Here is a 57,671-nt window from a genome sequence, read left to right as displayed (position 1 = left end):
CCATGTGCTCCTTACCTTCCTTACCCAAATAGATGTTTTTAATAATAGTTGCCGAAATATCGGCTCGTTCTTTTAAAAGGGAATCATAAATATCGTAGAGCCTATTCTTTACGTTGTCCAAAAACCGATTGAAATTGGATATTTCGGAGCTGGTACCCCTTAGTTTCCCTCCTCGTGAATCCCATCTATGTTCATCTACACGGCGACCCAAGCTAAACTCGCCCCGCTTACCGTTCATGGTTACACGGGCATAAATCATAACAGTGCCATCGTTATTTTTTTCTGACTTTTTGGGATAAAAAAGGATGTTCATTTTGCCATACATAGGTGCGGGGTTTAAAATCCTCACTGAAAGTAGCAAAAACAAATGTTAAAATTTCTTTGTAAAGTTTTCTTTAACAGTTGATTACATCGATTTTGGTGCGGGTTTTTTGAAGAGAAAAATACACACCGAATTCCGCACTTTTTATATGGTTTTAGATGGTATTTTTTGGTATCAAATAAAATGAAAAAGCCCGTAAATCATTGATTTACAGGCTTTATACTGAAATTTAATAAATTTTCAGCGGTCTGGACGGGACTCGAACCCGCGACCCCCTGCGTGACAGGCAGGTATTCTAACCAACTGAACTACCAGACCAATGATTTTATCTTAACAGACTCTGACAACAGTCAGATTCAAATCTTGTTCAATTGCTTTTTGCAAAGCGAGTGCAAATATACATTGTCAATTCTTATTCGACAAGAGATTTTTTAAAAATAAATAACTAAACAAATTTCTGCCGTTCCACCATAAAAGTGTTCAGCACTTGGGAGAAGTCTGCACCTACATCAATACCCACATATTTGATTTTGTATTGAGCGCATTTCAACTTCAAGTTTTCTATATATTCCTCTACTTTTTGGTGATAGGCACTTTTAATGTTATCGGCATATAAATCTATATGGGAGCCGCTTTCAACATCTACAAAACGTTTGGGAGTGTTTTCAAAATCAAAACTAAGTTCATGCTTGTAATCCAACAAATGGAAAAGCACAACAGCATGTTTGTTATACTTTAAATGACGGAGCGCTTCAAAAAGTTGTGTTTCCTCGGTTTCAGTTTGAAACATATCCGAGAACAAAAAAATGAGACTACGTCTATGTATTTTTTCGGCTATTTGATGTAGATAAGTGTACGTCCTTGTAGTTTTTGAGTCTTCCTTTGTTTTGGCTACTTCGTTTAATTTAGAGTACAGCATTTGAAAATGACGTTCACTACTCTTTTCTGAAGTATAGAAGTTGTAGGTATCAGAGTAAATGCTAAGTCCAACAGCATCACGTTGTTTTTTCAGTACTTGCATCAAAGCTGCTATTGCCAATACCCCAAAGCCAATTTTATTGAGATTGTTCAATTCCAATTTGTCTACCTTGGGATAATACATGGAAGCCGAATTGTCCAGAATCATATGACACCTTAAGTTGGTTTCATCCTCATATCTTTTGGTGTAAAGTCTATCGGTTTTGGCAAAAAGTTTCCAATCAATATGCTTGGTGCTTTCCCCTGCATTGTAAATTTTGTGTTCTGCAAATTCTGCAGAAAAGCCATGGAAAGGGCTTTTATGGATTCCACTGATGAAGCCTTCGACAATTTGATTGGCCAAAAGTTCAAGGTTTTGGAATAATTGTGCCTTATGCAGTTCTGATCGGATATCCATTAACGGGATTTAGCGGTCAAGATAAAACAAAAAAGGCTTGGCAAATGCCAAACCTTTTTTAAAATATATGTTTCAGAAACTTATTTTATAATACCGCTTCTATTGCATCTGTATATGCTTTCTTTGGAGATACGCCTACCTGACGATTTACAATCTCCCCATCTTTAAAAACAAGAACTGTAGGGATGTTGCGTACACCATATTTAGCTGCAAATTGCTGATTTGCATCCACGTCAACTTTTCCAACTACAGCTTTCCCCTCATATTCGTTGCTCACTTCATCAATGATTGGTCCTACCATTCTACAAGGACCACACCAAGCTGCCCAAAAATCCACAACAACGGGTTTGTCGCTTTTAAGTACTATTTCATCAAAAGTTGCATCTGTTATTTCTAGTGCCATTTTATTTGTTTTAATATTCGCAAATTTAGTCAAATATGGTTCATTTTCCTTACCGCAAACGTATTCATTTTTGTTATTGTGCTATCAGTATTTGTTATAAGGAGTTCTAATTCAGTTTGTAATGTATTTCACTTTTCTCCAATTCGGAAAGGAGCTCGCTGCTGATTTTTACTTTCTGTTTTCTGCTGGATAGGTTAAGTTTGATTTCATCTTGCATTTCGTATACCACAAAATTCAAAGGGTGATCACCTTTATAGGACCTCAAGGTATCTTTTAACGTTTGAATGCGCTTTTCCTGTAAACGATCAATATCCAATTTAATGGTCAATTTTCTTGCAAAGGCATCCATAACATCCTGAAGCTGTTTAAAGTCATTGAACTGCAATCTGGGGTCTCCTTTTTTGCCAGTTTCCCTATTGACCCACCCTTCACGGACAAAAGTTTTAACATGGACAAAGGAGTTGATCATAAGAAAATGCCTGAACTTGAGGTATTCCTCACCAAAAATCCGGAACTCATGGGTGTCGGTATAATCCTCCAAGGTAAAAAGTCCCCATCCCTTGCCGTTTTTAGAAACTCGGTGTTGTACGTCTGTAATTACTCCAGCTACCGTCAATTCCCTGTTCACATAGCGTTCCAAATCGGTGAAAGCGGCAATGTTACTGTTGCAAAACGCGTTGATTTCTTTTTTGAAATCATCCAAAGGATGCCCTGAAATATAAATGCCCACAACTTCCTTTTCCCGGCGGAGCTTTTCCATGGTCCCCCAATCTTCACATGGCGGTACTACCGGTTCAGCAATTTGAGCTTCACTCATTCCACCGAACATATCCATTTGTGAGGAGTTTTTGTTTTCCTGATATTTTGCCGCGGATTTTATTACTTTTTCCAAGAAGGTGATTCCATCTCCTTCATCATGAAAGTATTGCGCCCTATGCGTATCGCCAAAAGAGTCAAAACCACCTGCTAATGCTAGATTCTCAAATGATTTTTTATTGGCCGCTCTAAGCTCGACCCGTTTAGCCAAATCGAACACAGATTTATATGGTCCGTCCTCTTTTCTATTCTCAACAATGGTTTCTACGGCTGAACGCCCAACACCTTTGATGGCTCCCATTCCAAAGCGGACAGCATTGTCCTTGTTTACTGCAAACTTGTAATAGGATTCGTTTACATCAGGTCCAAGCACTTCCAATCCCATCCGTTTGCATTCTTCCATAAAGAAGGTGACCTGTTTGATGTCATTCATATTGTTGGAAAGTACCGCTGCCATGTATTCGGCAGGGTAGTGGGCTTTCAAGTATGCCGTTTGGTAGGCAATAAAAGCATAACAGGTAGAGTGGCTTTTGTTGAAAGCGTAAGAAGCAAAGGCTTCCCAGTCTTTCCAAATCTTTTCTAGAACATCCCTGGGGTGTCCATTTTTCTCCCCGCCGTCCAAAAATTGAGGTTTCAGTTTTTGAAGCAAGGCAAAAATCTTTTTCCCCATGGCTTTTCTAAGTACATCGGCATCACCTTTGGAGAATCCGGCGAGTTTTTGGGAAAGCAACATCACCTGCTCTTGGTAAACGGTTATCCCGTAGGTTTCCTTAAGGTATTCCTCCATGTCCGGGAGGTCATAAGTGATTTCCTCCTCCCCGTGTTTTCGAGCGATAAAGCTAGGAATGTATTCCATGGGCCCGGGTCGATAAAGGGCATTCATGGCAATAAGGTCATCAAAAACCGTAGGTTTCAGGTTTTTCATGTGTTTTTGCATCCCGGGAGATTCGTACTGGAATATCCCTACCGTATCTCCACGTTGGAAAAGCTCATAGGTCTTTTTGTCATCCAAAGGAAAGTCATCTGGAATCAATTCCACACCTGTCCGAGCTTTGACAATTTTCACCGTATCCTTGATCAAAGTCAAGGTTTTCAATCCCAAGAAATCCATCTTCAGCAACCCAGCACTTTCAACAACGGAGTTGTCAAATTGTGTCACGTACAAATCGGAATCCTTGGCGGTTGCAACAGGTACAAAATTGGTAATGTCGTCCGGAGTGATAATTACCCCACAAGCATGAATACCTGTGTTTCTAACGGAACCTTCCAATACCCGGGCCATGTTCACGGTCTGGCCTTCGAGATCATCTCCTTCGGAGATGTTCAATAACTCGTGTACCTTTTCCAATTCGTCCGACCGAAACTTTTTCTTGAGTTGGGATTCTTCAACTCCAAAAATCTTACCTAGCTTGGACATATTAGGGATAAGCTTGGCAATACGGTCCGCATCGTTCAATGGTAAATCCAAAACACGAGCAGTATCACGGATTGAGGACTTGGCGGCCATTGTTCCATATGTGATGATCTGAGCTACTTGATTTGCGCCATATTTATCAATCACATAGTCCATAACCTTGCCACGACCTTCATCATCAAAATCAATATCGATATCGGGCATGGATACCCTATCCGGATTTAGGAAACGCTCAAAAAGGAGATCGTATTTTAAAGGGTCAATATTGGTGATGCCCAAACAATAGGCAACTACAGAGCCTGCAGCAGAACCCCGTCCAGGCCCAACGGAAACACCCATATTGCGCGCTTCGCGGATGAAATCTTCCACAATCAAAAAGTAACCGGGATATCCTGAATTTTCAATGGTGCCTAATTCAAAATCGATACGCTCCGTAATTTCTTCGGTGATTTCTCCGTATCGTTTTTCCGCTCCCTGGTAGGTGATATGTTTTAGATAAGCATTTTCACCACGCTTACCTCCATCGGACAAATCTTCTTCAACTTTAAACTCCTCAGGAATGTCAAATTTGGGAAGCAGTACGTCACGAGCCAAATCGAAAGGTTCTACCTTGTCCACAACCTCCTGTATGTTGAGAATGGCTTCGGGAACATCTTTAAAAAGCGTTTTCATTTCATCAGAAGACTTGAAGTAATACTCCTGATTGGGCAATCCGTATCGATACCCCCGGCCTCTACCAATGGGAGTGGCCTGTTTTTCACCATCCTTTACACAAAGAAGAATGTCATGTGCTTCTGCATCTTTTTTGTCGCAATAATAGGTGTTGTTGGTGGCAATAATTTTAACCTCGTGTTTTTTGGCCAAGGGGACCAAAACCTGATTTACCCGATCTTCATCTTCCTGGCCATGACGCATCATTTCAACATATAAATCGTCTCCAAATTGTTCTTTCCACCATACCAAAGCATCTTCTGCTTGCTTTTCGCCAGTATTTAGAATCTTATTGGGGACTTCGCCATAAAGGTTTCCGGTAAGGGCAATGACATCTTCTTTGTACTTTTCCACAATCTTTTTGTCGATTCTTGGCACATAATAAAAGCCATCGGTATAGGCAATGGAAGACATTTTGGCCAAGTTGTGGTAGCCGTTTTTGTTTTTGGCCAGCAGCACAATTTGATAACCGTAATCTTTTACATTTTTGTTGGTATGGTCCTCACAAACGTAAAATTCACAACCAATGATGGGAGTGATTTCCTTCTCTGAAGGAGATTCGCCTTTTTCGGCCAATTCTGCATTCTTTTCTTTGGCTGATTTGTTATGGGCCTTTACTTCTTTGACAAAATGAAAGGCACCCATCATGTTGGCATGGTCCGTTAAGGCAACGGCAGGCATGGAATTTTCGGCAGCGGCCTTGACCAGGCTTTTAATGTTTATGGTAGATTGAAGGACGGAAAACTGTGAATGGTTGTGCAAATGTGCAAAAGGGGCATCGGCAAGACTTTCAACGTTTTTGTTGATTTCGTCCTCAGAAATATCACCTGTATCTTCGGCCCAAAGCGCATCTGCAATTTCTTTGGAAGCTTTTTTAAGATTGATGTGCTTTAATCCAATAAGTTGAATCACCTGAGGATTGGCTTCCGAGAAATGCTCAAAATAATCAGGCTGAACATCCAATTGCTCAATGGAAAAATGTCTTTTGCGAACGAGTTCCAAAAAGCATCGGGTTGTGGCTTCAACATCCGCGGTTGCATTGTGTGCCTCGGCAAAGGGCTCGCCAAACAGAAATTCATGGAGTTCTGTCAATGTGGGTAGCTTAAACTTACCTCCGCGTCCTCCGGGAATTTTGCACAGTTCGGCAGTGGCTTCGGTACAAGTGTCCAAAACCGGAAGTTGGGTCAATGAATTTTCAACTCCCATCCTATGGAATTCACATCCCATGATGTTGATGTCGAAATCCACATTTTGCCCCACTACAAATTTGGTTTGGGCCAAAGCCTGGTTAAAAAGTTCCAATGCTTCACTCAAAGGGACTCCGTCCTGTTCGGCAAGTGCCGTGGAAATACCATGGATTTGCTCTGCCTCATAGGGAATGTTGAACCCATCCGGTTTTACCAACATGTCCTGGTGCTCCACCAAATTTCCAAGCTCATCATGCAGCTGCCATGCAATCTGGATACAGCGCGGCCAGTTATCTGTATCAGTTATCGGAGCATTCCAACGTTTGGGCAATCCAGTGGTCTCGGTATCGAAAATTAAATACATAGGATATTTTACAGGTCAAAAAAGCAATAGATAAAATTACATAAGAAGACATGTTTAATAAAAAAGAGTTGTCAAGATTTATCAACGAATAAAAAAGAGAGAAACCTATTGGGTATTAATGGATTTGGGCTATATTTGCACCCGCTTAAACAGAAAGCGATTAAAATAGAATTAATAATCAGGGTCGGGCACCCTACAAATTAATGTGATATGCCAGTAAAGATTAGACTTCAAAGACACGGTAAAAAAGGTAAACCATTCTATTGGGTGGTTGCTGCAGATTCCAGATCAAAAAGAGACGGTAAATTTTTGGAAAAATTGGGAACATACAATCCAAATACCAATCCTGCCACAATTGACTTGGATGTAGATGGATCTGTTAAATGGTTGAACAATGGAGCGCAACCTACCGATACTGCAAGAGCAATACTATCCTATAAAGGAGCTTTATTAAAACACCACTTGTTGGGTGGGGTTAGAAAAGGCGCCTTGACCGAAGAGCAGGTTGAGGAAAAATTCAATGCTTGGGTTGAAGAAAAAGAAAAAGCGGTACAGGCTAAAAAAGATGGTTTGAGCAAAGCTGAGGCGGATGCAAAAGCAAAAGCTTTGGAAGCTGAGAAGGAATTTAGCGATAAAAGAGCTGCTGCTGCATTGCCAGAAGAAGAAGCTGTAGAGGAAACTGCAGAAGAAGTGGCTGAAACTACTGAAGCTGTGGCAGAAGAAACTGCCGCTGTTGAAGAGCCAGCTAAAGAGGAAGCTGCTGAACCAGAAGCTAAAACCGAAGAGGCTGCTCCTGCTGAAGAAGCTAGCAAGGAAGAAGAGTAAAAACTCAGACTATGCGCAAGGAAGATTGCTTCTACCTGGGCAAAGTCGTTTCAAAATATAGTTTTAAGGGCGAGGTATTGGTGAAACTCGATACCGACGAACCTGAAATCTACGAAAACATGGAATCAGTTTTTGTTTCATTGGGAAACAATCTGGTTCCATTTTTTATTGACCGGTGTAGACTACACAAATCAGCATTGTTGCGCATTGATTTTGAAGAGGTGAAAGACGAATCCTCGGCAGATAAGATCATAGGCTCTGAATTATACCTTCCTTTGGAAATGCTCCCTCCGCTTACCGGGAACAAGTTTTATTTCCACGAAGTGATTGGCTTTACGTTGCTGGATGAGGTGCATGGAGATATCGGGACTATTAAAGCTGTAAACGATAGTGCTTCCCAAGAACTTTTTGAAGCTGAAAAAGAAGGAAAGGAATTGTTGATTCCAATAAGCGATGATATCATCACCAAGGTCGATAGAGAATCAAAGACCATTTATGTAAAGACTCCGGAGGGGTTGGTGGATCTTTATCTGGGGGATTAATTGGGAAAAAAGTACAACTTAAAAAGGGGAGCCAATTTGGCTCCCCTTTTTAATACATGTTAGGTAATATTTTAGTTTTTCCATTTACCACCTCCTACGTAAAAACCTAATGAGATTCCGATGTATGAGTTTTTTATTTCGGAGCCATTCACATCAGACTTGCCAATTAGGTTATAAGTTGCGGCCAATCGCAGTTTCCCTAATTCAAATCCGGTGCGGACAAGTCCTCCAAATTTACCATCTACTTCAGCTTCATCAGAAAGTTCACCAATACTTAATTTAACATTGGCCAACGAGCTGTAACCAACTCCTGCACCTAAAAATGGAGCAAAGGATGAACTTCCAGAAGCAAAATAGTAGTCAAAAGTACCCGTGAATGAAGAGCTTGCTGCTATATTGCTTTCTACCGAAATTCCGTCGGAGCTAACATTTTTGGCCATGGCGGCAGATTCAATCCGTAGTCCTACATTCATATTGTCCGCAATATTGTATTTGGGCTCAAGGGCAATGATAATTCCACCCCCTCCATCAGGAATGGCATATCCTAAATCCAGTCCTGCTCGAAATTTATTTTCTTCCTGTGCATGGGACCATTGGGTCATTGCTATTGTAACTACAATAACATAAAAGATTTTTTTCATAATTATTATTTTGATTATTTAGAAATAAGCCACGAATGTAAAATGACTACAAGGAAGATTGACCTCTGATCTAACAGATGGGCCGTTTGAGTTTATGGATCGACAAATTGAACTGATATAACTATTAAAGCTATATTTATGTCCATTTTTATTCCAAACCATGAAACGCTATTATTTTATTGCCCTAGTTTTTTGTTTTCTTTCCTGTAAAGAGAAGGCTGTTCAAGAAGAGAAGCCCAAATCACCCCCCAATGTTGTATTGATTTTTACCGATGACCAAGGCTATCAAGATGTAGGGGTTTTTGGCTCTCCAAATATTAAAACCCCATATTTAGATCAAATGGCTTCGGAGGGCGTGAAACTGACCAGTTATTATTCGGCACAGGCGGTTTGTTCCGCTTCCAGGGCAGGAATTTTGACCGGATGCTACCCCAATCGTATTGGTATTCACAATGCTTTGGGTCCTGATAATACCCATGGAATAAATTCCTCTGAAACCACACTGGCCGAAATGCTCAAAGAAAAGGGTTATGCCACGGCCATTTATGGCAAATGGCATTTGGGGCACCACCCAATGTTCTTACCTACAAGACACGGATTTGACGAGTGGTTTGGCATTCCATATTCCAATGATATGTGGCCGTTTCACCCGCAGCAAGGTCCTATTTTCAATTTTCCCGATCTGCCTTTATATGAAAATGAAACTGTAATCGATACGTTAACAGAGCAGTCACAACTTACAACCCAGATAACGGAAAGAAGTGTGGATTTCATCAAAAGAAATAAGGATAATCCCTTCTTTTTGTATGTGCCACATCCACAACCCCATGTACCTCTATTTGTTTCGGATAAGTTCAAGGGAAAATCTGAAAGAGGATTGTATGGTGATGTGATCATGGAAATTGATTGGTCCGTAGGTCAAATCATGAATGCTTTAAAAGAAAATGGCCTCGAAGAAAATACAATTGTAATCTTTACTTCAGATAATGGGCCTTGGCTATCCTATGGAAACCATGCAGGGAGTGCTTTGCCACTTCGTGAAGGCAAGGGTACCGCATGGGAAGGTGGTCAGCGAGAACCTTTCATCATGAAATATCCAGCTAAACTAAAAGCAGGACAGGAAATTAGTGTTCCCGTGATGGCCATTGATATTTTGCCTACCATTGCCGAGCTTACTGATTCAAAATTGCCAGAAAAGACTATTGATGGTAAAAGTGCTTGGAAGGTGTTAACAGGTGAGAGTAAAGAACCTATTCAAGAAGCTTATTTCTTTTACTATCGCGTAAACGAAATGTTTGGAGTGCGTTACGGGAAATGGAAATTGTACTTTCCCCATCGTTACCGTACTATGGATGGGCAAGAGCCAGGGAAAGACGGTCTTCCGGGAGAATATCGTATGATTGATATGGAGGAAATTGAATTGTATGATATGGAAAATGATATTAGTGAGACCAAAAATGTTGCCACCGAACATCCCGAAGTTGTGGAGAAAATCAAATTGTTGGCAAACGCTATGCGAACAAGGCTTGGAGATTCATTACTTGAACTGGAAGGAACGGAAACTAGAGAGCCGGGAAGGTTGAACCAAAATTCCAAATAACAAATTCCAAATATCAAATAAAGGCGAAGCTGACTTTTGGAATTTGATGTTTAGTGCAGAGCAATGAAACCATTTCATTTTAAACATTTCACCATTAACCAAGATCGCTGTGCCATGAAAGTAGGTACGGATGGGGTTTTATTGGGCGCCTGGACTTCTTTGGAGAGAAAACCAAATTCCATTTTGGATATAGGTTCTGGCTCCGGGTTAATCGCCCTGCAAATGGCGCAACGTTGTGGTGCAGAGCTTGTCGATGCCATTGAATTGGATGAGGAGGCCTATGAGCAATGTGTTGAAAATTTTGAGGCTTCACTGTGGGCGGACAGACTATTTTGTTACCATGCAGGTTTGGATGAATTTGCGGAGGAAATAGAAGACACATACGATTTGATTGTTTCAAACCCGCCTTTTTATGCTGAAGAAGTTTCAAGTGGGGATGAGGCACGGGATAAGGCACGTCAAAACAATTCCCTTCCTTTTGATGAACTTTTAGAGGGAGTTTCCAAATTGTTGTCGCCAAATGGTGTTTTCTCAGTGATCATTCCATATAAAGAAGAAAAAAACTTTGTTGGATTGGCAGAAAACTTTCAACTTTTTCCCAGAAGATTAACCAGGGTCAAAGGAAATCCAAATGCGGATGTGAAGCGAAGTCTATTGGAATTTGGTTTTTCCAAAGAAACAACCCAGATGGATGAATTGACCATTGAATTGGACCGTCACCAATACACCAAAGAGTATGTGGACCTGACTAAAGATTTCTACTTAAAAATGTAACAAAAACAGCTTGTTCTGTGGTTATTCATTAGTACCTTTAGCCAAATTTTTTTGCATGAAACCAGATTTATTTGAAGCTCCGGATTATTACAATCTTGATGATTTACTTTCAGAAGAACATAAATTGGTGCGTGATGCTGCCCGCCAGTGGGTAAAGCGAGATGTTTCACCCATCATAGAAGAATATGCCCAAAAAGCAGAATTTCCAAAGGAAATAGTTGGGGGGTTGGCAGAAATTGGGGCCTTTGGGCCTTATATCCCAGAAGAATATGGTGGTGCTGGATTAGATCAAATCAGTTATGGTTTGATTATGCAAGAAATTGAAAGAGGGGATAGTGGGGTTCGCTCCACGGCTTCCGTGCAATCTTCTTTGGTGATGTACCCCATTTTTGCATACGGAACTGAAGAGCAACGTAAAAAATACTTGCCAAAATTGGCCACAGGTGAATGGATGGGCTGTTTTGGACTTACGGAACCCAACCATGGGTCCAATCCTAGTGGAATGGAAACCAAATACAAGGATATGGGCGACCACTTTTTGTTGAATGGCGCCAAGCTTTGGATTTCCAATTCGCCATTTGCAGATGTAGCAGTGGTATGGGCTAAAAATGAAGAAGGACGAATCCACGGATTGATCGTGGAACGTGGAATGGAGGGCTTTTCGACCCCGGAGACACATAATAAATGGTCTTTGCGCGCATCAGCCACTGGGGAATTGATTTTTGATAATGTAAAAGTTCCAAAAGAGAACCTATTACCGGGCAAAACTGGTTTGGGTGCTCCGCTGGGCTGTTTGGATTCTGCTCGTTACGGAATTGCCTGGGGAGCAATCGGAGCGGCGATGGACTGTTACGATACAGCACTTCGATATGCTAAAGAGCGTATCCAGTTTGGGAGACCTATTGCTGCTACGCAGTTACAGCAAAAGAAATTGGCCGAGATGATCACTGAGATTACCAAAGCCCAATTATTGGCGTTCAGATTAGGTCAGCTTAAAAATGAAGGTCGGGCAACTACAGCTCAAATTTCTATGGCCAAGCGAAACAATGTGGAAATGGCTATCAAAATAGCCCGCGAAGCGAGACAGGTATTGGGCGGAATGGGAATCACGGGCGAATATAGTATTATGCGTCACATGATGAACCTGGAAAGTGTAATTACCTATGAAGGTACTCACGATATCCACCTATTGATTACCGGTGCGGATATCACAGGCATTCCAGCCTTTAAATAGAAGTGAACATTTTTGTCATAGCGATTCGCATTTAATTAATTTTAGTAGTTTCGAAGGAAAAGATTATCTGTTCAACCGATAAGTCTTTGCGCTTCAAACATGAAGAACCTTAAAGAAATACTGAAGCAAAATGTCCCATATCTCGATACTTCGCGCAATCGACTTATTCTAATCGGTTTTGTGAGCCTGTTTTCCCTAATGTTTTTGTGGGTATATGCTCCTTTCAATATTAACCAGTGGGGGAAAAGTCAAATTCATGAATACATCCTGTTTGGTTCTGGCATTCTCCTGATCACTCAATTCGGTATCCGAAAACTGGCGAAATTGAACCATTTTAAACTTTACGGTTTGGTTCTTTTTGGATTGTTTGAGATTTTGCTGATTTCATACATTTTTCATCTATTGTATCAACCCGAGTTGGAAACCTTTCGTCAAAAATGGGATGATTTTTTGACCACACTTTGGCAAGTGGGACTGGTTACCGTTGTCCCCTATGTTTTGATTCTTGCTTTTTTTTGGGTTAAGGAAAAGGTTAATAAAGTTACCGAACTTGAACACCAATTTGATGTTTCCAAACAAGAGGCAAACGATATGCTGGTCATAAAAGGAGAAAATGACAAGATTGTTTTGGCGATTAAATATGAACAACTGATTTACGTTAAATCTGCCGGAAATTATTTGGAACTCTATTATTTAAAAGGAGAAAAAGTGGCCAGGGAATTGGTTAGGGGAAGTCTTAAGGATTTACAGGACAAAATGAACTATCCTACAATTATTAGAATACACCGCTCATATATGGTGAATATGTCTTATGTGGCCTCTGCCAAAAAGACAAAAAAAGGCTACGCCATTACAGTTAAACATATTCCTGATGAAGTTCTTGCCGTTTCTACGGGGTATCGCGAAAGCTTTAAAGCTAAACTTCCTGCGTGATAATGGCCCTATTCATACCAGAATAGACCCTCTTTATCACAAAACCATTTGATTTTTCATTATTAAAAATTACCATCCTATTTTAGGCATGATAAATACATTATTAGGCTAGGCCTGGTATTTTTTATCGAATAGAATCCGTTACAAAAGCTCAATTCCTTCGTGATTCCAGACAGAAAAAGAAACACACGTGTAATTAAAGTGGGAATGCCCATATTTTTGGTTGTCCTGTTGGGATGGTTGTTTCATGGGGCGAATATGAGACCAGAAAATAATGTCTATGTTACCGTGCAGGATTTAAGTTCCGATTGTCCTCCGGGTTTTAAGAAGAATAAGAACAACGAGTGTATCTCGCAAAATCTTTACAAACAATATAGCCTTAAAAATCAACTAGGCGTTGGAGGTTTGAAAACGGCATTGCCCAAACTTCGTGAAGGTTTTTCCCCGGAGCAAATTGATTTGGGACGTTATCTTTTTTTCGACCCAGCACTTTCAGGAGATGGTAGCATTTCATGTGCAACCTGCCATGATCCCCAAAAAGGGTTTGCTGATGGGCGGGCGACTAGCGTTGGAATTCACAACAGAAAAGGTAAAAGAAGCGCTCCATCACTTTGGAATGTAGGTTATTTAAAGCTGTTGTTTTGGGACGGCAGGGCAAAATCTTTGGAAGAACAGATGCAAGGGCCATTGTACTCCGAAGAAGAGATGGGGAATACTCCGGAAAACTTGCTTAAAACTTTGAACGATAATCTCAATTACAAAAACTTGTTTGCTCAGGCTTTCCCTGATAAGGTGGATAGAGATTCCATACAACTCAATGAAATCTATACGGCCTTGGCCGCTTTTGAAGCTTCCCTGGTTTCATTGAACAGTAAATATGATCAATATGCGCACGGGTACCATCAGGCACTGAATCAAAAAGAAATTGAAGGGCTTAACGTGTTCCGGTCCTTTGTGGCTCGATGTGCCGAATGCCATACCCCGCCCTTGTTCACCAATCAGCAAATTGCAGTAATTGGAAGCCCTGAACCTGATGGATTGCCTTTGGATCCTGGAGCGGAAACTCCCTCGAGGGATAAGACACTTCGTGGCGGTTTTAAGGTGCCAAGCCTTCGTAACATTGCCAAGTCGGCGCCCTATATGCATTCAGGTCGATTTGAAACTTTAAGGGAAACGGTGGCTTTTTACACCGGAGGAAGAGGACATGCTGTGCCAAAAGACGAGGATTTGATTTTGCATTGGCATATTTGGGAGCCTCAACTTACCGATTATGAGCTGGACCGCTTAGTGGATTTTCTGAATACGCTGACCGATGAATCCTTTATGCCCAAACCACCTGACGTATTACCCGGAATAACCAATAAATCACCCATTTAATTCAATATAAAAATGAAAAAAATTGTATCAAGACTTCTTGTAACCATTCTATTACTGGCCATTGGAATATTCCTTGGGAAAACTTTTTTTGGTATGGATGCCTCCGAATCCATTGTTCCATTGCCTTCTGGGTTACGATATAGCGGTGCCCAAATAAGTAATGACAGCACTGAGACGGTCAATCTTTCTACATATAAAGGCAATATTATTGAAGTGAATGATGGTGAATCCATTCAAGATGCAGTTGCGGAAGCGAGTGATGGCGATTTGATTCGTGTATATCCGGGCACCTATAATGAGACTGTTTATATCGATAAGGACAACATTGCACTCCAAGGAATCATTGAAGAAGGGGAGTGGCCCACTTTGGATGGAAAAAAAGAGTTGAATGATGCCTTTTTATATTCTGGTAACAACATCCTGATTGAAAATTTCAAGATTATCGAATATAAAGGTAATGGCATCATGGGGCAGGCCGGAAACAATTTTGTGCTTCGCAACAACTGGATTATTGATACTGGAGTTTATGGCATCTTTCCCCAATATGGTAAAAATGGGTTAGTTGAGGGCAATATTTTGAGTGAAATAGAAGACGCCGCCATTTATGTGGGCATGTGCGATAATGTGGATGTGAAGCACAATGAGGTATTCGACAATGTAGCTGGAATAGAAATAGAAAATTCAAGGCATTGTTTGGTGGAAAACAATTACGCCCACAACAATACGGGAGGTATTTTGGCTTTTGTTACCCCAGGGCTTCCAATTAAAACAACCTTTGATGTAATTATCCGAAACAATTTTGTGGTGAACAACAACCACGAAAATTTTGGAGCACCTGGGTCTATTGTCGCTGGCATTCCTGCAGGAACAGGGATTCTTATCATGGCCGCGGATGATGTAATCGTGGAAAACAATATTATCACTGGAAACGACAACGCAGGGATTACCATTGTGGATTTGGCCCAGGGAGCCAATCTTTCCAACGACCCAAACTCGGAGCCCAATCCGGATAGAGTGGTGATCTTGGACAACTTTATGCAAGACAATGGCAATAATCCGGTAGGCGAGATAAAAGCCTTGATGCTGACTCAACTTTCCCAAAAAGGACCGGATATTCTTGCTGTTGGTGGGGGAGTCGGCAGCACAATTCGAAATAGAGAAAGATACAGAGCCTTCGGGATTGATGGATATGGTGTGGCCACTATATCGGATACAAAAAATGTACACACCTATATGCTTCCGGAGCCTGTGGCTCCAAGGTCGGTTTCCAAAGAAGAATTGGGAGAACTTACCTATTATGGGGTTTGTGCGGGATGCCATGCATGGAACACCCGATTGATAGGAGTGCCTACCAAGATTATGCAGGCCATTCATAATGGAAACCCTCAAGGCATAGTAGACTATATCAACAATCCAAAAAATTTAAGGGAAGACTACCCAGAAATGCCGCCGCAAGATTATTTGTCCGATGATGCGAAGATGGCTGTGGCCGAATATATTTTGGCCATGGATGAAGATTGATGAATTCAAAAAGAATATCTATTTTGGTAAGGATATTGAACCAAATCGAGCATGGAATTTTACGAAAAACAGCAAGTATTTTTCTCATCCCAAAAAACAAAGGACCTCTCCTTTAGGAGAAATGCCCTAAAGCGATTGCGCAATGAAATTGTTAGGCAAGAAGATGCCATTGCCGAAGCTATCTATGCCGATTTCAAAAAGCCAAGGTTTGAAACCTTTATTGCGGAGACCCAATTTGTGTTGGCCGAAATCAATACCATGCTTAAAAATTTGGAGTTGTGGGCCCGGCCAGAAAGGGTTTCAGGTAATTTGGCCAATTTTCCATCAAGAAATTATATATACCGGGAACCATTGGGGCAGGTGCTGGTCATTGCTCCATGGAACTATCCCTTTCAATTGACTTTGGCTCCCATGGTGGGGGCAATTACTGCGGGCAATACTGTGGTTGTGAAGCCCTCCGAACTGACACCAAATACAGCGACAATCATTGAAAAAATCATTAAAAATGTATTTGATCCTGAATATGTAGCTGTTGTACAAGGTGGGGTCCAAGTGTCCCAAGAACTATTATCCAAAAAATGGGACCATATCTTTTTTACTGGAAGTCCGCAGGTTGGGAAAATCATATACGAAAGTGCAGCTAAACACCTGACTCCAGTTACGTTGGAATTGGGAGGGAAAAACCCTTGTATTGTAGATGAAACAGCCAGTATATCCCTTGCGGCCAAGCGGATTATTTGGGGCAAATCCCTGAACTTGGGCCAAACCTGTCTTGCACCCGACTATCTTTTGGTACACCATGCAGTTAAAGAAAAATTGGTTCAAAAACTCAAGGATAAGATTGTTGAAGCATATGGAGAAAATCAAGCAGAATCTCAAGATTTAGCTCGAGTTGTCAATGATCGGCATTATGGTCGTTTGAGATCACTTTTGGAAGGTCAGCGAATACTTTATGGAGGTCAGACCATGGACGAGGATAATTTTATCGGCCTTACTCTGGTTGATGAACCAGATTTAGATAGTCCTTTGATGCAAGGAGAGATATTTGGACCTATACTACCTATTTTATCCTATGAAGAAGAATCTGATATTGATGAGATCGTCAAGCGGTATGAGAAACCATTGGCGGCCTATATTTTTTCAAACAGAAGAGCTTCTCAAAAAAAGTTTATTGCCCAGTATGGTTTTGGAGGAGGGGTGATCAACGATACGGTAATCCATATTGCCAACAAAAACCTGCCTTTTGGAGGAGTGGGGCACAGCGGTGTAGGTGCCTATCATGGTAAAACTTCTTTTGATGTGTTTTCGCATAAAAAAGCGATTGTAAAAAGAGGCCGTTGGATAGACCCTCCTTTACGCTATGCTCCATACAAATTGCCCGAGCGAATTGCTAAGTGGGTAAAACATCTGTTTTAGACTCGTTTAGGGTATTGGAAATTTTACTGTCGAATACTTTTTTGCTCGTTTTCATATCAGCATAACGAGGGTCGGGAATATAATCCTGCTTTTGCATTTTTATGACCTCAATGCTCAAAAAGCCAAATTCCTCTACCACCTTTCCATAAAAACGGTAAATACCCTTGCCCCCAAAATAATATTTGGCGGCCACTGGCGGAAAAAGTACAGTATCAAACACTTCGCCATGCTGATCCACAAGAGTAGCAAAATGCATACGCTTACCGGTATGGGTATTGGTGTTTTTTACCGTGACCAGATAGCCATATATATCAATATACTTGTTCAAATAGCGATGCAGGTCCCGTTGCCCATTGGAATTTTTGGGCGGCTCGGCCAAGAGTTTAAATGGGGTACAAAGACAAAAGCCTAAAAGTTCTAATTGCTCAAAAGCAGTTTCCAAATTAGTGGTGTGCAATTTTGGAATCTGGAATTTTTGATGTCTGGGCGGAAAAAGCTTGGGATGCTCCAAACGGTCATTTTTGGACAACATTAAATGTGCTTTCCACAACAGTTCATGTTTGTTGATTCCTGTAAATCGAAAAGCATCAATCCGAATAAGAATAGCCAGTTGTTCCACGGAAATAATGACTCGGTCCAAAAAATCTTCCAAAGAAGCAAAACTTCCATTGAGGGTTCGTTCCTTGATGATGCGTTCCATGACCCTGTTTTCCAAATCACGGAGATACATCAGTCCCAAATAAATATGTGTGTCACAAATACGATTATATATGTTACTGTTGTTGATGCAAGGAGGATGAATGGTGGCACCTATCATACGGGCATCGTGAATGTAAAATTCGGAGCGATAAAACCCTCCCCCGTTGTTAAGGACGGCCACCATATATTCCAGCGGAAAGTAGGCCCGTAAAAAGAGGCTTTGATAGCTTTCCACGGCATACGAAGCTGAGTGCCCTTTGGCAAAGGCATAGCCTGCAAAACTGGCCACCTGATGCCACACTTCAAAAATAATAGTGTCAGGATATCCCTTTTTTCTACAATTTGAAATGAATTTGTCCTTTACTTTTTGAAACTCTTCCCGCGAACGGAATTTTCCACTCATACCCCGACGGAGGACATCGGCCTCCCCCAGATCCAAATCGGCAAAGTAATGGGCCACCTTAATAACATCTTCCTGATATACCATTACCCCATAAGTATCTGGCATAATATCAAGCATAACCGGATGCGCCTTTTCTTTGGCCCTGCTTTTATCACGGTGCCGCAAGATATACTCTCGCATCATCCCACTTTTGGCCACCCCTGGCCGAATAATGGAGCTGGCGGCTACCAATCCCAAGTAATTATCCACCTCTAATTTTTTGAGCAGCATCCGCATGGCTGGCGATTCCACATAAAAACACCCCATACATTGAGCCGTTTTGATGAGGTTGTTTATAGTGGTATCCGTTTTAAAGCCCTTAATATTATGAATGTCGATTTCTTGATGTTTTTCAGGTTGATTATAGGCAATGATTTCCAACGCTTCCCTGATCTTGCCCAATCCCCGTTGGCCCAAGATGTCGAATTTGTACAGACCAACATCCTCGGCAATGACCATATCATATTGGGTGGTGGGAAACCCTTTGGGAGGAAGATGGGTGGCCGAAAACCAGTGCAAAGGTTTTTCACTGATCAGTATCCCTCCTGCATGTATGCTCAGGTAGTTGGGCTTATCTTTTAAAAGCTTTCCATATTTAAGGACAAGTTTGGACATGCTGTCCAGTTGCGAAGGACTGTATCTCCCTGTGGTCAAAAAATCAATTTCTTGTGCTGGAAGCCCAAAAACTTTACCCAATTCCCGGATTACCCCCCGTTCTTTAAAGGTGACATAGGTGCCCAAAAGAGCCACGTTTTCAAAACGCTCAAAGATATATTGGGTCATGGCAGGCCTGTCCCGTGAAGAAAAATCGATGTCAAAATCTGGTGGATTGGTACGGTAAAGGTTGATAAAACGCTCAAAATAGAGGTCCAATTCCATAGGATCCACATCGGTGATGCGGAGCAAATAGGCCACAATACTGTTGGCACCACTACCACGTCCCACATAATAGAATCCTCTCCGTTGTGCTTCGGATACAATGTCCCAATTGATAAGAAAATAGGAAACAAACCCCATTTTTTTGATGAGATGTAACTCCTTGTCCAATCGATTCTGGATGGAATCATCAATCTCTTTGTATCGATAGGGAAGACCCTCATAACATAACTTTTCAATAAGTCTTTCGTCTTCTTCCACACTTTCGGTATAACTACTGAGGTTTTGGGGTTTCCGGCCTTTTGAAAAATCGAAATGAATGTTACAGCGATTGAGCAACTTTTCAGTATTCTCCAGAATGAAACTGAATTCTGAAAAGGCAGCTGCCAGATTTTGGACAGGGAACATTTTTTCATTTTCGTTGGCCTCTTCTTCCTTTGGAAGCTTACTTAGTAAGGCATTATTGTCAATGGCCCGTAGCAAACGATGCGCATTGAAATCGTTCTTGTTGCGAAAAGTGACCGGTTGTTGGACAACCAACTTGTCTTTGAGCTTAACCAACCTTGAAAAAGGTAATCGCCTTAAATCCTGGATGGAAATTCCAATAAATTCATGGTCTGAGAAATCCTGTAAATCGTTGAGCAAAGCCTGTTCAAAAGGATAGATGACAAATACATTTTTAAACACCGGAGCTCGTTTGGGAATTTCCAAACCGTCATGAAGATGATGGGAGAGAAAATTGTTGAGCTCCAAATAACCTTCGTTGTTTTGGGCAATTCCTAGAAAACAGGGGTCAACACCGTTTCTAAAATCTATGCCCAAAATAGACCTAACCCCATACTCTGGAGCTTTCCGGACAAAGTTGAGGCAGGCAGAGGTGTTGTTGATGTCGGTGAGCACTAATTGGGTCACTTGGTTTTGTTGGGCAAGCTCCAATAGTTCCAGTTCGGAAAATGTTCCATAGCGCAGGCTGTAATATGTATGACAGTTTAGGTACAATTATCAGTTGTCAATTAATTTTGCTCATTGCTCATTGCTCATTGCTCATTGCTCATTGCTCATTGCTCACTGTTTCCGATGTGCCAAAACCACAGGAGGTTCTCCATTAAAAGGGTTGTGCATACTACCAATGGTCTTGGCATCCATGGCAGAAGCTCTTATGACACTCCGGCTACCAAACCGATTTCTCACATAATCCATGGCTTGATAGAGATTTAAGGCTTCTTCGGTATCCTCAAAAAGATTGATTTGGTAATTCCCTGAGACCAAATGACTAAATCGGATTCCTATCAACCGTACCAGCATCCGCTTGTTGTACAGGATTTTGAACAGCTCTAATATTTTTGGAATGAGTATATGGTCAGCACTGGTATAGGGGATGCGCAATTGCTTGGAATAGGTGTTGAAATCCGAATATCGGATTTTTACTGCGATGCAAGCCGTCAATTTATCTCCTCGACGTAATTGATAGGCCAAATTTTCGGTCATGGCAATCAAAATGCCCTTTAGCTTGACCACATTTATGGTGTCCTTGTCGAAAGTACGTTCGGTTGAAATTGATTTTCGGTCACAAAAGGGAACCACCGGAGTGTTGTCCATTCCATTGGCCCTTTTCCAAATTACCCTCCCATTGGCGCCTAATACCCGTTGCATAATGTCCATTGGCATTTCTTGTACTGTTTGTACTTTTCGAATACCCAAATTTCGAAGGGTTTGATAGGTTTTATCACCTACCATGGGAATCTTTTTAATGGATAGAGGAGCCAAAAAGGGTTTTTCATGCCCAAAATCTATTTTCAATTGATTGTTGGGCTTTGCCTCATTGGTGGCCACTTTAGAAACAACTTTGTTCACTGATAATCCAAAAGAAATGGGAAGCCCTGTTTCCTTTATGATTTTTTGGCGCATCTCCGAGGCATACTTATAAGAACCAAAAAAACGATCCATTCCCGAAAGATCTGCGTAAAACTCATCAATACTCGATTTTTCAAAAAGCGGCACATGCTCTTTGATCATCTCTGTGACCACATCCGAATATTTGCTGTAGGTGCCCGCATTGCCTCGAATGACTACTGCTTCAGGGCAAAGTTCCTTGGCCATTTTCATGGGCATGCCCGAGTGCACTCCAAAACCTCGGGTTTCATAGCTACATGCAGCAACTACACCTCGATCACTGGTGCCGCCCACCAATAATGGCTTGTTTTTAAGCTCAGTATTGATGATGCGTTCCACGGACACATAAAAAGTGTCCAAATCTAGATGTAGAATGGTCTTTTCCATTGTTCAGTTGAGAGGAACAGCTAATTTATGGAATAATTCCTAATAAATGGAATATATCCAATTAATAATTCGACAATCAAAATCTACCAAAATTTTGAGTTCTCCTTGAAATACACCTTTTGTCACAAGAATTTTTGGGAGGCAATATTAAATTTCACAAAAAAATAGGGTAAAGGAAAAATAGCTTGTTGTTAGGATATTAATAAAAAGTATTAATCCTTAAAATCTTAATTATGAAAAGAGTAGTGAAGCTTATGTCGTTTATCTTAATCATATCAGCGGTTTTTATGGCCTGCAGTAAAGATGATGATGATATCCCTGGGAATACCTCTAAATTGAGTTCCATTAAATATGGCACTAGCAAGTTGGAAGCCAAGCCAAAAGTGGCCATTATCAGTAAGAGCGCAACGATTAGTCCAAAAGGTGCGGCAGTTTCCTTTAAAATTTCCAAAGTAACAAAAGATAAAAAAGACTTCACAAATCCCAAGATTGGTGGTTTCAAGATAGATTCTAAAGGGGTGGTAACGGCAACAAAAGATCATAAACTGGAAGCAGGAACTTATGAGCTAACAATTACGGCAGTAGCCAAGAAGAATAAAAAGAACACAAAAACAGCCATGTTAACAATAGTTGTTTCCAAATCTGAAACATCTAAATCCAGGTTAAATTCTTTAACCTATTCCCCTAACAAGTTAGATGGTAAACAAAAAGTTGAATTTACAAGTAAGGATGCAGTATTGAGTCCAAAATCTGCTTCGGTCACTTTTAAATTTATTGGCATTTATAAAGAAAAGAAAAAATTCAAAAACCCAAAAAATGGTGGTTTCAAGATAGATTCCAAAGGAAGAATATTTGCTTCCAAAAACCACAATTTGAGCGCGGGAACTTATAGGATTAAGGTTTCAGCAACCGATAAAAATGATAAAAAGAATAAAAAAGAGGCTAAATATACCGTTGTTATTAAGTAAGGACGGCAAAGTATTGGTCCAATGGGTTTATTCCTATTGGACCATTTTTTTATTCTCAATGCACCCAAAAAGGAATATCCTATAATTTTTACAGCGATAAGAAGATGAGACATAATGTTGCTTGCAGGCTAGGTTGTAAGATGTTGGGAAAGATTTTAAATGTACTCAATACAAATAATAGGCATATTTTGAAATGAAAATTGATATCAAACTATATTGAAATAAAACTTTGTTATCTTTGTCCCGTTGTGTTGGATTTCAATCTATATGATTGGAATCAGGTTGAAACATCAAAAATGATGTTCGCCAATGAAAGGCTTTCCATATGGAAGGCTTTTTTTGTTTGGATCAAGCTTTGTGCAAGGTGTGCATTACAAAGTGCATCATGGAAGCAGCCAATTTAGCCGTTTGTCCATCAATGTCATATTTTGGGTTCATTTCGGCGAGATCCATACTAATTAATTTCTCCGAACTGATGATGGTCTTAAGGCACTCCAAAACAATGTGGGGAGTGAAACCCATAGGTGAGGGAGCACTGACTCCTGGCGCATAGGCTGAAGAAAATCCATCCAAATCTATGGTCACATAGACTTTATCCACCGTTTTGATGAAAGCATTAATCCAGGTATTGATTTCATCCAAAAACTGGATTTGGAAAGTATCTGATAGGATAAAATTGACATCCAAATCTTTTGCAGTTTGAAAAAGAGAGCGGTCATTGGCATCTCTACGGATACCCAAGCAGAGGTAGTTAAAATTGCTGTTCTCTTCTTGGCACTCCATCGCGATTTGATAGAACGGTGTACCCGAATTGTTATTGGGAGCATTCTTTCGAAGGTCGAAATGCGCATCAAAATTGATGATTCCGATGGTTTGACCTTCTTTTTTTGAATCGAGGTGATTTTTGATGCCGTGATAATGTCCATACGCAATATCATGCCCTCCACCTAAAACAATGGGAAATTGTTTGTTATCCAAAAGTATGGTTACGGCTTCGGAAAGTGCATTTTGGGCCGCTTCCATATCCTCATTTTTGCAGGTGATAGAGCCTGCATCATACAACTGTACATGGCTGGGAAGATGGTTGGGCAATTTCCCAAAACTAGTTTTAATGACATCAGGGCCTTTTACAGCTCCAATTCTTCCTTGGTTTCGTTTTACACCTTCGTCACAAGCATACCCCAATAAGGTGATTGACTTTTTTGGCGGTTCTGGAATTTCTTCCAAGGGAACGCACTTCACTTTTTCATGAAGATAAAGGCTCTTATTGCTAGTTCGTCCTTGCCAAGTATCCTTTTTAGGTTTGCTGTAATGTTTCATTATGCATCAAAAAGATGGTCTAAAATATCGGTTTCTACCAGATTTGGTAAAGTTACTTTAAGATTTGGAGTTCGCTCCATTTCTCTTTTGATAGCAAACAAAGCTTCTTCGTTTCGTGCCCAACTTCTTCGGGAAATGCCGTTATTGACATCATAAAATAACATATTTTTTAATCGATTTGAAGCTTCCTCCGAACCATCGAGCACCATTCCAAACCCACCATTCATCACTTCGCCCCAGCCAACACCGCCTCCGTTGTGGATAGAAACCCAGGTAGCTCCCCGGAAACTATCCCCAATTACATTGTGGATGGCCATATCTGCCGTGTATTTACTCCCATCATAAATATTGCTGGTCTCCCTAAAGGGAGAATCTGTACCGCTGACATCGTGGTGGTCTCTACCTAAAACTACCGGAGCGGATATTTCACTTGTAGCAATAGCAGTATTAAAGGCATCTGCAATTTTAGCTCGGCCTTCGGCATCGGCATATAAAATCCGAGCTTGCGAGCCAACCACCAATTTGTTCTGTTCTGCTTCCTCAATCCATTTAATGTTGTCCTGCATTTGCTGTTGGATTTCCTCAGGAGCTTCTGCTTTGATTTGCTTCATGATTTCCAAAGCAATGGCATCGGTTTTTTGTAAGTCCTTGGGATTCCCTGAAGTGCAGACCCACCTGAACGGACCAAAACCATAATCAAAACACATGGGCCCCAAGATATCCTGCACGTAGGACGGGTATTTAAAGTCGATACCATTTTTTGCCATGACCTCACCGCCAGCCCGTGATACTTCAAGCAAGAAAGCATTGCCATAATCAAAGAAATACGTGCCCTTTGCTGTGTGTTTGTTGACTGCATTAATCTGTCTTCGCAGTGATTCCTGAACTTTTTTCTTGAATTCGTCTGGATTTTCGGCCATCATCAGATTGGATTCCTCAAAAGATAGTCCAACGGGATAATACCCCCCAGCCCATGGATTGTGCAACGAAGTTTGGTCGGAACCTAAATGGATAAAAACATCTTCTTCATAAAATCGTTCCCAAACCTCCACCACATTTCCGATATAGGCTAAGGAAACTGCTTCATTTTGGGCAATGGCTTTTTTTGTTCTTTGCACAAGCTCGGAGATGTCCGTCAACAACTCATCTACCCATCCCTGTTCATGTCTTTTTTTAGCCGCTTCTGGGTTCACTTCGGCACAAACGGTAATACATTCGGCAATATTTCCCGCTTTGGGTTGGGCACCGCTCATTCCACCCAAACCGGCGGTTAAAAACACTTTCCCCTTAGGGGAATCTCCTTTGTCCAATACTTTTCTAAAAGCATTCATTACGGTAATTGCCGTTCCATGAACAATACCCTGTGGGCCAATATACATATAGGAACCAGCGGTCATCTGACCATATTGGGTAACGCCAAGCGCGTTGAATTTTTCCCAATCATCGGGTTGGGAGTAGTTGGGAATCATCATACCGTTGGTCACAACCACTCTTGGCGCTTCCTTCGAAGAAGGGAATAAGCCCATCGGATGTCCCGAGTACATGTGCAAAGTCTGTTCCTCCGTCATCTCGGCCAAATATTTCATGGTCAACAGGTACTGCGCCCAATTTTGAAATACAGCCCCGTTGCCTCCGTAAGTAATGAGTTCCTCCGGATGTTGCGCTACGGCAGGGTCCAGATTGTTCTGAATCATTAACATGATGGCGGCAGCTTGCTTGGTTTTTGCAGGATACTCAGAAATTGGACGGGCATACATCCTATATTTTGGCTTAAATCGATGCATATAAATTCTGCCATAGGTTTTAAGCTCCTCAGCAAATTCTGTGGCCAGCTCCTGGTGCCAAGCTTTTGGAAAGTAACGCAGCGCATTTTGAACGGCTAACTTTTTTTCTTTCTTGGATAGAATGTCCTTACGTTTTGGGGCTGGATTTCCACCTTCCGGGTATGCTTTTTTAGAGGGCAGCTCCGAAGGAATTCCTTGTATTATATTTTCTTGAAATGCTGTCAATGTTGTTGTCATATCAATCATTTTTAAAGACTTGCTTTCCATTTTTCCAAACTGCATTTGGCTTTAGCTGTCCTTGGTGATAGGTGATTTCTTGATAGTTATTGGTGGGGAAAGTCGCAAAATCAGCCTGGGCTCCGGTTTGCAATACTCCTCTGTCCGTCAATCTTAAAGCAGCACTTGCCCTGAAGGTAATTCCGGATAAAACTTCGGCATTTGATAGTTTTTCAAACGTTCCCAAAATGCTTGCTTGTGTGAGCAAATCACCCATGGGAGCTGATCCTGGATTATGGTCACTGGCAATAGCCACAGCCCCACCGGCATCTAAAATTTTACGAACTGGGGTATAAGCACATCCCAATCCGATAGAAGCCCCAGGCAAAGCCATGGAAATGACATTGCTCTTTGCCAAAAGTTGGATTTCTTTTTTGGTGCTGGCTTCCAGATGGTCAGCGCTAACGGCACCAAACTGTACCGCAACTTCGCTGCCTCCAGTAGTAAATTGATCGGCATGAACGGTAATGTCAAAGCCCATTTCCTTTGCTTTCTGAAAGTACGGGGCAATTTCTTCCGGAAAAAATGCACTTTCTTCAACAAAGGCATCCACCCGATTTGCCAAATTTTCCGATTTGATTATGGGAAAAAGAGTGGAGGTCATTTCTTCCAAATAGGTTTTGTCACCGTTCCAATCTTTAGGTTTGATATGGGCAGCCAAACAAGTAGCGATTAAATCTGCCTCGGTTTTTTCATTGGCCTGTTTAATGGCCCTTAGCATTTTTAGTTCCTGTTCCAGAGAAAGACCATAACCACTTTTCACCTCGATAGTGGTGATTCCATTCTGTAAATGTTTTTGACTTCGTTGTAGAATTCCCTCAACCAGCTCTTCTTGTGTAGCTTTTCGAGTTTGGGTCACAGTATCCCAGATTCCGCCACCAGCTTTTGCAATTTCCAAATAAGAAATCCCGGCATTTCGCATGGCATAATCCCTTGCCCGGGTACCATCAAAACAGATATGAGTATGGGCATCCACAAACCCAGGTAGGCAAACCTGCTCTCCTTTAATATGGTGAATGTCTACATCATCGGATTTTAAATCTTCAAAAAGCCCAACTTTCTGGATTTTTCCTTCGGAAACCAAGATTCCACCATTTTCGATGACGGTCAATTGCTCATCGGACAAAGCACCTTTTAAAGGCAAGCCCACCATGGGCAATACTTGGGTAAATGGACCTATTAATATGGGTTTGCTCATGGATTAATATGTTTCAAATTCTGTTAGATGCGGCGCATTCCATTGAAGGTTTTTGTCCTTCATGGTTTTTTCAACCAAACCAATGATTTCTCCTTGTTGGATCATATGGATTCCTTTTTCAATATCATCAGCAAAAACCCGGTCACTCTCGGCAAAAGGAACTTTGGTTCGAATGAATTTATGGATTTCATCCAATACCACACCAGATTTTAAAGGTTTTCTATATTCAAATGCTTGGGAAGCCGTGAGCAGTTCAATGGCCAATATTTTTTCGACATTTTCAATAATTTGAAGTGCTTTTCGGCCACTTATAGATCCCATACTTACATGGTCCTCCTGTCCCAATGAGGTGGGAATACTGTCTGCACTTGCAGGGAAACAGAGGCTTTTGTTCTCACTGGCCAATGCTGCTGAGGTATATTGTAAAATCATATAACCCGAATTGATTCCGGTATCTTCCATCAACAATTTAGGGACTCCGGGACTATTGCCCTCAAGGGCTAAATAGATTCTTCGGTCGGAGATATTTCCCAATTCGGATGCGGCCAGAGCGGCATAATCCAAGGCCATGGCCAAAGGTTGTCCGTGGAAGTTGCCACCGCTAATGGTGAGGTCATCATTGATGATGACTGGATTGTCCGTTACTGAATTCAGTTCTACTTCCAATAATTCTTTTAGATGTAGCCATGCGTTTCTAGAGGCACCATGCACTTGTGGAATGCAGCGAAGCGAATATGGGTCCTGCACTCGTTCGCAATCAATATGGTCTTCTAAAATTTCTGAACCCTGCACCAAAGTCCGGATTCTTCCGGCCACATGTTGATTCCCTTTGAAAGGGCGGAGGGCATGTAATTCTTCAAAAAATGGTTTGATAGAACCTTGGAGTCCTTCCAACATCATCGCTCCAACGATATCTGCTTGTCGTAAACAGTGTTGCAGTTTTTGAACTACCAAAACTCCGTGTGCCGCAATAAATTGAGTGCCATTAATCAGTGCCAATCCTTCTTTGGGGCCAAGTTCCAAAGATTTGAGCCCTGTTTTTTGGAACAATTCTTCCGTGGTGATTGTCTTTCCTTCGTAATTAACCTTTCCCAAACCAATAAGCGGCAAAAACAAATGAGAGAGGGGAGCCAAGTCTCCAGAAGCACCTACCGAACCCTGAGAGGGAACCACGGGAATGGCGTCATGATCAACATGCCATAGCATTCTTTGGATAGTGGATACAGCTATACCTGAATATCCCTTAGCCAGAGCATGGATTTTTAAGATGAGCATTAGTTTGGATAACGTTTCCGCTATTGGCTTGCCCACTCCAACACTATGACTCTGTAAAATATTGGATTGTAGAATTTTTGTGTCTTCTTTGGAAATTTTAGTATTGCATAAAGGACCAAATCCTGTGTTGATTCCGTAGACGGTTTCTCCTTTTTCAACGATATTTTGAACCCGGTCTTGACTTGCCTTTATTTTCTCTAGGCATGAATTGGATAAAACACCTTTTATCTCTCCTTTTGAAATACCAATGGCAATGCCTGCGGTTAAATGGTCTTCGCCAAAATGAAATGTTTTGGGTAGCTGCATGGTCTTTATTTTGAAATATAAAGGTACTTTGTCTTTTTAATAATTACCAATACTTATTTTTGTAATATTTAATAAGTATGAATTATCAAATAGAATTACGACACTTTGTCTATTTTTTGGCTGTGGCCGAAGAGTTACACTATAGAAAAGCAGCCGAAAAACTGTTTATCTCACAGCCTGGGTTGAGTACGCAGATCAAGCAGATGGAAGGGATTTTGCAGACACAACTTTTTGTGCGTGATAAAAAGAAGGTGAGTTTAACTCCTGCCGGAGAATTTTTAAAGGGGGAGGTGGAATTTATCTTAAACCATTTGGAGCAAACCCAAAAACAGCTAAAACTCATTGGTGATGGACATTCGGGTGAAATCCGGATTGGGTTTTTAGGTTCAGCTATGCAAAATGTAGTGCCCAAACTGTTGTTGAACATGAAAAAGAAGTATCCATTGGTTCATACCAGTTTGGATGAACTTTCAAATAAGGCTCAAATCAGTGCTATTTTAAGGGATAAATTGGATCTAGGCTTTGTTCGGTTGTCGCGTGTTCCCAAAGGATTAAAAATCAAGCCAGTTTTTGTGGATACTTTTTCTTTGGTATTGCCTCAAGACTATCCCTTGGATGAAAAAGGGTTTAAAGGGATTCATCAAGTCTCCGAAGATGATTTTATTTTGTTTTCCCAGGATTACAGTCCGCTCTATTTTGATACGGTAATGAGCATTTGTGAAGATGGAGGTTTTACACCCAATGTTTCCCATAAGTCGGTGCACGCACAGACTATTTTCAAGCTTGTGGAAAATAAACTTGGGATTGCCATTGTTCCAACTGCACTGCAATATGGTTTTCAGATGAACGTGAAGTTCATCGAACTAAAAAAAATAAAACAACGCGCTATTTTGTCCATGGTGTGGAAGGAGGATAATCGAAACCCAGCATTGCAAAACTGTATTGATTTACTTTTGAAGGGATAAGTTCAAAAAGTTTACAAAGTGTATTTTTGAGTATACTTAAAGGAATGCATTAAATGCTAAAGCAGTTTATTTTATTAGTTTCAATACTTCTGATGACTTCAACTGTCGAAGGAAAAAACAAATACGAAGAAATTGACAAGGTATCAAGAAGAATTCCTGATTCATTAACGACGATAGATGAAATATCACATTTTCTTACAGATAAACTTGAACATACGGATGAGAAAGTAAGAGCACTTCATATCTGGATAACCCATAACATTAAATATGATTTGAATCAGATTAATAATGTTGTCGGATATGGTTCTTATGATGAGATGGTTCAAGAGACAATAAATTCTAGAAAAGGAATTTGCGGACATTATGCACAGCTTTTTTATCATTTATGTAAATCAATAGGGGTTAAGTCTTATGTTATTTCTGGATATACTAGAGAGGAAGGTAGTAGTCAAATATCTGATTTAAACCATGCCTGGAATGCCGTTCAAATTAGGAATGATTATTTTTTTATTGATAATACTGCTGCGGCTGGATATTTAAATGATAAAGGAGAATATGTCCATGACTTTTCGGACGAATACTTTTTGATTTCTCCTAGAGAATTTATTTATACTCATGTGCCATTTGATCCACTTTGGCAATTTTTGAATAACCCAATCACCCACTTTGAGTTTGCTGCTAAAGATTTTTCAAAGTTGAATATAGAAGGTGATTTTTCATATAAAGACTCTATCAAACAAATTAATGAATTGGGCAAAGTCAGGCAAATTGAAAAAAGTATACAAAGAATTAAAAGGTTTGGAATTGCCAACAAACATATACGGGAAGAAATAAGAGAAAATAATGAATTGATTGAAAATCAAAAATACAGTGTATTTGTTTCAAAATATAATTCCATAAACTCCAAAGTGAATGCATTCAAAGATGATATAAATGATGCAATAACTTATAGTAATATGTTTATTAATTATATGAACAGAGGGTTTAAAAAGCCGAAAGTGGATGATGAGACAATCAAGAGCATAATTGAAAATACCAATACTTTTTTTTATCGAGGAAAGGAAGGGTTGAAAGATTGCAAAGATAAAATTTGGAGCCTTAGTTATAATGGAAATAGTCATATAAAAAGAAAACAGTCAGAGGACCATAAAAAAGAGCTTTTGAGTTTTATTACTGAATTGGAGTTTAAAATATTGGAAGTGGAGCCAGTTATACAACGAAACACAAAATATTCAGAAAAATATTTAAAAACTTGGAAACCTTTTAGATTTACAGTTCTTTACTGAAAAAGGATTTTTAAGAGCAGGCTAGTAAGAATTATTGAAGTTGAACATTGATATGATATTTGATTTAATAAAGAATAGAAGAAGCATTTTTCCCGCTCAATACAATGACAAGCCTATTGAAAAAGAAACCATTCAGCAATTATTGGAGGCAGCCAATTGGGCCCCAACCCATAAAAAAACCGAGCCATGGCGTTTTAAGGTACTGATGGGAGAATCTAAAGCTAAGTTGGGTATGTTTCTTTCCTATAAGTATATGGAAACCGAGCCTAAACCCAAACAGATTAAAGTAAAGAGGTTATTGGAAAACCCAAAACGGGCAGGGGCCATGATTGCAATCTGTATGCAACGAGACCCGAATGAGAGTTTACCGGAATGGGAAGAAGTTGCGGCTACCGCGATGGCGGTTCAGAATATGTGGTTGTGTTGTGCCGAAATGGGGATTGGGTGTTATTGGAGCTCTCCCGGCCTAACCAAATATATGGATGAGTTCATCGATATGGAGGAAGGTGAAAAATGCCTTGGTTTTTTCTATATGGGATATTATGATGAGGAGCCACCTTTGGTGGAACGCAAACCCATTGAAGAAAAAGTAGAGTGGTTAGAGTGATATTCATCTTGTCATTCCCGTGAAGGCGGGAATCTTTATTATAGTGGTTACATGATACTTTTTCCATTGATGAAAAAGTATCCAAAAAATCTAGACTGATTTTTTATTTCTTGAAATCCTTAAAAAGTTTTCAATTCCGCATCGTCCAGACGTTTTTGCAAAGCAAAAGCCTTTTTGGACGACTTTCTGATTTCTAACTCAAACTTTTTGGATTTACTACGAATTAAAAAATAGGTCGATTATGACTATGCGCAAGCTTAAAATGGGTTCAGCTCCGCAGCATATTTGATAGCAACGATGATAAAAAATATTAAATAGAAAAACGTTAGCACAAACTTCATAAAAGTACCGGTCAAGAAACCAATAAAGGAACCAAGAGCTGCCTTCATAGCGGTTTTTTGATCAGCCTTGTTCATCAATTCTCCTACCAACGCACCCACAAAAGGCCAAATGATGATGCCGAAAGGACCAAATATTGGAAAAAAGATGGCTACTAGAAGACCAACAATGGTTCCCCACATACCAGCTTTGCTGCCACCAAATTTTTTAGTTCCCGCAGCGGGAATCACATAATCCAAAACAGTCACACCTAGGGCAAGAATCAAGGTTCCACCCAAAATCCACCAATTATCAGGCACAGCTTTGGTCATGTAGAGCAGTAGTAGACCAACCCAACTAATAGGAGGCCCAGGCAATACGGGAAGAAAACTACCCAGGATACCGACCAACATCAAAAGAAACCCAATAATAAGGAGTACTATGTCCATGATTCAATTTCCTATTAGACAAATGTAACAGGGATTTGTTACAGAAGAAACAAGGGGGAATTAATTTTAAACTAAAAAATTAGTTTAAACTAGATTTTTAGTTATATTTGCATTGAAGTTGAACTAAAAACTTAGTTTGAAATGAAACAGTTGACAAAAGCGGAAGAGGAAGTAATGCAATTGCTATGGCAGTTGGAAAAAGCCAACGTAGCTGCACTACTTCAAGAATTGCCTGAACCCAAGCCGGCATATAACACGGTATCTACCATTATTCGAATTTTAGAGGACAAGGGGTTTGTGGATCATGAAAAGGTAGGCAAGGGGCACGTATATTTTCCATTGGTGAAAAAGGAGGAGTACAGCAATCAGTCCATATCAAAATTGGTGGATGGCTACTTTCAGGGTTCTTTTAAAAGTATGGTGTCGTTTTTTATGAAGAAGAACGATATCAGCTTAAATGAATTGGAAGAGATTATGCAGAAAATTAAAAACGAGGAAAAATGATCACCTATATTTTAGAATGCGTGACCATTCAATTGGTCTTTTTATTGGTATATGATCTGTTCTTGAAAAAGGAAACCTTTTTTCAGTGGAACCGAATTTATCTTTTGGGCACTTTTGTACTTTCCATGTTCCTCCCTTGGATAAAACTTGAGGCTTTTAAAACTGCCATTCCCGAAAATCTAGTTCAATATCAGCAGTTTTTCTGGCAATTGGATGAGGTTGTTTTGTCCACTAATAAATCGCAGAATGGATTTTGGGAAGATATCAATTGGGGTTATATATTTCTTGGGGCTGGAGCCATGATAATGACCATCTGGTTGGCAGCAAAATTGAATCATATTTACAAACTCAAAGAAAAAGGAGTGGTTTCTTGGGAGAAAGACTTCACCAAGGTTATTGTTCCCAAGAGTAAACAAGCTTTTTCTTTTTTTAGAAATGTATTTATGGGTGCCGATATACCACTTGCAAAACAAGAGAGTATTCTTGAACATGAAATGGTGCATGTTAAGCAAAGACATTCTTTGGATTTGATGTTTTTTGAGCTTATGCGTATTGTTTTTTGGTTTAATCCTATGGTGTATTTGTATCAACTGCGTATTTCGGAGCTCCATGAATTTATTGCGGATGCACAAGCATCCAAAGCAGGTAAGAAAAGTCAATATGAACTGCTGCTCTCAGAAGTATTTCAAAACCAAAATTTCAGTTTGGTGAATCAATTTTATAAAAAATCATTAATCAAAAAACGAATCGTCATGTTGACAAAAGAAAAGTCAAAGGCCATATATCAATTTAAGTATGCTTTGTTGTTGCCCATGGTAGTGGGGATGTTATTTTACACCTCTTGCGGCACCACAAAAAATGTTGCAAAAAATAATACTTCTTTGGTGAAGAAACCATCCGACATCAATAAGGAAATTGCTGTTCCATTTGCTGTAATTGAAGAAGTTCCCATCTTTCCTGGTTGTGAAGATGCCATTGATAAGAAAAGATGCTTTCAGGAAAAAATGCAGGAGCATATCCGTAAAAATTTTAGATATCCCAAAGAAGCACATGAGCAAGGTATTCAAGGAAGGGTCAATGTGATATTTGTTATCTCGAAGGATGGATCCATTACGAATTTTAGAAAACGGGGCCCACATAAATTATTGGAAGACGAAGCAAAGCGAATAATCGACAAGTTGCCCAAAATGCAACCGGGAAAGCAAAAAGGGCAAGCGGTGGAAGTTCCATTTAGTATTCCAATTACCTTTAAGCTACAAGGTGATTCAGGTCAAGCTGTTGCCAAGATAGGAAATCCTAATAGTTTGATTGTAACCGGAAAGGTCGATGAAAATGGTATTCTTAATGGTAAGGTTATGGGAGGCTCAAGAGCTTTACCAGGTGTGAATATAACTATTGAAGGGACTAATTCAAGTGCAGTGACCAACTTTGATGGGGAATATGGAATGAAAGTGGATATAGGAGATGTGGTTACATTTCAATTTAAAGGAATGTCCAAAGTAAGCTTTACCATTTCTGATAAAGGTAATTTGGTAAAGAGATAATTTTAAAGAAGTGGATGTTGAAGCAACTTGCTTTTCTTCTTTTTAGTATAATTATTGGTGTTAAAGCCGGAGCACAGTCTTCGGCTTTTGCGGTTGCCGATAGTCTGTACCTATTGGGCAACTATGTTGAGGCCATTAATACGTATGCAGGCATTGGAGATGAAAAATCCAGCCTTCAGATTGCTCGAGCCTATACCGCTATAGGCAATAATGAAAAGGCCATTGCCCAATACTTGGACGTTATTGGCAAAAATCAAGATCAGGTTCTTGCAAAATTTGAATTGGGGAAGCTTTATACTAAAACCAAGCAATGGGAAGCATCACAAAAAATATTTGAAGGATTAACTAAAAATGGCTCCGACAATCCTGAGTTCTATTTTTATCTGGGGAGTGCATTGCAAAAGCAAGGAGCGAGTGAAAATGGGAACAAGGCTTTGAAGAAAGCTGTGGAATTGGACAGTACCCACCTTCGCAGTATTTATCTTTTGGGGAAATATTATGTGGGAGCAGAGTTGCCTACCGAAGCACATAAAATTTTGGATTTGGGGTTAAAGTCAGCTCCAAATGATCCCGCCCTTATCAACTTAAAAGCGTTGGCTCATTTTAACAATGGATACTTTGCAGAAGCAATACCGCTATTTGAACGCTTGTTGGAACTTGGAGAAACAAAACCTTTTGTGTATAAAAAACTGGGCTATGCTTGTTTTAAAGACTGGGATTTTGAAAAAGCTAAGAAGTATTATCATCATCTTGGACAAATACCAAACTTTGAAGCTGATGCATACTTTGGCTTGGGGGAGGTTTTTTTCAAAGAACAACAATTGGATAGCGCCAAAGTCTATTTTAAGAAATCCATAAAGGAGCGCAGATATATTTTTGATAAGGAATATGCTAGTCTTGGTCGTATAGCGCGATTGCAAAACCAATTAAAAGAGTCTTTGGACAATTATACCAAGGCTTGGGAGGAGAATAAAACAAATTACTTTAGTTATTATCAAGTTTGTGTTTTGGCCGATGAATATTATAAAGACCCCCAAACCAAACTTCGCTACTATGAAAAATTGCTTAACGACTTTAAAAATGTAATGCCATTCATTAAAGAAAGAGCCGAAAAACGCGTGTCCGAATTAAAAGAGGAAATACACTTTGCCCAGAAATAATTCGTTCAAAAAATCGTAATTTCAGCCAAATATTTGGGGCTGTATGCGGAAGCTTATATTGTTGTCATTTTTGGGTTTGTTTACATCATGTGAGCTTTTCACGTCCAAAGAAGAACAGACCAAAAAGAAAGTTGATGAAGAACTTTTGGCCATAGACTGGAATGATGTAGATCAATACCCGCTTTTTGACGGTTGCGACGAAACTGTTTCCAAACAGATTCAAAGAGAATGTTTTCAGAACAAAATGTTACAAATAGCTGCTGATACATTAGACAGCCTATCTTTTGAAGTGGAGAACGATTTGGAAGACACCCTTTATATTGATTTTAAAGTGGACGAACATGGTTTTATCTCCATTCTGGAAATTGAAGAAAAGCAAACGATATTAAATGAAATAGCTGATTTTAATGAACAAATTTCAGAGAGATTGGTAGATTTAACTGTTGCTCCAGCACTAAAAAGAGGAATGCCAGTGAGTCTTAGGTTTCGTCTCCCACTGGTACTAAATACACGATGATAATTTGGCAGAGAAAATCATTTTAGGAATCGACCCTGGAACAACGATCATGGGTTTTGGAATCATCAAAGTGGTCAACAAACAAATGCACTTTGTGCAGATGAATGAACTGATGCTCAGAAAATACGAAGATCCTTATACGAAGCTTAAACTTATTTTTGAACGGACCGTAGAACTCATCGACACGTACCATCCCGATGAGATTGCCATTGAAGCTCCATTTTATGGAAAAAATGTGCAGTCCATGCTCAAATTGGGACGTGCTCAGGGCGTTGCTATGGCAGCTGGACTTTCCAGACAAGTTCCCATTACGGAATATATGCCCAAAAAGATAAAAATGGCCATTACCGGAAACGGAAACGCAAGTAAGGAACAGGTGGCTAAAATGCTTCAGAGTGTTTTGAAGCTAAAATCACTTCCCAAAAATTTGGATAGCACCGATGGACTTGCTGCGGCGGTTTGCCATTTTTATAATGAAGGTAGGGTTGAGGTAGGTAAACATTATACCGGATGGGAGGCTTTTGTGAAACAAAATCCTAAAAAAGTGAAATAAATGGCAGGAATATATATTCATGTGCCGTTTTGCAAACAAGCTTGTCATTATTGCGATTTTCATTTTTCCACACAACTGGGAAAGAAAGAAGCCATGTTATTGGCACTTCAAAAAGAACTTGAACTACGTAAAGATAAGTTTCAGTCTGAAGTCGTTGAAACCATATATTTCGGAGGAGGAACGCCTTCTGTCTTGGAAACTTCGGAAATAGAAGGTCTAATCAATACAGTATATGACAATTACGAAGTAACGGGTAATCCTGAAATTACCCTTGAGGCCAATCCAGATGATTTATCCAAGAATCGAATAACCCAACTGTCCCAAAGTCCAATTAATCGACTAAGTATTGGCATCCAATCTTTTTATGATGAGGATTTAAAGTTGATGAATCGTGTCCATAATGCCTATGAGGCCGAAGATTGTATCAGAGAGGCCAAAAAGTATTTTGACAATATCACCATCGATTTGATTTATGGCATTCCTGGAATGGACAACAATCGATGGAAAAGTAACATTGAAACAGCATTGTCCTTTGACCTACCGCACATCTCAAGCTATGCCTTGACGGTTGAACCCAAAACAGCTCTCAAAAAATTTATTGAAAATGGGAAGGTTCCAGACGTAGATGATGAACAGGCTCAGGAACAGTTCAATATCCTGGTTACGGTTTTGGAGAAAAATGGATTTGTAAACTATGAGATTTCCAATTTTGGAAAATCTGGCTACTTTTCCAAGAACAATACTTCGTATTGGCAGGGAAAGAAATATATGGGTATAGGTCCTTCGGCACACTCTTTCGACGGAAAAAATAGAAGTTGGAACATTAGAAACAACATAAAATATATTAAAGCATTGGAAAGCGGAACCCTGCCCATGGAGGTTGAGACTCTGTCTTTGACGGATAGGTACAACGAATATGTAATGACGGGTTTGAGAACTATTTGGGGTGTTTCGCTACAAAAGGTTGAAAGTGATTTTGGAAAACCTCATTCCAACTATTTACTTGAGCACTCAAAAAAATATTTAGACCAAAACTTGTTGTACTTGGAGGAGGGGAAATTGTTGGCCACCCAAAAAGGAAAGTTTTTGGTGGATGGAATTGCATCAGACCTTTTTATGGTTAACTTGGAATCATGATTGCCACCATAAAATATAACTCCAGAAACCATAAAATAGATTTATCCAAGCCTTTGGATCTTTCTATTCCACTTCAGGGAGGAAAAAATAATGTCAATGCTTGGTATTTAAACCCGCCCACCATCCAAGCACATCAGGAGGGGGATTTTATTGGAAAGGTATCCGAAGGAGCACCGGTAAACTTCAATGATATTTGGTTCAACCCCCATTCGCATGTGACACATACCGAATGTTTGGGTCATATTACTGAGGATTTCCATTCCATAAATCAGAACCTGAAACAGTTCTTTTTCTTGGCGGAAGTGATTACCGTTGCACCAGAAAAAAGAGGGGAAGATTTCGTGATATCGGATAAACAATTGAAATATGCTTTGGGCAACAAAAAAAGGGATGCATTGGTCATACGGACCATTCCAAACCTTAAGGACAAACTTTCCCGGCAATATTCAAATTCGAACCCGCCCTATCTTTTGGAGGAGGCCGCTAAATATCTTGTTGAAAAAGGAATTGACCATTTGTTGGTGGATCTACCGTCTGTGGATAAGGAAAAAGATGAAGGAGTACTGTTGTCTCATAATGCCTTTTGGAACACCACCGGGAAACCAAGAACCAAAGCAACTATTACTGAGTTTATCTATGTGCCGAATACGATTGAGGATGGTTGTTACTTTTTGAATCTTCAGGTAGCACCTTTTGAAAATGATGCCAGCCCCAGTAGACCGGTTTTGTTTGAAATTATTAAATGATTCAATCAAATAGTTCAAGATATGTCCGAGATATTCACTGAAGAGGTAATGCAAGAATTCTTTTTGCGAATTGAGGAGCTGACCATAGAACAGGAACCTTCCTTCGGAAAAATGAACGCTCATCAAATGATATGTCATTGTACGGATTTTTTTAGGATGGCAATGGGAGCAAAAAAAGCTTTGGAATATGGAAATGTGGATCCCAATGAGATCAAAGCCGCTGCAAGACAGGGAAAAACAGTTCAAACCCCAAAAGGCTTTGGGCAGGTTGAAGGAAATGGAACAAAACCCACCGATTTTGAAGAAGACAAGGAAACATTGAAAAAGTTCATTCTTGAATTTATGCAATTGCCAATAAATCACGAATTTGCACCACATCCATATTTTGGAAATTTAACCAAGGAGAAATGGGAACGATTGGCAATCTATCATTTGAACCATCATCTAGAACAATTTAATGTATAAATTAGTGGACGGATATGGATAGTATATTGGAAGCTTTCTTAGGACTTGTTCTTGGAGCGATACTCATGTATTGGGTGTTCTCCTTTTTTCGAAAGAAAAAGAACAAAGAGCAGACCAAGCAACAATCCACAGTGTTGTTGGACAAAATTAAAAGCGTTTGTAAGCTCATTTCAGTTGAAGGGGATTTTGCGGAGATCTATCATTATGAGAATACCAAGGGTGGATTAATGAACCTCTTGAGCAGTAAGAAGAAAGCATTGGTCATTGTAAAGGCCAAGGCCCATATAGGATATGACCTTCAAAAACTTGGTTTAAAAGCGGACAACACAAACAAAAGGATTGTTCTAACCAATTTTCCGGAACCAGAAGTGCTCTCCATTGAACCCGAGCTACAATATTATGATGTAAAGAATGGGTTGTTCAATAGTTTTTCTTCGGAAGACCTCACCAAAGTGAACCAGGAAGCTAAAGAACATATCAAACAAAAAATTCCAGAGAGTGGCCTTATGCAGACCGCTAGAAAAGAAGCCTTACAGGCCGTGTTGTTGGTGGAGAAAATTGTAGAGACCATTGGCTGGACTTTGGATTACTCCGCGTTGGAGATCACAAATAGGGAAAAACAAGCTTTGGAAGAATAACGGATTATGAAAACAAGAATTATTACTTTATTGTTGATAAGCGCAATAACAACAACTGGACTTGCACAAACTTCTGATGATATGAAAACCTTTGACCCGGCATTTGCCCATACCGTTTATTTTTGGTTCAAGAACCCAGATAATAAAACGGACAGGGCAAAGTTTGAAACCTCACTAAAGACCTTTTTGAAGCACTCCAAATTTGCAAAAACCAATTTTATTGGTACTCCGCCTGTTGCCACAAGGGATGTGGTTGATGGTTCATTTACCTATTCGTTAATAGTGACTTTTGAATCGGCTGAAGCACAAGAAGGCTATCAGACCGAGGAGGCTCATTTGACCTTTATAGAAGAATGTAAGGACCTTTGGGATAAAGTAATAGTGTATGACTCATTTGGCATTAAGCAATGAATGTAGAAGAACTTAGAACGTATTGCCTTAATAAAAAGGGAGTAACAGAAGAGTTTCCTTTTGATGAACACACATTGGTATTCAAGGTAATGGGAAAAATGTACGCGTTGATTGCTTTGGAAAGGATGCCGCCACAGTGCAATTTAAAATGCGATCCTGAAAAGGCAATTGAACTTAGGGAAGAGTACGACGGTGTCATTACCCCAGGTTACCATATGAGCAAAAAACATTGGAACACACTTTTTTTGGATCACTTGGCTCCAGATTTGATTAAGAAACTTGTAGACCATTCCTATGAGTTGGTGGTGTCTGGTCTAACAAAGAAACTAAGGAGTGAATTGGAATCTCTTAAGGAATGATAAGAAAAATCTCTTAGATTTCACCGAAACATTTTTACCATTCGTCGACAGTTTCCCCAGATTTAACTATTTTGTAGTCCTTTTCTGAGGATAATTTTAAAATTTTGTATCCTAAATTAATTGTGCCATGAATGTGCTTTTCATAGAAGACGATATGATTGAGACCATGAAATTGCAGCGTGCAATTTCAAAGTTTGAATCCAAGCACAAGATTATCGAAGCTAAAAATGGAGAAGAAGCTTTGGAAATCTTAAAGGATGGCGTACTTCCAGACATTATCCTTCTAGACTTAAACATGCCCAGAATGAGCGGGATAGAATTTCTATCTACAATTAAAGCAGATGAAAGGCTCAAATATCTACCAACAATCATTTTAACCACATCCGAAAACCGAGTGGATTTATTAAAATGCTTTGAAATTGGAATCGCAGGCTACATTATAAAACCTTTAAAATACGAGGATTACGAGTCCAAGCTTAAGAAGGTTTTTGACTACTGGGAAATCAGCGAATTGATCAAAGGCTAACAAAAATCGGTATTTCACAACATAATTTTTAATATTAGGTAGTACAATTCCTACTTTTAAATCATAATATTCTTATTATGAAAGGAATTGTTTTTACCGAGTTTTTGGAAATGGTGGAGGCTACCTATGGTTTAGAGGTTGTCGACTCCATAATTGAAAACTGTGATCTTCCTTCTGGTGGGGCATACACTTCTGTGGGTACATATGACTTCAATGAGATGGTCAGTCTAATATCAGAACTGAGCAACACCACGGGCATATCCCAACAAAATCTGTTATACTCTTTTGGATATTATTTGTTTGAAGGTCTTGTTACTGCCCATCCAGATGTAGTTGCCAGCTATAAAAGCCCGATCGGGCTTTTAAATTGTATAGAGGATCATATACATGTACACGTAAGAAAGCTATATCCTGACGCTGAACTCCCCCAATTTAAAATCCTTTCCAAGACCGATAATTCCTTGGAAATGATCTATACATCTTCACGAGGATTGTATGCCCTGGCTCATGGACTGATAGTAAAGACGTTTGAGCATTTCGAAAAATTGGTAAAAGTAGATTACAAATTATTGAATGAAAACGGCACTGAGGTCAGGTTTGCTATCGTCCAAAATGGATAATAACCAAGTTTCCATATTAAAACGTGCATTGGAACGGGAAAAAAAGGCCCGTAAAACAGCCGAGCACCTTTTGGAGAACAAGGCTAAAGAGTTGTATGATGCCTCACTCCATCTTAAGGAAGCCAATGGCCGTTTAGAAACTTTGCTGAACAATAAAGGAAACCGAATTGACAGTGCGTTCATCAACATTATAGATCCTTATGTGGTCATGGATATGATGACCAATGTGATCAATATGAATGCCTCGGCCAAGGAATTTTTGGGTTATGACCATACAAAAGAAGAGGTAAATCTTTCCAATCTTGTGCATCCAGATTATGTGGAGTATACGGCAGAATCATTCAAGACCTTAATGCAGGTGGGGATACTCAAAAATTATTCAGCCAAAATCATAACAAAAACTCTTGGAGAGAAATACGTAAACATCAATGCCAGCCTTATTTATAATGAAAGTGGAAGCCCAATAGCTGCCCAAGGCGTTATCCGTGATATTACTCAGGAAGTTGAGATTCGCAATCTCTTGGAAAACCAAAAAAAACAACAGGACATTATTGTTGAGAATTCCTCTTTGGGGATTTTGTTGATTGTAAAGGACAAAATAATAAAGGCCAACAAGTCCTTTGTGGAGCTTTTGGGATATTCAGAACTGGAACTTAAAAAATTATCAATTAATGATATATCCTCACTGGAGGATAGCAACCTATATGATGACTTGGTACAAAAAAGTTTGGAAGATGATACCAAGAAATTTTCCATAGTTCGAAAGTTCTATAAAAAGAATGGGGACACTTTGTATGGCAAAACATCCATGAGTTCCCTTAAAGATTCCAGCGGAGACATTGAATACAGTGTGGCCATGATCGAGGACATTACCCATGAAAAGATTTCAGAGGAAAAAATAAGGGCCTCCGAAGAACGTATGACCACCTTGATCAAAAATTTGCAAACTGGAATTTTATTGGAAGACCAGGACCGGAAGATTGTTTTGGCAAACCAAAAATTTTGTGACTTGTTCGGTATTCCCGTTTCACCAGATGTGTTAAAGGGTGTCAATAGCGAAAAATCCATTCATAAGTACAAGCATATGTTTTTGGAGCCTGAAGAGGCCATGAAAGGAATAGATCAAGTAATTGGGAAAAAGGAGGTGGTCACTGCAGATGAAATGGAGTTGTTGGATGGAAGGACCTTTGAAAGGGATTACATTCCATTGTTCAATAAAGACGAGTATCAAGGGCATCTGTGGAGTTACAACGATGTTACCTTAAGAAAGAACTACCGAAAGAACCTTGAAATACAAAAAGAAAAATACAGTAGCATAATAGCCAATATGAATTTAGGTCTTGTTGAAGTTGACAACGATGAAAATATCTTAATGGTCAACCAAAGTTTTAGTGATATGATCGGAAGATCAACAGATGATTTAATCGGGAAAAACGCAAAGGAAGCTATAACCATTATAGATGAGGATAGGCAGAAACTGGACCTGCATAACCAGAAAAGAAAAGAAGGGATTTCAGATTCCTATGAAGTGGAGGTGCAAGTCGCAAATGGCGAAAAACGATTTTGGTTGATCAGTGGGGCACCAAGATATGATGATGCAGGAAAAGTTATCGGTTCTATTGGAATCCATCTGGATATTACCGCTCAGAAAAACCTTGAACTTCAAAAAGAGAACCTTTTAAAAGAGCTGGAGGCAAGCAACAAAGGCTTGCAAGAATATGCACATATTGTGTCCCATGATCTTAAATCCCCTTTGAGAAGTGTTAGTGCCTTGGCCACATGGATGTATGACGATTATAAGGATTCCTTGGATGAAAATGGCAGGTACAATCTTAAAATGATGCAAGAGAAAATAGAGGGAATGGACAAATTGATTACGGGCATTCTTAAATACTCTACGGTGAACAGCGATACCTTGGACAATACAAGTGTGGATGTCAATGAGGTTATCCGAGAAATAGAAGAGATTATCTACATCCCCGAAAATGTAAAAATAAAGACCAAAAAGAAATTGCCATCAATTAAGGCGGATAAAACCAAAATCCATCAACTGTTTCAAAACTTTTTGAGCAATGCCGTTGTGAACATTGATAAAGAAGATGGATTGGTGGAGATAGACTATAAAGAAGACAAAACCCATTGGGAATTCAGTATAAAAGATAACGGAGTTGGAATCCCAAAGGAATACCACCAAAAGATTTTTCAAATATTCCAGTCCATTGGAAGCAATGAACGTTCCACTGGGATCGGACTTTCCATAGTCAAAAAAATTATTGATAGATATCACGGAAGAGTTTGGCTGGAAAGTGAGATTGGAGAAGGGACAACCTTCTATTTTACATTACAAAAAGAATCTAAAACTAAGAAAACATGAAAGTAAATCAGGCAAGACGTTTTAAAGGGAGTGAGTGGGAATTCATTCAGAATCAACCATTAAAAGAACCATTGGTGTTGGTATTTGGTGACAGATATCTCTTGGAATCGGAAAAAATACATGATGAGGTAAGAGAACTATACCCCGACGGGCATCTGGTTTTTGGGTCTACCTCCGGGGAGATTATGGAAACCAATGTATATGAAGAAAGCATTACCGTAACGGCAATTGAGTTTGAACGTACAAAATTTGAAATTGTAAGCGAAAATGTGTCCAACTATGTAGATATTGAAAAGATGGGATTGGCCATTTCAAATCAGTTCAATGCCAAAGAATTGAACCATATGTTCATTGTTTCCGATGGTAGTTTTGTAAACGGTAGTGGACTTATCGATGGACTTGAATCAGCTGAAGGATTTGAAGCTTCCATAACGGGCGGTTTGTGTGGAGATGGCGCTCGATTTGAAAAAACACTGACTTCGTATAATGAAAATCCGAAGCAAGGAGAAGTTATTGCCATAGGGTTTTATGGTGAAGATTTGGAAGTGTCCTATGCCAATTTTGGGGGTTGGACGCCTTTTGGCCCAGAAAGGACCATTACTAAATCTGAAGGGAATGTACTCTATGAAATTGATGGAAAACCTGCCCTTGATCTGTATAAAAAATACTTGGGAGACAAAGCAGATGAGCTTCCGCAGGCAGCTTTGCTATACCCGCTTACGGTTCAGCAAAATGATGAATCAGAGCCATTGGTACGTACCATTCTTAACATTGATGAAGATGCCAACTCCATGATTTTGGCAGGGGATATGCCGTTAAATTCCAAAGTGCAATTGATGATGTCTACAATGGATGACATTGCCGAGGGCGCTTCCAACGCAGCAGAATTGGCCATGAGGGATAGAAAAAGCAAACCTGAACTGGCCATATTGGTAAGCTGCGTAGGCAGAAAATTGGTGCTTGATCAGCGAACCGAGGATGAAATAGAAGAAGTGGCCGATATTATCGGAGGTCAAGCCAAAATAACAGGATTCTATTCCTATGGAGAAATGGCACCGTTTGCCGGCAAAAATGAATGCCAATTGCATAATCAAACCATGACCTTAACATTATTGAGTGAATAGATGCATTCTCTGCTTAAAAGACAAATAAAGAAGTTTTTGCCCAAGGAATTGGCCAAGCATCCAGAGTTGGAAGTGTTTTTTGATTCCGTTAGCAAGTCGTATTCAGATTTTGATGAAAAACTGAAAATGATTCAGCGGGCCACGTCTTTAAGTTCAGAAGAATTGTATGCCGCTAATTTAAGGTTGAATAAGGAAGCAGAGAGCCAGCGAAAGGTGTTGGAGTCCTTGAGCAGGGCTGTCGCTTCCATGCAAGACAAAACTAGCGACCGTGTAAATGGGAAACTGGAGTTTAATCCACAAAAATTGGTGGAGGACATTGAAAAGCAGGCCCATAAATTGGTCAAGATCACCGCAGAAAAAGATATGCTGCTCAAAAATCTGGAACAGCAAAACGAATCGCTGAACAATTATGCCCATATGGTGTCGCATGATCTAAAATCCCCTATCCGTAACGTACATTCTTTGGTTAGTTGGGTGTTTGAGGATGGACATGACGGCTTTAAGGAACAAAGCAAGGAAAATGTGCAGCTTATTTTTCAGAATCTGTCCAAAATGGACAGTCTCATTGACGGTATTTTAAGACATTCCACCATAGATTCCATTCAGGAAAATGCATCTACGGTTGATCTTAATCAACTCATTGCTGAAATAGAACAAACCATCTATGTGCCTGCAAATGTCACTATAAAGAAGAGCAAGCACCTTCCAAAATTGTATACAGGTAAATATCGCATAGAACAATTGTTTAAAAACTTGATTACAAATGCCGTAGCTGCAACTGAGGAAAAGGCAGATGGTTGTATCATGATCGATGTAAAAGAGGAGAAGGATGGATGGCTGTTCAGCATCACCGATAATGGAAAAGGAATACCTAAACATTTACAGACAGGAATTTTTGGTATGTTCAAAAAATTGGAAAACAACTCCGGAGCTACGGGGATTGGCCTTGCCTTGGTAAAGAAAATTATAAACTACTACAAAGGGGATATCTGGTTGTCTTCCGAAGAAGATATGGGGACCACTTTCTTTTTTACAATTAAAAATAACTATGATGGCTGAAACACCAAACCTTGATTATATAAAGGAGATTTCTGGAGGTAATGAGGATTTTGAAAAGAAGTTCTTGACCATTATTCAAACTGAATTTCCAAAAGAGAAAATGGATTATATGGAACATTTGGAATCCGAAAATTTAGAGGAATCCGCAAAAATTGTTCACAAAATAAAACACAAACTTGGGATTTTGGGACTGACAAACGGGTACAAACTTGCCGTTAAGTTCGAAGAGGATCTTAAGTATGGAGATACAAAGCTCAAAGATGAGTTTCATGAAATATTGCAATCCGTTGAGGAGTTCATTTTAAAAATAGCCTAAAGTGAGATGTATTATAGTAGATGACGAATCAAGTGCGAGGGCCATTGTAATGGAACTATGCAAAACCATTCCTGATATGGAGGTGGTTGCAGAATTCCCCAATGCTTTGGAGGCATTAAAGTTTTTGAAGCATACCTCGGTAGACCTTATTTTTTTGGATATCCATATGCCAAAGCTCACTGGAGTTGATTTTATTGAAATGGCTACAGACCCACCTATGATTGTATTAACAACATCCGACAAAGATTTTGCGATTGAAGCCTATGGTTATGAGTTTATAGTGGACTATTTGGTGAAACCAATAACGCAAGAGCGTTTTCAAAAATGTGCGGCAAAGTTGGAAAACGCTTTCAACAAATCACGTTCGGAAACTACAGTGGCCAATATGGGATTGAACGAGGATGAAGATTTGTATATCAATATAGACCGACGATTGATCAAACTGAAGTTTAGGGATATTCAGATTATAGAGGCTCAAGGGGATTATATTGAGATAAAAACTCAAAAAGAGCGTTACAGAGTGCATTCCACATTAAAAAAAATAAAGGAAAAACTTCCAGAGTCCAGATTTCTTCAAATACACCGGTCGTTCATCATAAATTTTACGCAAATTATAGATATTCAAGATAACAGTGTGTTGATAGAGCGAAATGTGATACCAATCAGTAGGTCCAATAGGCCGGAATTGATGCAACGATTGAACCTTTTATAAAAAAGAAGGAAAAGTACTACAATTTAACAGTTATTTTACGTTACTATATATGAACACTTGTATGAAAATGTTAGGACGATTGAATAACCAATTAAATCTTTAGCATATGTCATTGGAAATTAAGGAGAAGCACGGAATTTTTGAAATTTTGGGAAAAGTAACCACACAGCACGTAGGTGCGCTGAACTCATACTTTGATTCTATTTTGGAACGAGAAGATAGTTTTGTGGTAAGCTTGGAAAAAGTTACTGTGCTAGATTCAGGAGCTGCACATTTTTTTGAAAAATTATATCAAAAGTCCGTAAGACAGAATAAGGTAATCTCATTGATCGGCAGACAAAATTCCAGTGTAACCGATATTCTAAATGCTACAAAAACCAATTATATACTCAGTCCGGACAGAATATGAAAGATTTATTTCATAAAAGTAAAAAGCCCACCTTTTTAAAGGTGGGCTTTTTGTTTAAGACTATCTAATAATTAATCTATGTGTTTCTGAGCTTTCCCCGGATATTATTTTTAAAAAGTACAATCCAGAACGGTAACTCTCAACATTAAAAGGAGTACCCATGGTATACTTCCCTTCATAAATCATCTTTCCATCTAAATTGATAAGTTGGATAATAGGATTTTCTATGGCATCATTCCTCAAATAGAATGCAGATTTTGTCGGATTTGGATAAAAAACCGTCGATTCAAACCTATCAGGTAATACATCAATCAATTCTGGTTCATCGGGAATTGCAGCGCGCAGCGGAGTTCCTCCAGAGACCTGATATTCGTAGGCTCCAATATCAAATGCGGTCCCTGAGGGTCGGGAATCATTTTCCAAATCAAAAGTTACGCCCCAAGACGAGACATTGGATCCTGCATCCACAACATCTGAGGTTTGTGAGCTGGGACTATAATCATCATTTAAAATGTCGGTTAAACCCAATGTATCCATTTGGCGGGTCATGATATTGGAATAAATATTGGAAAGCAAACTGTCACGTGCCGATCGGTCGTTAAAGTCAAAATAACTTTCCTGATTTTGTTTCCAGGTATTGCCTCCTTCAAAATCATTACCTGGATCTACAATCAAATTATTTACAAAATAAGAGGGAACTTCATCTTGTGATGCGTACAATTTCGCCGGGTCATTGGTTTCCGTGATTTTGGTATTATAAAAAGTACCTGAATTGCCTGGCTCAATGATCGTGTTGTTCAGTACGTAGTACCCCTCATTGATATCATCAAATTCATGTCTGTTGTGCATAAAAATTCCATGAAAATCTGGCCTCACAATTACATTGTTGTAAACTTTGGTTCCGCTTTCAGCGCTAATAAATTGGATTCCCTGTCCATTACCACTGGATCCGTTGATCATAGTGTTGTTGTATACCTCATAGATTCCACCACCTATACTCATGGCAAAATCTTGGTAATACACATTGTCGCGACCATAATTACTAATGTAATTGTCCCTTATTTTTCCATTTTCCCGGATTAAGTTAAGTTGAATGCCATCCCAATCCACATCCTCTATAATGTTATGATGGATGTCCACGTTCTCAAGCCAATGCCCAAATATTTTGGTGCCGTTGCAACTTCTATTTGAATTGATTTTATATCCCCCGGTAAAGCCGACATAAATACCCTCACCACCGGTATCATGAATGTAATTATGGTGAATGTTGAGGTTTTCCAGAACAAAACCGTTCACACGCCAGGTATCCGGGTCATTGCAATAAGGATCTGTTTTGGCCATGATTCCGGCAAATCCGGCAGACGATATTTCAACATGATCTATTTCAATATCCGTGCTGAAATTTTCGACATAGATGCCAACCGCATGACTTCCGGTACCGGCTATTTCTATGCCATAGGTGTGGGATGAATCTCCTGTTCCGGTCAATCTGATGAACTTACTCTTTTTAAAAGAGATTCCGGTATAGACACTCTCGTCCAATACTACTTTCCCCCCACAGTTTTTAATGGTGAGTGGTTGTGCAGCAGTACCTTCAAAGTCATAAAACCGTATGCCGGCATAGTTTCCAGCTGGAATACAGATGGTGTCACCTGGAGAATATGTTACCTGTGATGCCCAAATAAGATTGAGTGAGGTTGAAGAAAGCCCCGATAAGGTAACATCACAGTTGCAACTCTGCGAAAAAGAATTGATTGCCCATAAAAATGGGACTAGGAGTAAAAATTTACTTTTCATATATATAGTGTTTGAGGTTATTTACAGTACCTGTTTATTAAATGCCAGCGAAGCACCAATAAGTTTGTGGGGGAAAGTAGGGGATGGTTTAAAGATATCTATTTTGTAAGATAAATCCTATAAAATAATATAATAACTACTGTAAAGCAATGCCTAACAAAAATTAAAAGTCGTCTAATGTTTTGCTGCATCTGTATATGATCCACTATGCGCAAGTGTTTTCCACATGAAAAGAACAAGAGTTTTTTATGGATAAACCTGATTGATCAAGTATCAGAATTATGTGTCTTGGGATTTTCATATACATTAATGTTAGATACACAACATAAATAAGAAAATACTTACAAATTATGTTAAAATTACGTTTTGTATTTCTTTAATACGGATGTAAATAACCAACTATGATCTTCAATTCACTTGAATTTGCCATTTTCTTACCATTGGTGTTTATACTTTATTGGTATGTCTTCAATAGAAATCTAAAGCACCAAAATCTATTGATCCTAGCATCGAGTTACTTGTTCTATGGATGGTGGGATTGGCGATTTCTTTCATTGATTATCTTCAGTACGGTTGCCGATTATTTGATTGGGAGGGCCTTGGTCAAGGAAGAAAAGTTAAATACCAGAAAGGCACTTCTATGGACCAGTATTTTGGTAAACTTGGGCTTTTTGGGCTTCTTTAAATACTACAATTTCTTCTTGGACAACTTTGTATCCGCATTCACCTTTTTTGGTAGTGAGCTGAACGCCAATTCTCTTAACATCATTTTACCAGTGGGGATCAGCTTTTACACCTTTCAGACATTGAGTTATTCTATTGATGTTTATAAAAGGAAACTGGAACCGGAGCAAGATTTTGTAGCCTTTGCTGCATTTGTTAGCTTTTTTCCGCAGCTGGTGGCCGGGCCCATTGAGAGAGCTACAAACCTTTTACCACAATTTCCAGTCAAACGACAGTTCAATTATAACAAAGCTGTAGATGGTTTACGACAGATACTTTGGGGACTTTTCAAGAAAGTGGTCATTGCGGATAATTGTGCGGAGTTTGCCAATATGATCTTTAATGGCTCAGAAAACTACTCGGGGAGTATGCTTGTTCTGGGTGCACTGTTCTTCACCTTTCAGATCTATGGAGATTTCTCTGGTTATTCAGATATCGCCATTGGTACCGCTCGACTTTTTGGGTTCAACTTAAAACGAAATTTTGCCTACCCCTATTTTTCAAGGGATATAGCCGAGTTCTGGCGAAGGTGGCATATTTCATTGTCTACTTGGTTTAGGGACTACCTGTATATTCCCTTGGGAGGAAGTAGGGGAGGAACTTCCATGAAAATCCGAAACACCTTTATCATTTTCATTGTTAGCGGATTTTGGCATGGCGCCAACTGGACCTTTATAGTTTGGGGGGCATTGAACGCCATCTATTTTCTGCCCTTGCTGTTGACCAATAACAATAGAAACAACCTAGAGGTGGTTGCAAAAGGCAAATTGTTGCCTTCCCTTAAAGAGGTTTGGGCCATGTCAACAACCTTTTTATTGACTGTTCTGGCATGGATTTTCTTTAGAGCCGAAAATCTGGGTCATGCACTTACCTATATCTCCGATATATTCTCGAGTTCTCTTTTTACCATACCCGAGTTTGATAGATACTTAGGTTTTAAGGTGGCAATGATCTTTGTTTTGTTGATTTTCTTTTTGATTATAGAATGGATGGGGAGAGAAAACGAATATGCCATAGAAGGGCTACGAGTGAGAATGAACAAAAGAGTGTACCGTTGGTCTTTCTACTTGATTATCTGGAGTTTCATCTTCATTTTTTCAGGTAACGAGCAAGAATTTATCTATTTCCAATTCTAATAATTCACCATGATAAGTAATTTGATCAAACAAGTATTGGCTTTTTCGGTAATCTGGGCTGTATTGGTGTATCTAATATGCCTTTTTCTGCCATTTCATTATTTCAATGCCGAATATCCCATGTGGAAAAGCAAGATGGAGGTGATGGAATCCAACAATACCTTCAGTAATCTTATTATTGGAGATAGTAGGGTGATAGCGGGGATCAATCCGGACGTCTTGGGTCCTAGCTACTATAATTTAGCCTTGGGAGGAGGTACTCCGATGGAAGGGTATTATTCGTTAAAACGAATGCTCAAAGTGGGTAAGAAAGTGGATACCATTATAGTTTCCTATGCTCCTCTCCATTTTGAACAATCGGAAATGTTCTGGGATCGTCAGGTAAAATATAATTTCTACAATTTGGAGGAAATTGAAGAAATTTTCAACGAGTTGAATACGGGAAACGAAACATTTTGGGAGTATGAAGGTGAGGCAAATTTTGAGGAATCGGAGAAAGGCTCATTGATAAGAAAGGCCTATAAAACCTATTTCAAGTTTCCAACGGAGTTAAGGACCGAATTGAGTAAATCATTCTTGCTACGCGGATACACCAATTATGCTGTTTACAATGAAATCAAAAATAGAAGGGGATGCTTTGACTTTGGTCGGGCGGATTTTTCCAACGATTTGAATGTGGAGGCACAGCGGATTCAATTTTCACCCAAAAAAGTCTTGGTCTCTTCATTGGAGAAAATGTTTGAATTGGCAAAGGAAAATGACATTGCCGTAGTGTATACTTCGTTGCCAATGAATCAGACTTCGTATAATGCATTGCATAAAGAATATAGAAATGGGGTAGAACAAATGGATTCTTATTTAAAGCTGAAACATCCCCATGTTCAGTTCGTAAACCCAGCCTTTGTCTCCTACGATGATACGTACTTTGGAGATGCCTCACATTTGAACAAAAAAGGAAGGGAAAAGTTCACTTTTGAATTAAAACAATTGGTAACCAAGAAGTTTTTCCAATCCGAGAATGTATTGACTGGGCTGGAATTTATGGAATAAGATGCTTCTAGTTTTTTAAAAAGAATAGGCCATATCATTGAATATGGCTTTTTTATGATGTTTTATCTCAAAACAGTGCAATATCACAATTAAAAGCCCTCACCACATAAAGCCTGCCTTTTACAACATTCAATTTATATAAAGTAATACAAATCCTACTTTTAAATAATAATAAGTACTACAAAAACAGATATCATGAAAATTCTAGTAGTAGATGACAAACAATCGCTTAGTGAATTGGTAGCCCAATTTTTGGGACAATCCCATTCAGTAACAACAATGGAAAATGGTTTGGCTGCCATTTCATGGCTCCAAGCGGGAAATTTACCGGATTTGGTAATCACCGATCTCGAAATGCCAGAGATGGATGGGTTTGAGCTTATTCGAAGGATAAAAGAGTCGGGAGTTTTCTCAGACATCCCAATTATTGTTTTAAGCTGTAGGGACAGTAGCTCTGACCGTGTGGAATGCCTACGGTTGGGAGCAGATGATTACATCGTAAAGCCATTCAACCCTGAAGAATTGATGATCAGGGTGGACAAGCTGTTAATTAGACAATAGCATGGAAATACTTACAAAGAAAAAAACAAGGATTGTTTATTTGGGATCCAACAAAAGATTTGCAGACGAGTTTCATCGCTTTTCTGAGGATGTTGAGGTCAATGCTTCGCAAAATGGTGTTGATGCCATTAGATGGCTGCACCTGAATTGCGATTTCAAAGCAAAAAAATGGATAAACGCACATCAGACCGTTGATGCAATTCTTTGTGAGCGAAATATTCCGCTAAAAGCTTTAAACGAATTTGAAGAGTACTTCGAAGAAGTGTTTGACCCCGCTCGGAAAATACCTTTTGTGCTCCTTAGTGATAAAGTCAGCAAGGAAGACAAATTGGAGGCCCTTGAACGTGGTTTTGATGACATTTTTATCCACCCCATTAGCTTTGAGCAGGTTCTGGAGAGGATAAGTTTTTTGAAAGACCTTAAATCCAATCTTCGGGAACAAAAGATCTCTTCTGGCAAAGAGGGAGTAAAGGAATACAAGATTGGATTTTGGAAAAGAAGCTTTGATATTGCCGTGGCCTCAACGGTTTTGTTACTGGCAGCACCTTTTTTGTTGCTAGTGATCCTAGCTATCCGATTGGAGTCAAAAGGTAAGGTATACTACATTTCCAAAAGGGTAGGTACCGGGTATAAGATTTTCAATTTTTTAAAATTGAGGTCCATGTACCCAGATGCTGACAAGCGCTTAAAAGAATTTCAGCATCTAAACCAATATGTGCATGATGAGGTTGAAGAAACCGAATCCAACACTTCCGAACAAAATTTGGAAAAAGGAACCACCTTGATTGGGGATGATACCGAAGTGGATGAAGTTATGCACAATGAAAAAAGAAAGCAAAGTGCAAAAAGTGCCTTTGTAAAATTTGATAATGACCCCAGAATAACAAAAGTTGGAAAGATAATAAGGAAACTGAGCATTGATGAATTACCACAATTGATCAATGTGTTAAAAGGAGACATGTCAATAGTGGGCAATAGACCATTACCATTATACGAGGCAGAAATGTTGACTACGGATGAATGGACCGATAGGTTCAATGGGCCAGCGGGCATTACCGGTCTTTGGCAAGTTGAGGCCCGGGGAAGGTCATCCAAAATGTCGCCTGAGGAACGAAAGCAACTCGATATCAAGTATGTGAAATATGCCAATAGCAAATATGCATTCTTGATTGATATGTGGATTGTACTCCGAACCTTTAAAGCAGTTTTCCAAAAAGAAAATGTATAACAATGAGAATGAAATTTATTGCAATTGCATCCTTGTTGCTATGCAATTGTGCCATTGGTCAGGAAATTGACGAGTTTATAGCCAAAAACCTTGAAAAGAATGATATAACCAAGGTGCTTCCATCATTGGATAGCCTAATTACATTGGCACATGAAAAGTCTCCCGAACTTAAATATCGTGATGCCGATCAAAAATATTGGAAGGCCAGACAACGTTTGGCGCAAACCAGATGGTTGGATTACTTTTATTTGGAGGCGGTCTACAGCTATGGCGTGTTTGATAACCTGACAGCTTCCCAGATATCTGGAAACCCACAAGCCAGTCAAACACTTTTTTCAACAGAACAGGACAGATACACTTTTGGACCTTCGTTGAAAATACCCATTTCGGCAATCCTAAATAGGAAAAACACCATTAGATCGGCCAAGGCCGAGGCGGAACGATCTGTATACGAAAAAGAAATTGACAAAGCCCAGCTTCGTGAATTGGTCATAACCAGATATAATGCTCTGGTCAAGGCGCATAGATTGCTCTTTGTTTACGGTTCCATTGTGGATACCTATAAGATACAGTCACTTAGAGCTGAAACTGAATACAAAAACGGAATTATTTCCGTACCGGAATACACCCGACTCAGTCAAATGTTGAATGAGGCCATTGTGGCCCATGAAGCCCAAAAATCCGAATTAAGTCTTGCCATTCTTCTTTTAGAAGAAGTTGTTGGGATAAAACTGAACATATAGAGAATGAAGTTTAATCTGCTGTTTTTTGTTAGAATCCTGCTTCGCCATATATGGTTGCTGATATCAGTACCTATTTTATTGGGGAGTTTGGTGTTTTTTCTAACCAAAAACCAGCCTAAGGTATACGACTCCAAAGCAAGAATTTTTACCGCATTTGCCACGGGATCTACCATTGAACTGGATAATACAAAATTTGATTACAGCAAGACCAATATTGCCTATGACAACCTTTTGAATCTGATAAAATCAAGAACCACTTTGGAAACGGTGGCGCTTAAATTATTTGCACAGCATATGCTTTTGGATAGTGCGGATGTCCGGGTTATTTCAAGAAAAAAATATGATGAGTTGATAGAGATTGTACCTGAAGATGTGAGGGCATTGGTGGTCAAGAACGATTTGCAAAAAACCTATGAAAACTTTTTGGCCTATAAGGAAGAGGGCCATGATAATTTCATCAATGAATTGCTCAATCTTGAGCACCCAGATTATAGCATTGGCAAAATATTGGAGAAGATAGGGGTAAGGCGTATTTCAATCAGTGACTTTGTTGATATTACCTATCAGTCTGAAGACCCGGGGATTTGCCAGAACACCTTATTGATTTTAACCGAAACTTTTATCAAGGCTAACGCCGATATAAAAGCCAACCAATCCGATGCGGTGGTCAGTTATTTTGAAACTCAGTTAAATAGGACTACGGATCAGTTGAACGCGGCAGAAAAAGAACTGCTAGATTTCAATAAAGGCAACAAAATCATGAACTACTATGAGCAGACCAAGCAGTTGGCCTCACGTAGGGAAAATTTTGAATTGCGCTATCAAGAAGTACAACAGCGTTACCATGCGTCCAAGGCGGTCTTGCCCAAGCTGGAAAAGAAATTGGGAACACATGAAAAAAAACGACTCCAGAGTAAGCGAATAATTGACTTAAGAAATGAGTTGGCGGAGCTAAACTACACCATCTCCATGAAGAGTTTGGACCTATCACGTGATTCTTCTGTTCAAGCTTCAAATGCCAAAATGATTGTGGAATCCACTAACAGGTTGAATGCTATTAAAGCTCAGCTTAAACAGGCTGTCGATACCGTTTTTGTTGTAGATCATGATAAAAATGGTGTTGCATCATCAAGTATTCTTGGGGATTGGTTAGAGAATACAATTATGTATGAGGGGGCCAAAGCAGAACTTCAAATCCTGGACCAAAAACGTATTGAGTTTGATGAACTCTATACTTGGTACGCTCCTTTGGGAGCAACCATGAAAAAACTGGAACGAAAGATCAATATTGAAGAACAAGAATATTTAAGTCTTTTGCACAGCTTGGGACTGGCTAAATTGCGACAACAAAATGTGGAACTCCAATCGAACCTGAAAATTACGGAGGCTCCTTTTTTTCCTATAAAACCCAATCCAAGTAAGCGAATCATTCTGGTTATAGTAGCAGCGGTCTTTGGTTTCATTTTGGTGGCCTTGACTGTATTGGTACTTGAGTTTTTGGATGGAAATCTGAACACCGCTAAAAGGGCTGAGGAAAAAATAGATTTGAAGGTCTCCTCCATTTTTCCGGTCATTTCAAAGAAAAACAAGAGCATTGACTACGAATACCTGACCAATAAGGCAGTAAATGCCATTTCGAAGAACATGATTCTTAACCAATTCAAGAAACAACAGGAGGGGCCGGTGGTCAATATGGTTTTTTCTACCCAGGAGAATGAGGGAAAATCATTTATCTGCGAGCATTTAGTATCCAAACTCTGTGAATTGGGATACAAAATATTACATATTACTTATGATCCTTATGAGGTCGAAATGTCGCATCAACGTGATACCGCCATTTCTTATGTGGTCAATGATCAATATGAGATTGAGGTAATTGACGAGCGTTATCAGCAGGCCATGAACGAATTTGACATTGAATGCGAAGTACAACCTATAGATGATAATTATGCACAGATTGTCTATGAGGTTACAGATAAGCTCTACAAAATTTCAACCATTGAAGAGTTTGACAGCTCACGTCGAATTTTGGATTTCAACTTTTTCGATTTTGTGATTTTAGAGTTGCCAAGTATTATCAAGAATCCATTTCCTGTAAAATTGGCCTCGACCATTGATTTTTCCTTTTTGGTAACCCGAGCAAACCGACCTTGGAGCAGTGCAGATGCCAATGCATTAAAAGTATTTACAGAAGCTACAACGGGACCTGAACCGACTATCATCTTGAATGGTGTAAAAGTGCTTGAGATGGAAACCGTTGTGGGGGATTTACCTAAAAAGCGATCACGATTTAGAAAATGGATGAAGAATTTGGTACAGCTACGATTCTTTTCTAAAAAATCAATAGCCTAATGCTAAAAAAACTGGGAAACATAGTACGCGAAAAAAATATGAGCTCATTGATGACCAATGTGCTGATAGCTGCTTTGGGTTTGTTCAGTTTTATGTTACTGACCCGGCAATTGAGCAAAGAATTATTTGGTGATTGGGTCTTATATGTCACCTTGGCCACTTTTGTGGATCTTTTACGATTTGGGTTGACGCAGACTTCTTCGGTCCGGCTATTATCCGGTGCAAAACAGGAGGACTATAAAAAATTGATGGGATCCAGTTTCAAGATTAATCTTAAACTGCTCGGAATCATAACCTTGTTTTGCTGGAGTTTGTACGCTTTGGTGATAATGGGGGATTTTCAAATCAACTACGGATATTTCCTCTTTCTGGCCTGGTATCCCATTTTGGCACTGACCAACTT

General features: G+C 39.5%; 52 protein-coding genes and 1 tRNA gene (2 of these 53 only partly in view). 39 read left to right on the top strand and 14 right to left on the bottom strand.

Annotated elements, in window-relative coordinates; translation table 11 throughout:
- From ACOQO1_RS11345 to dnaE, 5 genes are all read right to left on the bottom strand, one after another.
- Positions 1 to 313, bottom strand: partial view of a site-specific integrase gene (locus ACOQO1_RS11345; protein ID WP_420602990.1) — the start only. 932 nt of this gene lie to the left of the window's left edge; 313 of the gene's 1,245 nt are visible here — the first part of the coding sequence; the start codon lies at positions 311 to 313; its stop codon lies beyond the left edge, outside the window.
- A gap of 253 nt (positions 314 to 566) precedes the next feature.
- Positions 567 to 640 (bottom strand) — tRNA-Asp (locus ACOQO1_RS11340).
- 127 nt (positions 641 to 767) lie between these two features.
- Positions 768 to 1,697 carry a DUF58 domain-containing protein gene (locus ACOQO1_RS11335; protein ID WP_420602989.1) on the bottom strand — a complete coding sequence of 310 codons (930 nt, stop codon included), beginning with the start codon at positions 1,695 to 1,697 and terminating at the stop codon, positions 768 to 770.
- An 85-nt stretch (positions 1,698 to 1,782) separates the two neighbouring features.
- On the bottom strand, positions 1,783 to 2,100 hold the full coding sequence (trxA, locus tag ACOQO1_RS11330) for a thioredoxin (RefSeq protein ID WP_420602988.1): 318 nt from the start codon (positions 2,098 to 2,100) through the stop codon (positions 1,783 to 1,785).
- Positions 2,101 to 2,206: 106 nt separating this feature from the next.
- Positions 2,207 to 6,592, bottom strand: a complete 4,386-nt coding sequence (gene dnaE / locus ACOQO1_RS11325; RefSeq protein ID WP_420602987.1) for a DNA polymerase III subunit alpha — start codon at positions 6,590 to 6,592, stop codon at positions 2,207 to 2,209.
- Positions 6,593 to 6,802: 210 nt separating this feature from the next.
- Here dnaE and ACOQO1_RS11320 point away from each other — a divergent pair, with 210 nt between their 5' ends.
- Positions 6,803 to 7,417: a 30S ribosomal protein S16 gene (locus tag ACOQO1_RS11320; RefSeq protein WP_420602986.1), complete on the top strand. Its 615-nt coding sequence runs from the start codon at positions 6,803 to 6,805 to the stop codon at positions 7,415 to 7,417.
- Positions 7,418 to 7,428: 11 nt separating this feature from the next.
- Positions 7,429 to 7,959: a ribosome maturation factor RimM gene (gene rimM, locus ACOQO1_RS11315; protein ID WP_420602985.1), complete on the top strand. Its 531-nt coding sequence runs from the start codon at positions 7,429 to 7,431 to the stop codon at positions 7,957 to 7,959.
- A gap of 71 nt (positions 7,960 to 8,030) precedes the next feature.
- Here the strand turns inward: rimM and ACOQO1_RS11310 are convergent, their stop codons facing one another.
- The gene (locus tag ACOQO1_RS11310) at positions 8,031 to 8,600 is read right to left on the bottom strand and encodes a hypothetical protein (protein WP_420602984.1); all 570 of its coding nucleotides are present in this window, start codon (positions 8,598 to 8,600) and stop codon (positions 8,031 to 8,033) included.
- 160 nt (positions 8,601 to 8,760) lie between these two features.
- Between ACOQO1_RS11310 and ACOQO1_RS11305 the strand changes: the two genes are divergently transcribed.
- The 7 genes from ACOQO1_RS11305 to ACOQO1_RS11275 all read left to right on the top strand — a co-directional run bounded on the left by ACOQO1_RS11305 (position 8,761) and on the right by ACOQO1_RS11275 (position 17,455).
- Entirely contained in the window at positions 8,761 to 10,200 is a 1,440-nt protein-coding gene (locus ACOQO1_RS11305; protein WP_420602983.1) for a sulfatase, read from the top strand.
- A gap of 63 nt (positions 10,201 to 10,263) precedes the next feature.
- Entirely contained in the window at positions 10,264 to 10,974 is a 711-nt protein-coding gene (locus ACOQO1_RS11300) for a tRNA1(Val) (adenine(37)-N6)-methyltransferase (protein ID WP_420602982.1), read from the top strand.
- Between the two features lie 55 nt (positions 10,975 to 11,029).
- Complete coding sequence (locus tag ACOQO1_RS11295) at positions 11,030 to 12,208, top strand: acyl-CoA dehydrogenase family protein (protein ID WP_420602981.1); 1,179 nt, start codon at positions 11,030 to 11,032, stop codon at positions 12,206 to 12,208.
- A gap of 99 nt (positions 12,209 to 12,307) precedes the next feature.
- Positions 12,308 to 13,141, top strand: a complete 834-nt coding sequence (locus ACOQO1_RS11290; protein WP_420602980.1) for a LytR/AlgR family response regulator transcription factor — start codon at positions 12,308 to 12,310, stop codon at positions 13,139 to 13,141.
- 162 nt (positions 13,142 to 13,303) lie between these two features.
- Positions 13,304 to 14,518, top strand: a complete 1,215-nt coding sequence (locus ACOQO1_RS11285) for a cytochrome-c peroxidase (protein WP_420602979.1) — start codon at positions 13,304 to 13,306, stop codon at positions 14,516 to 14,518.
- A 12-nt stretch (positions 14,519 to 14,530) separates the two neighbouring features.
- Positions 14,531 to 16,039 (top strand): parallel beta-helix domain-containing protein, encoded by a 1,509-nt coding sequence (locus tag ACOQO1_RS11280; RefSeq protein WP_420602978.1) that lies wholly within the window; start codon positions 14,531 to 14,533, stop codon positions 16,037 to 16,039.
- Positions 16,040 to 16,090: 51 nt separating this feature from the next.
- On the top strand, positions 16,091 to 17,455 hold the full coding sequence (locus ACOQO1_RS11275; protein ID WP_420602977.1) for an aldehyde dehydrogenase: 1,365 nt from the start codon (positions 16,091 to 16,093) through the stop codon (positions 17,453 to 17,455).
- Here ACOQO1_RS11275 and ACOQO1_RS11270 read toward each other — a convergent pair.
- Positions 17,430 to 20,471 carry a DNA polymerase III subunit alpha gene (locus ACOQO1_RS11270; protein ID WP_420602976.1) on the bottom strand — a complete coding sequence of 1,014 codons (3,042 nt, stop codon included), beginning with the start codon at positions 20,469 to 20,471 and terminating at the stop codon, positions 17,430 to 17,432. The two genes, ACOQO1_RS11275 and ACOQO1_RS11270, sit on opposite strands and share 26 nt — an antisense overlap.
- 66 nt (positions 20,472 to 20,537) lie before the next feature.
- On the bottom strand, positions 20,538 to 21,752 hold the full coding sequence (gene dinB, locus ACOQO1_RS11265) for a DNA polymerase IV (protein ID WP_420602975.1): 1,215 nt from the start codon (positions 21,750 to 21,752) through the stop codon (positions 20,538 to 20,540).
- A gap of 233 nt (positions 21,753 to 21,985) precedes the next feature.
- On the opposite strand from dinB, the gene ACOQO1_RS11260 reads away from it, so the two are divergent.
- On the top strand, positions 21,986 to 22,720 hold the full coding sequence (locus tag ACOQO1_RS11260; RefSeq protein WP_420602974.1) for a hypothetical protein: 735 nt from the start codon (positions 21,986 to 21,988) through the stop codon (positions 22,718 to 22,720).
- A gap of 348 nt (positions 22,721 to 23,068) precedes the next feature.
- Here ACOQO1_RS11260 and hutG read toward each other — a convergent pair whose 3' ends face one another.
- From hutG to hutH, 4 genes are read right to left on the bottom strand one after another with little or no spacing between them, the layout of a single operon-like run.
- Positions 23,069 to 24,040 carry a formimidoylglutamase gene (gene hutG / locus ACOQO1_RS11255; protein ID WP_420602973.1) on the bottom strand — a complete coding sequence of 324 codons (972 nt, stop codon included), beginning with the start codon at positions 24,038 to 24,040 and terminating at the stop codon, positions 23,069 to 23,071.
- Positions 24,040 to 26,061, bottom strand: coding sequence for a urocanate hydratase (locus ACOQO1_RS11250; RefSeq protein WP_420602972.1), 2,022 nt, complete (start codon positions 26,059 to 26,061; stop codon positions 24,040 to 24,042). The genes hutG and ACOQO1_RS11250 overlap by 1 nt, the downstream gene beginning before the upstream one ends.
- A gap of 1 nt (position 26,062) precedes the next feature.
- Complete coding sequence (hutI, locus tag ACOQO1_RS11245; protein WP_420602971.1) at positions 26,063 to 27,298, bottom strand: imidazolonepropionase; 1,236 nt, start codon at positions 27,296 to 27,298, stop codon at positions 26,063 to 26,065.
- Between the two features lie 3 nt (positions 27,299 to 27,301).
- Complete coding sequence (gene hutH, locus ACOQO1_RS11240) at positions 27,302 to 28,879, bottom strand: histidine ammonia-lyase (RefSeq protein ID WP_420602970.1); 1,578 nt, start codon at positions 28,877 to 28,879, stop codon at positions 27,302 to 27,304.
- A 77-nt stretch (positions 28,880 to 28,956) separates the two neighbouring features.
- Between hutH and ACOQO1_RS11235 the strand changes: the two genes are divergently transcribed.
- Genes ACOQO1_RS11235 through ACOQO1_RS11225 form a run of 3 tightly spaced genes read left to right on the top strand, consistent with a single transcriptional unit; the run spans position 28,957 to position 31,737 of the window.
- Positions 28,957 to 29,844 (top strand): LysR family transcriptional regulator, encoded by an 888-nt coding sequence (locus ACOQO1_RS11235; RefSeq protein WP_420602969.1) that lies wholly within the window; start codon positions 28,957 to 28,959, stop codon positions 29,842 to 29,844.
- 53 nt (positions 29,845 to 29,897) lie between these two features.
- Positions 29,898 to 31,130 (top strand): transglutaminase domain-containing protein, encoded by a 1,233-nt coding sequence (locus ACOQO1_RS11230; RefSeq protein WP_420602968.1) that lies wholly within the window; start codon positions 29,898 to 29,900, stop codon positions 31,128 to 31,130.
- A gap of 52 nt (positions 31,131 to 31,182) precedes the next feature.
- Positions 31,183 to 31,737 carry a nitroreductase family protein gene (locus ACOQO1_RS11225; protein ID WP_420602967.1) on the top strand — a complete coding sequence of 185 codons (555 nt, stop codon included), beginning with the start codon at positions 31,183 to 31,185 and terminating at the stop codon, positions 31,735 to 31,737.
- Between the two features lie 257 nt (positions 31,738 to 31,994).
- On the opposite strand, the gene ACOQO1_RS11220 is transcribed toward ACOQO1_RS11225, so the two are convergent.
- A complete protein-coding gene (locus ACOQO1_RS11220; protein ID WP_420602966.1) occupies positions 31,995 to 32,504 on the bottom strand; it encodes a DUF456 domain-containing protein in 510 nt (169 codons plus the stop codon).
- A 141-nt stretch (positions 32,505 to 32,645) separates the two neighbouring features.
- On the opposite strand from ACOQO1_RS11220, the gene ACOQO1_RS11215 reads away from it, so the two are divergent.
- From ACOQO1_RS11215 to ACOQO1_RS11125, 19 genes are all read left to right on the top strand, one after another.
- Positions 32,646 to 33,008 carry a BlaI/MecI/CopY family transcriptional regulator gene (locus ACOQO1_RS11215; RefSeq protein ID WP_420602965.1) on the top strand — a complete coding sequence of 121 codons (363 nt, stop codon included), beginning with the start codon at positions 32,646 to 32,648 and terminating at the stop codon, positions 33,006 to 33,008.
- Positions 33,005 to 34,552 (top strand): TonB family protein, encoded by a 1,548-nt coding sequence (locus ACOQO1_RS11210; protein WP_420602964.1) that lies wholly within the window; start codon positions 33,005 to 33,007, stop codon positions 34,550 to 34,552. Before ACOQO1_RS11215 ends, ACOQO1_RS11210 begins: the two co-directional genes overlap by 4 nt.
- A 14-nt stretch (positions 34,553 to 34,566) precedes the next feature.
- Complete coding sequence (locus ACOQO1_RS11205; protein ID WP_420602963.1) at positions 34,567 to 35,712, top strand: tetratricopeptide repeat protein; 1,146 nt, start codon at positions 34,567 to 34,569, stop codon at positions 35,710 to 35,712.
- 43 nt (positions 35,713 to 35,755) lie between these two features.
- Positions 35,756 to 36,229, top strand: a complete 474-nt coding sequence (locus tag ACOQO1_RS11200; protein ID WP_420602962.1) for a hypothetical protein — start codon at positions 35,756 to 35,758, stop codon at positions 36,227 to 36,229.
- Positions 36,230 to 36,233: 4 nt separating this feature from the next.
- The gene (ruvC, locus tag ACOQO1_RS11195; protein ID WP_420602961.1) at positions 36,234 to 36,782 is read left to right on the top strand and encodes a crossover junction endodeoxyribonuclease RuvC; all 549 of its coding nucleotides are present in this window, start codon (positions 36,234 to 36,236) and stop codon (positions 36,780 to 36,782) included.
- Complete coding sequence (hemW, locus tag ACOQO1_RS11190) at positions 36,783 to 37,919, top strand: radical SAM family heme chaperone HemW (protein WP_420602960.1); 1,137 nt, start codon at positions 36,783 to 36,785, stop codon at positions 37,917 to 37,919.
- The gene (locus ACOQO1_RS11185; RefSeq protein ID WP_420602959.1) at positions 37,916 to 38,665 is read left to right on the top strand and encodes a cyclase family protein; all 750 of its coding nucleotides are present in this window, start codon (positions 37,916 to 37,918) and stop codon (positions 38,663 to 38,665) included. Before hemW ends, ACOQO1_RS11185 begins: the two co-directional genes overlap by 4 nt.
- A 21-nt stretch (positions 38,666 to 38,686) precedes the next feature.
- The gene (locus ACOQO1_RS11180; RefSeq protein ID WP_420602958.1) at positions 38,687 to 39,130 is read left to right on the top strand and encodes a DUF1569 domain-containing protein; all 444 of its coding nucleotides are present in this window, start codon (positions 38,687 to 38,689) and stop codon (positions 39,128 to 39,130) included.
- A 14-nt stretch (positions 39,131 to 39,144) separates the two neighbouring features.
- Positions 39,145 to 39,768, top strand: coding sequence for a DUF4230 domain-containing protein (locus ACOQO1_RS11175; RefSeq protein WP_420602957.1), 624 nt, complete (start codon positions 39,145 to 39,147; stop codon positions 39,766 to 39,768).
- Between the two features lie 6 nt (positions 39,769 to 39,774).
- The gene (locus ACOQO1_RS11170; protein WP_420602956.1) at positions 39,775 to 40,179 is read left to right on the top strand and encodes a Dabb family protein; all 405 of its coding nucleotides are present in this window, start codon (positions 39,775 to 39,777) and stop codon (positions 40,177 to 40,179) included.
- Positions 40,176 to 40,538: an MmcQ/YjbR family DNA-binding protein gene (locus tag ACOQO1_RS11165; RefSeq protein WP_420602955.1), complete on the top strand. Its 363-nt coding sequence runs from the start codon at positions 40,176 to 40,178 to the stop codon at positions 40,536 to 40,538. The genes ACOQO1_RS11170 and ACOQO1_RS11165 overlap by 4 nt, the downstream gene beginning before the upstream one ends.
- 127 nt (positions 40,539 to 40,665) lie before the next feature.
- The gene (locus tag ACOQO1_RS11160) at positions 40,666 to 41,064 is read left to right on the top strand and encodes a response regulator (protein ID WP_420602954.1); all 399 of its coding nucleotides are present in this window, start codon (positions 40,666 to 40,668) and stop codon (positions 41,062 to 41,064) included.
- 77 nt (positions 41,065 to 41,141) lie between these two features.
- On the top strand, positions 41,142 to 41,684 hold the full coding sequence (locus ACOQO1_RS11155; protein ID WP_420602953.1) for a heme NO-binding domain-containing protein: 543 nt from the start codon (positions 41,142 to 41,144) through the stop codon (positions 41,682 to 41,684).
- Complete coding sequence (locus tag ACOQO1_RS11150; RefSeq protein WP_420602952.1) at positions 41,677 to 44,058, top strand: PAS domain-containing sensor histidine kinase; 2,382 nt, start codon at positions 41,677 to 41,679, stop codon at positions 44,056 to 44,058. Before ACOQO1_RS11155 ends, ACOQO1_RS11150 begins: the two co-directional genes overlap by 8 nt.
- Complete coding sequence (locus ACOQO1_RS11145; RefSeq protein ID WP_420602951.1) at positions 44,055 to 45,182, top strand: FIST signal transduction protein; 1,128 nt, start codon at positions 44,055 to 44,057, stop codon at positions 45,180 to 45,182. Before ACOQO1_RS11150 ends, ACOQO1_RS11145 begins: the two co-directional genes overlap by 4 nt.
- Entirely contained in the window at positions 45,183 to 46,241 is a 1,059-nt protein-coding gene (locus ACOQO1_RS11140) for a sensor histidine kinase (protein ID WP_420602950.1), read from the top strand.
- Entirely contained in the window at positions 46,231 to 46,557 is a 327-nt protein-coding gene (locus tag ACOQO1_RS11135; RefSeq protein ID WP_420602949.1) for an Hpt domain-containing protein, read from the top strand. Before ACOQO1_RS11140 ends, ACOQO1_RS11135 begins: the two co-directional genes overlap by 11 nt.
- Position 46,558: 1 nt before the next feature.
- Entirely contained in the window at positions 46,559 to 47,269 is a 711-nt protein-coding gene (locus ACOQO1_RS11130) for a LytR/AlgR family response regulator transcription factor (RefSeq protein WP_420602948.1), read from the top strand.
- A 106-nt stretch (positions 47,270 to 47,375) separates the two neighbouring features.
- Entirely contained in the window at positions 47,376 to 47,678 is a 303-nt protein-coding gene (locus ACOQO1_RS11125; RefSeq protein ID WP_420602947.1) for an STAS domain-containing protein, read from the top strand.
- A gap of 60 nt (positions 47,679 to 47,738) precedes the next feature.
- On the opposite strand, the gene ACOQO1_RS11120 is transcribed toward ACOQO1_RS11125, so the two are convergent.
- Positions 47,739 to 49,475, bottom strand: a complete 1,737-nt coding sequence (locus ACOQO1_RS11120; RefSeq protein ID WP_420602946.1) for a T9SS type A sorting domain-containing protein — start codon at positions 49,473 to 49,475, stop codon at positions 47,739 to 47,741.
- A gap of 401 nt (positions 49,476 to 49,876) precedes the next feature.
- Between ACOQO1_RS11120 and ACOQO1_RS11115 the strand changes: the two genes are divergently transcribed.
- From ACOQO1_RS11115 to ACOQO1_RS11085, 7 genes are all read left to right on the top strand, one after another.
- Complete coding sequence (locus ACOQO1_RS11115; protein ID WP_420602945.1) at positions 49,877 to 51,334, top strand: MBOAT family O-acyltransferase; 1,458 nt, start codon at positions 49,877 to 49,879, stop codon at positions 51,332 to 51,334.
- 9 nt (positions 51,335 to 51,343) lie between these two features.
- Entirely contained in the window at positions 51,344 to 52,384 is a 1,041-nt protein-coding gene (locus ACOQO1_RS11110) for a hypothetical protein (protein ID WP_420602944.1), read from the top strand.
- Positions 52,385 to 52,579: 195 nt separating this feature from the next.
- Positions 52,580 to 52,945 carry a response regulator transcription factor gene (locus ACOQO1_RS11105; RefSeq protein WP_097046729.1) on the top strand — a complete coding sequence of 122 codons (366 nt, stop codon included), beginning with the start codon at positions 52,580 to 52,582 and terminating at the stop codon, positions 52,943 to 52,945.
- A gap of 1 nt (position 52,946) precedes the next feature.
- Positions 52,947 to 54,173: a sugar transferase gene (locus ACOQO1_RS11100; RefSeq protein ID WP_420602943.1), complete on the top strand. Its 1,227-nt coding sequence runs from the start codon at positions 52,947 to 52,949 to the stop codon at positions 54,171 to 54,173.
- Between the two features lie 8 nt (positions 54,174 to 54,181).
- Positions 54,182 to 54,916: a TolC family protein gene (locus ACOQO1_RS11095; protein WP_420602942.1), complete on the top strand. Its 735-nt coding sequence runs from the start codon at positions 54,182 to 54,184 to the stop codon at positions 54,914 to 54,916.
- A 3-nt stretch (positions 54,917 to 54,919) separates the two neighbouring features.
- Positions 54,920 to 57,268: a GumC family protein gene (locus ACOQO1_RS11090; protein WP_420602941.1), complete on the top strand. Its 2,349-nt coding sequence runs from the start codon at positions 54,920 to 54,922 to the stop codon at positions 57,266 to 57,268.
- Positions 57,268 to 57,671: the beginning of an oligosaccharide flippase family protein gene (locus tag ACOQO1_RS11085; protein ID WP_420602940.1), read on the top strand. The gene runs 943 nt beyond the window's last position; the window shows 404 of its 1,347 coding nt (coding positions 1–404); it begins with the start codon at positions 57,268 to 57,270; the stop codon falls past the right edge of the window. The genes ACOQO1_RS11090 and ACOQO1_RS11085 overlap by 1 nt, the downstream gene beginning before the upstream one ends.

The organism is Flagellimonas sp., from assembly GCF_965222555.1.
In the GTDB taxonomy this organism is placed as follows: Bacteria; Bacteroidota; Bacteroidia; order Flavobacteriales; family Flavobacteriaceae; genus Flagellimonas.
This window is presented reverse-complemented; position numbering and strand designations above follow the sequence as displayed.

Coding starts and splice junctions, on each gene's coding strand:
- ACOQO1_RS11335 (WP_420602989.1), bottom strand. CDS start 1,697: ATGGATATCCGATCAGAACTGCATAAGGCACAATTATTCCAAAACCTT.
- trxA (WP_420602988.1), bottom strand. CDS start 2,100: ATGGCACTAGAAATAACAGATGCAACTTTTGATGAAATAGTACTTAAA.
- dnaE (WP_420602987.1), bottom strand. CDS start 6,592: ATGTATTTAATTTTCGATACCGAGACCACTGGATTGCCCAAACGTTGG.
- ACOQO1_RS11320 (WP_420602986.1), top strand. CDS start 6,803: ATGCCAGTAAAGATTAGACTTCAAAGACACGGTAAAAAAGGTAAACCA.
- rimM (WP_420602985.1), top strand. CDS start 7,429: ATGCGCAAGGAAGATTGCTTCTACCTGGGCAAAGTCGTTTCAAAATAT.
- ACOQO1_RS11310 (WP_420602984.1), bottom strand. CDS start 8,600: ATGAAAAAAATCTTTTATGTTATTGTAGTTACAATAGCAATGACCCAA.
- ACOQO1_RS11305 (WP_420602983.1), top strand. CDS start 8,761: ATGAAACGCTATTATTTTATTGCCCTAGTTTTTTGTTTTCTTTCCTGT.
- ACOQO1_RS11300 (WP_420602982.1), top strand. CDS start 10,264: ATGAAACCATTTCATTTTAAACATTTCACCATTAACCAAGATCGCTGT.
- ACOQO1_RS11295 (WP_420602981.1), top strand. CDS start 11,030: ATGAAACCAGATTTATTTGAAGCTCCGGATTATTACAATCTTGATGAT.
- ACOQO1_RS11290 (WP_420602980.1), top strand. CDS start 12,308: ATGAAGAACCTTAAAGAAATACTGAAGCAAAATGTCCCATATCTCGAT.
- ACOQO1_RS11280 (WP_420602978.1), top strand. CDS start 14,531: ATGAAAAAAATTGTATCAAGACTTCTTGTAACCATTCTATTACTGGCC.
- ACOQO1_RS11275 (WP_420602977.1), top strand. CDS start 16,091: ATGGAATTTTACGAAAAACAGCAAGTATTTTTCTCATCCCAAAAAACA.
- dinB (WP_420602975.1), bottom strand. CDS start 21,752: ATGGAAAAGACCATTCTACATCTAGATTTGGACACTTTTTATGTGTCC.
- ACOQO1_RS11260 (WP_420602974.1), top strand. CDS start 21,986: ATGAAAAGAGTAGTGAAGCTTATGTCGTTTATCTTAATCATATCAGCG.
- hutG (WP_420602973.1), bottom strand. CDS start 24,040: ATGAAACATTACAGCAAACCTAAAAAGGATACTTGGCAAGGACGAACT.
- ACOQO1_RS11250 (WP_420602972.1), bottom strand. CDS start 26,061: ATGACAACAACATTGACAGCATTTCAAGAAAATATAATACAAGGAATT.
- hutI (WP_420602971.1), bottom strand. CDS start 27,298: ATGAGCAAACCCATATTAATAGGTCCATTTACCCAAGTATTGCCCATG.
- hutH (WP_420602970.1), bottom strand. CDS start 28,879: ATGCAGCTACCCAAAACATTTCATTTTGGCGAAGACCATTTAACCGCA.
- ACOQO1_RS11235 (WP_420602969.1), top strand. CDS start 28,957: ATGAATTATCAAATAGAATTACGACACTTTGTCTATTTTTTGGCTGTG.
- ACOQO1_RS11230 (WP_420602968.1), top strand. CDS start 29,898: ATGCTAAAGCAGTTTATTTTATTAGTTTCAATACTTCTGATGACTTCA.
- ACOQO1_RS11225 (WP_420602967.1), top strand. CDS start 31,183: ATGATATTTGATTTAATAAAGAATAGAAGAAGCATTTTTCCCGCTCAA.
- ACOQO1_RS11220 (WP_420602966.1), bottom strand. CDS start 32,504: ATGGACATAGTACTCCTTATTATTGGGTTTCTTTTGATGTTGGTCGGT.
- ACOQO1_RS11215 (WP_420602965.1), top strand. CDS start 32,646: ATGAAACAGTTGACAAAAGCGGAAGAGGAAGTAATGCAATTGCTATGG.
- ACOQO1_RS11210 (WP_420602964.1), top strand. CDS start 33,005: ATGATCACCTATATTTTAGAATGCGTGACCATTCAATTGGTCTTTTTA.
- ACOQO1_RS11205 (WP_420602963.1), top strand. CDS start 34,567: ATGTTGAAGCAACTTGCTTTTCTTCTTTTTAGTATAATTATTGGTGTT.
- ACOQO1_RS11200 (WP_420602962.1), top strand. CDS start 35,756: ATGCGGAAGCTTATATTGTTGTCATTTTTGGGTTTGTTTACATCATGT.
- hemW (WP_420602960.1), top strand. CDS start 36,783: ATGGCAGGAATATATATTCATGTGCCGTTTTGCAAACAAGCTTGTCAT.
- ACOQO1_RS11185 (WP_420602959.1), top strand. CDS start 37,916: ATGATTGCCACCATAAAATATAACTCCAGAAACCATAAAATAGATTTA.
- ACOQO1_RS11180 (WP_420602958.1), top strand. CDS start 38,687: ATGTCCGAGATATTCACTGAAGAGGTAATGCAAGAATTCTTTTTGCGA.
- ACOQO1_RS11175 (WP_420602957.1), top strand. CDS start 39,145: ATGGATAGTATATTGGAAGCTTTCTTAGGACTTGTTCTTGGAGCGATA.
- ACOQO1_RS11170 (WP_420602956.1), top strand. CDS start 39,775: ATGAAAACAAGAATTATTACTTTATTGTTGATAAGCGCAATAACAACA.
- ACOQO1_RS11165 (WP_420602955.1), top strand. CDS start 40,176: ATGAATGTAGAAGAACTTAGAACGTATTGCCTTAATAAAAAGGGAGTA.
- ACOQO1_RS11160 (WP_420602954.1), top strand. CDS start 40,666: ATGAATGTGCTTTTCATAGAAGACGATATGATTGAGACCATGAAATTG.
- ACOQO1_RS11155 (WP_420602953.1), top strand. CDS start 41,142: ATGAAAGGAATTGTTTTTACCGAGTTTTTGGAAATGGTGGAGGCTACC.
- ACOQO1_RS11150 (WP_420602952.1), top strand. CDS start 41,677: ATGGATAATAACCAAGTTTCCATATTAAAACGTGCATTGGAACGGGAA.
- ACOQO1_RS11145 (WP_420602951.1), top strand. CDS start 44,055: ATGAAAGTAAATCAGGCAAGACGTTTTAAAGGGAGTGAGTGGGAATTC.
- ACOQO1_RS11140 (WP_420602950.1), top strand. CDS start 45,183: ATGCATTCTCTGCTTAAAAGACAAATAAAGAAGTTTTTGCCCAAGGAA.
- ACOQO1_RS11135 (WP_420602949.1), top strand. CDS start 46,231: ATGATGGCTGAAACACCAAACCTTGATTATATAAAGGAGATTTCTGGA.
- ACOQO1_RS11125 (WP_420602947.1), top strand. CDS start 47,376: ATGTCATTGGAAATTAAGGAGAAGCACGGAATTTTTGAAATTTTGGGA.
- ACOQO1_RS11120 (WP_420602946.1), bottom strand. CDS start 49,475: ATGAAAAGTAAATTTTTACTCCTAGTCCCATTTTTATGGGCAATCAAT.
- ACOQO1_RS11115 (WP_420602945.1), top strand. CDS start 49,877: ATGATCTTCAATTCACTTGAATTTGCCATTTTCTTACCATTGGTGTTT.
- ACOQO1_RS11110 (WP_420602944.1), top strand. CDS start 51,344: ATGATAAGTAATTTGATCAAACAAGTATTGGCTTTTTCGGTAATCTGG.
- ACOQO1_RS11105 (WP_097046729.1), top strand. CDS start 52,580: ATGAAAATTCTAGTAGTAGATGACAAACAATCGCTTAGTGAATTGGTA.
- ACOQO1_RS11100 (WP_420602943.1), top strand. CDS start 52,947: ATGGAAATACTTACAAAGAAAAAAACAAGGATTGTTTATTTGGGATCC.
- ACOQO1_RS11095 (WP_420602942.1), top strand. CDS start 54,182: ATGAAATTTATTGCAATTGCATCCTTGTTGCTATGCAATTGTGCCATT.
- ACOQO1_RS11090 (WP_420602941.1), top strand. CDS start 54,920: ATGAAGTTTAATCTGCTGTTTTTTGTTAGAATCCTGCTTCGCCATATA.